Below are 57,671 nucleotides of genomic sequence, written 5' to 3'. Positions count from 1 at the left end.
GCGATGCACACGATAGGGCTTCGCCCCCCAGCGCAGATATACATCCGGCAGCATAAACCGGTCGGAGTTTAGATAGAGCCCCTTCAGCCCCCATTCCCTCGCCCGCGCGACGGCCGCGGCGAAGAGCGAGCTGTAGAGACCGCGACCGCGATAGGCGGGGTCCATGTAGGCGTAGTGCAATTGTCCGATTTCCCTTTCGCCATACTGGTTCAGGGCGCAGACGTAGATGCCTCCTATCAGCCGTTCCCCGTCGAGCAGGTACAGCGGCGATTCGTCGCGCCAGCCGGGAAGTTCACCGTAATAGGGCGCCGCCCAGCTCAAGAAGTGCGATTGAATGAGCGACCGCTCCCGCTCCCGAACGGCCGGGCGGACTTCCGGGCCGGCGATGCGAAACCCTTCGGGGAGCTGGCGCGTCGTGCCGGGATAGTCGGACAGATCGAGCCTTAGAATCGTGTACTCTTCGACTTCATCAGTGAATTGCATGGCGTGGTCGGTTACGGCGGCGACGCGCCGCGTTTGAAGCGTAGCAAGCCCTCGTAGAGTCGTATCCGGAGGTCAATGTACCACCATCGGAAGAGGAAGCGATTGACGGGGCCCGTGCGATAGCGAATCCGTTCCCAGAACCAGGCCAGTCTTGCCACCGGGGCCGACAGGGTTCGCGCGATGCGAAGGAGCGGGTACCAACGAACAAAACGACGGCCGAAGGTCAGCTTCTGGGCCTGTTCCGGATGGCGCTGGTGGAAATAGCCGAGGGAGTAGCCCGCCTTGTGCTTCTTGCGCCGGAAGGACTGATACTCCGGGTGGTAATCGTGCAGGACGCGAAGTTCGGGCAGGAAGACCATTCGTCGGTCGCCGCCCAGGAGCCTGAATCCAAACTCGATATCTTCGACGCCATAGACGCTGAAGCCTTCGTCGAATCGCGTGTCGCCCAAAATCTCGCGCGGGATGGCCACGCAGGCGGTGTAGAAGTAGTTGGGCGGCACATTTGCATTGTCCGGGAAGTCATAGATGTTCACGTCCTGGACCTGAAGCAGGTAGCGCTCGAAGGGATCAGTCGAGTCATCCCACGGTGCGACAATCCGACCGAGCAGGTTGCGGCCGGGATGTTCGCGATGGGCGCGCAGGACGTGGCGGATGAAATCCGGTCCCACGAGGATGTCGTCGTCCAGCAGGAGGACGATCGGCGCCTTCGCCGCCTCGAGTCCCATGTTCCGCGCCGCCGCCGCGCCCGGCTTGTCGCTCCGCTGCGCGGTCAGGTTGTCGTAGCGTTGGATCTGCTCCTCCAGCATCTGCGGCGTCCGATCGCCCGACGCACTATCCACGACGATGACCTCGAATCGATCCGCTCCGACGTCCTGGGCCATGAGTCGTTGCAGCACGAGCGGAAAGCTCTCCGCGCGATTGTGCGTGGGGATCACGACGCTTATGGCCAAACCGCTTGAAATGGTGTCGACCTGCGGTTCGCGCGATGCCGTGTCCCTCGCCAGCGCCAGATCCTGGGCATGTCGTCCGAACAACCAGCCGTTGAAAAAGACCCACGGGTGGCGCCCCAGCGCGCCGCGCCGCTCCCGACCGCGAAGCGCGGCGGGCAGCGCCCGAAGCGATGCGAATATGGCCTTGAGTGTGAGCCATTTGTGCCACGCGGGATTGCGCGAAAGGATCGCCAGCCGCAACATCGCCGCATAGTGCAGTGCCAACTCCGATTTCGAGCCGTACATCGCGTGCATGAGCGCGCCGTTGCGCATCGTGTAGTAGTGCTGCGTCTTGGGCGTCTTCCGCGGATCGAGGTCTTCGGTGTAATGCTCTACAACCGCATCGGGGACGTAGATGCACTTCCATCCATGCAGCCACATCCGCCACGACAGATCGACATCCTCGACGTACATGAAGAAGTTCCGCTCGAAGCCGCCGCCCACGCGTCGCAGGGCCGCCGGCCGAATCATCATGCACGCCCCGCTGCACCAACTCGTCTCATGCGTCACGGCGTCGTAATACTTCGGATGCTCGCGGGGGAATTGCCGTGCCTCGGCGATGCCGACCTGGGGATCGTCCTCCAGCACGGCGACCAGTTTGTTGATGACGTCCGGCGCGAGCGAGGTGTCGAGGTTGACGACGAAAAAGTAATCGCCCTCGGCGTAGCGAAACGCCTCCTCGTAACCGCCGGTGAAGCCGAGGTTGCGACCGGTGGCGACAAAGTCCACGCGCATGGGAAGGGTCGGCACGGCGGCCTTAATTCGCGCCACCGAATCGTCGTGCGAACCGTTGTCGACGAAAACGAGCCTCAGCCGATCGGCGGGATAGTCCAGCTTGCGGAGGCTGGCGGTGAAGCCGTCCAGCCAGCGCGACGAGTTGTAGCACACGACCAGGATGTCCACGCGCGGCAGACCCACGTGCTTGGCTTTCTCGGCAAGGCGGTCGCGTTCGGCGCGAACGTCGTGCAGTTCCCGCCGAAGGGCGTATTGCGCGGCCCGCGCGGCGACGACGGCCTGGCCGAACGTCGCACTGGCCACCAGGAAGTCCGGGGACATCGGCCAGTCCAACTCGGCCTCCAGCGATAGTGAGCCGTCAGAGGTCGCCCGCGATTCGATCGGGCACTCCAGGACGATTTGCGGATCGTCCGAGGTCGCCGTGAAGGTCTCCCCGATGGCGGTTCGTCCGTATTCGAGATTCTCCATTCGGCTCGATTGGGCGATCTGTTCGGGACTTGGCCAATCCAGCAAGACTTCGCTTGGTTTCCCATCGGAGTCCCTGCGAACCAATCTCAGGGAGAAGAGATGCAGGAAGCCCGGCCGATCCACGGGGTCCCAGCGCAGGAGGCGTGGCGACACGCCGGCGGGTAGATCAAAGACGACGCGCTGGCGATCCGGGCCCAGTGCAAGATGTCGAATCACACAGCGATCTTCCGCGAACGATTCGTCAGCCGCCGCCCAATAGAGCTTCGTGAAGAAAAAAGGCGTACGCGGAGGCTCGCTGGGGGCCGTTTCGCCAACCTTTGTTCCCGTCCCCGGGTTCGCCGCCACCAGGAATTGATAGACCAGCGCGTCCGGATGTTTCATCAGCCCCGCGCGCAGCCCCGGCGGCAATTCCTCGAGCGTCCTTGAAAACTCCGTGTTTTCTGGCGGCAGAATAACGGCATCCTCGGCCTCAATATGAAATCCCGTCGCGCGGAGCATGTCGTGCACAGTCCGTCGCGTGAAAAAGCGAAGATGCGTCCGATCCAGGAGCCCGTCTCTCCGATAGTCGAACCGCCCCTCCAGCAATTCCGCGACCAATCCGACGTGACCGACATTGGGAATCGAAAGCAGGAGTTGCCCGCCGGGCTTGAGCAAAGTTCGGCAGGACTCCAATACCCTCCATGGGTTCTTGAGATGTTCGAGGACGTCCGCCACGATGATGAAGTCGTATTCCCCGGAAGCGAAGCGATCCGACAATTCGATCGCGTCGAGATCGGCCACCCACATCTCCCGGGCGAAGGGCGCGGCCTTCTCCGCCATCGCCGCCGAGTATTCAACGCAATCGACGGTACAGTCGAGGTGTTCTTTCAAGTAGCGCGTCAGGTAGCCGATGGCCGGCCCCAGCTCCAGAACGACCGATCGCGGCCGGATCCACCGTACCAGCTTGGCCAGCGAATCGTCGCCGTTCGGGTCCACCTTCCTTTGGTAGACGCTGGATTGATCCATGACGACGCGCTCCTTCGTGGGGGCCTGTGGAATGGGAGTCGTCATGGCGATCAATACTTCTTGGGAGGTGGTTGGCCGGTCTTGGCCCGGTGCTCTACGAGGACGCGCTCCTCACGGGCCAGCGTCAGGTCGTGCTCCGTCATCATTTTGGCCAGTTCCTTGAACGTAACTCTTGCGTTCCAGCCGAGCTTCTGCCGGGCCTTGCTCGCGTCGCCCTGGAGGTGGTCGACTTCCGCCGGACGGAAATAGCGGGGGTCGATCTCCACGTGCTTCTGCCAGTCGAGACCCAGCAAGCCGAAGACTTCTTCGACGAATTCACGGACGGAATGCGACTCGCTGGTGGCAATCACATAATCCTCGGGCTGATTCTGTTGCAGCATCCGCCACATGGCGTCGACATAATCGCCCGCGAATCCCCAGTCGCGCCGTGCGTCGAGATTGCCGAGAAAGAGCTTGTCCTGCAGCCCTTCCTTTATCCGCGTCGCCGCGCGGGTGATCTTGCGCGTGACAAAGGTCTCACCGCGCCGCGGGCTCTCGTGGTTAAAGAGGATGCCGTTGGCGGCAAACATTCCATAGGCCTCACGATAGTTCACCGTTTGCCAATAAGAGAAGACCTTCGCGCATCCATAAGGGCTGCGTGGGTAAAACGGCGTCTCTTCCGTCTGCGGCGTCTCTCTGGCTTTGCCGAACATCTCACTGCTCGCGGCCTGATAGAACCGCGACGTTACCCCCGTCTCGCGGATCGCCTCTAACAGCCGAAGCGTGCCGAGGGCGTCCGTGTTGGCGGTATAGACAGGTTGGTCGAAGCTCACGCGGACATGCGACTGCGCCCCGAGGTTGTAAATCTCCTGCGGCGCGACATCGCTGAGGATCCGGCGCAGCCCCGCGCCGTCCGTCAGGTCGCCGTAGTGCAGGAAGAAGCGGGTCGACTCCAGGTGCGGATCGCGATAAAGGTGCTCGATCCGCTGCGTGCCGAAGGTGCTCGACCGGCGGACGATTCCGTGGACCTCGTAACCCTTGTCCAGAAGCAGTTCGGCGAGATAGCTGCCGTCCTGCCCCGTGATCCCCGTGATGAGCGCTTTCTTGGTCATAATTTCAATTGGTGCCGCCGCTCAATGAACAGCGACTGGCTCGTGCCGGACCGCCGCGCTGACCCCCGCCGACGCGGCGGAGCGATAGGCCTCAATCACTTCGTCGGGCCGTCCCTGCATGACCAGTTGCCCCGACTGCATCCAGATCGCCTCGTCGCAGTACTTTTCAATCAGTTCCATCTGGTGCGATACCAGCACGAGGATGCTCGCCCGGTCGATCAAGCTGCGCATCCGCCGTTCAGCCTTTTCGATCCAGTGAATGTCGCCGACGCTGAAGATTTCGTCCAATAGTAGGATCTCCGGGTCGATCTCCGTCGCGATGCTGAAGGCCAGCCGCTGGGCCATGCCCGACGAGTAGTATTTTACCGGCGTCTCGGCGAATTCGCGCAGCTCGGAAAACTCCAGGATCGGTTCCACCCGCCGGGCCATCTCCTTCCGCGAAAAGCCCATGATCGCACCGGTCAGATAGATGTTCTCCAGACCGCTCAGCTCGTGGTTAAATCCGATCCCCACTTCCAGCAGCGGAACAAGGAATCCCTGCCGCTGCACGTTTCCGGTCGTGGGGCGATAGATTCTCGAAATCACCTTAAGCAGGCACGACTTGCCCGCGCCATTGTCGCCGACAATGCCCAGCCGCCGACCGTGGGGGATGTGCAGATTCACGCCCTTGAGCGCCGTCACCTCCGAACTCGGCTTGCCGTATTGGCGGCGTAGGACGTAATTGACGACGGTCTCCTTGATCGAGCGATTGCGCGTGGAATAGACGCGGAACGTCAGCCCCACGTTTTCCAGGCGGATGAAGTTGTCGTTCATCGGCATCGCGAGGTACTCACAAGTTGAAGATCAGGGAATCCTCGTAGCGCCGGAAGACGAGGAGACCAACGATTAGGGCAATGCCCGCGGTCCCCGTGGCGGCGAGTATTTCCGAATTCGTGGGCAGTCGCGCGTCGTACAGCGGACGGTGAAACATCTCGATGATGGAATAGAGCGGATTCAACTTGAAATAGAAGCGGTGCCGGTGGCTGACCGGCCCGCGGTCCACCATTTCAGGGGGCTCGCTCGCGGGCTGCGCCATCGCGACGGCGGCGGGGACGGCGTGTTCCTTGGCTTCGATGGGGTAAATGATGGGCGTCAGATAAAACCAGACCTGCATGAAGACGGAGATCAGATGCTGGAAGTCGCGGAAATAGACCGTGAGCACGGCGGCAATAACCCCGATTCCGAAGGCCACGCTGACGATGCAAAGAAAAGAAAGCGGCAGAATGAGCAGGGCCGGTGTGATGCGAAATCCCGAAAAAGGGCCGATGACGACGAGCAGCGCGACAAGCGACAGGCCGAACGTGATCAGGTTCTGCATCATGACGCTGAGCGGGAAGACGAGCTTGGGGAAATACTGCCGCTTAATCATGCCCTCCGAGGCGATGATGCTCATGCTGCACCCGTCGATCGTCGCGGCAAAAAAGGTCCACGGAATGAGTCCGCTCAGGACGTACAGGGCGTAATTTCGCACGTCGAACTTGAACAGCATGGCGAAGACGACGCTGATGACCGTCAGATGAAGGAGCGGATTGAGCAGCGACCAGAAAAAGCCCAGGAACGACCGGCGGTACTTGACCTTGAGGTCCTGCGAGACGAAGTTCTTGACGACTTCGCGGAATTGCCAGACTTCTCGAAGGCTGGAAGCGACCTCCATGCGTGGGACTCTCTTGCGCCCGGCAACCGCGGCGGCTTATTGCCCCCCACCGCCCGAGCGCTCATCAATATCCGCCCATTGCGGCCGAGTGTCAAGTTGGCGGCCCGCTTTCGCATTCCGCGCGGTATGATCCGCGGCTCGCCCATGCACGGCACTGTGGAAAACGAGACCGTCCGACCGGGGTTGGTGATGGCCGCGCCCGATCCATCATGGAAGCGCCTGTATCCCTTCGCGTCGCATTATCTGCAGCTCGGCGCGCTCCGCTACCACTACCTCGACGAGGGCACGGGCGAGCCCGTCGTCATGGTCCACGGCAACCCGACCTGGTCGTTCTACTTTCGCAGACTTGTCCTTGCCCTGCGCGGCGAGTATCGATGCATTGTTCCTGACCACATTGGCTGCGGCCTGTCCGACAAGCCGGGCGACGACGCCTATGACTATCGCCTCGCGCGCCGCGTCGATGATCTGGAGCGCTTGCTCGATCACCTGGGGCTGGATCGCGGCGTGACGCTCGTGCTGCACGACTGGGGCGGGATGATCGGCATGGCCTGCGCCCTGCGCAAGCCCAAACGGATCGCACGGCTCGTCATTCTCAATACGGCTGCGTTCCTGTTGCCGTCAAGCAAGCGATTCCCCCTGCGACTCCGCCTCATTCGTAGCGGAGGACCGTTGGCCGTGCTCGCGGTCCGTGGCCTGAATTTGTTTGCCCGATCTGCAACGACCATGGCGACGGCCAGGGGCCTTTCCCAGGACATCCGGGACGGCCTGATCGCGCCGTACGACTCCTGGCAAAACCGCATCGCGACATTGCGTTTCGTGCAGGACATCCCCCTTCGGCCCGGCGATCCAAGTTACAACACCGTCCGCCACGTCGACGAAAACCTCCACCGGTTCGCCCGGGTCCCGACTCAGATCTGCTGGGGCATGAAGGATTTCGTCTTCGACGCTCATTTTCTCACCGAATGGCGACGACGATTTCCCCACGCCGAGGTCCACGAATTCCCCGACACCGGTCACTACGTCCTCGAAGACGCCGGCGACCGCATCGTACCGCTCGTAAAGAAGTTCCTTGTGGCGGGCCCAACTCCCAGTTCGGCGTCCCCTCAATCCCTTAATCCCTTAGTCCCTCCATCCCTCAACATCGCCTCTTATCTCCCCGAAATGGCGCGGCTCCATCCCAACACGAAGGCGATCATCTATCGCGACAGCCGTGGCCGCTACCAGTCCATCACGTTTGGCGAACTCAACCGCGAAACGGACCGCTACGCACACGGCCTGACGAGAGCCGGCATCCGCCGCGGCATGCGAACCCTTCTCATGGTCCGCCCGAATCTCGAATTCTTCATCCTGACCTTCGCCCTCTACAAAATTGGCGCGGTCCCGGTGCTCATCGACCCCGGCATGGGCAAGCGCCGTATGGTCGACTGCCTCGCGGCGGTCCATGCCGAGGCGTTCATCGGCATTCCGCTCGCGCAGCTTCTTCGTCTCTCGCACCCGGCGGCATTTCGCTCTGTGCGTATCGCCGTGACCGTCGGGCGACGTTTAGGGTGGGGCGGCTTGTCCCTGTCAGACATTCGTGCGGTCACCGGCGAACCCTACGAAATCGCCTCGACGAAGGCCGACGATCCCGCCGCGATCATCTTCACGACCGGCAGCACGGGTCCGCCCAAGGGCGTCCTCTACCTGCACGGCCAATTCGACGCCCAGGTCCGCATCCTCCGCGATCATTTCAAAATCGCGCCCGGGGAGATCGACCTGCCTACGTTTCCGCTCTTCGCGCTCTTCGACCCGGCACTCGGCATGACGGCCGTCCTGCCGGAAATGGACCCCACGCGACCTGCCGACGTCGATCCGACGAAGATCATCGGAGCGATCCAGAGTCAGAACGTGACGCACATGTTCGGCTCGCCGGCCTTGCTCGATCGCGTCGGTCGCTATGGCGAGGCGAACAGGATCACACTCCCGTCGCTGCGCCGCGTCATTTCCGCCGGCGCCCCGGTTCCCCCGGCGACGCTGGAGCGCTTTGCCAGGATGCTTCCGCACGACGCGCGAATTCACACGCCATACGGTGCAACGGAGGCATTGCCAGTGGCATCCATCGACCACACCGAAATCCTCGGTGAAACGCGCCATGAAACCGCCCGCGGCGGCGGCACGTGCATCGGCCGGCCGGTCCCCGGCGCAATCGTCCGCGTCATCCGCATCAGCGATGAGCCGATCGAAGAGTGGAGCGATGATCTCGTGTTGCCCGCCGGCGAAATCGGCGAGATCGTCGTCAAAGGCCCGATGGTCACGCGCGAGTATTGCACGGACGCGCCAGCGACGCGCCTGGCCAAGATTCCCGACAATGACGGTTTCTGGCATCGCATGGGCGACGTCGGCCGCTTCGACGAACGAGGCCGCCTTTGGTTCTGCGGCCGCAAGGCCCATCGCGTCATTACGGAGGCAGGCACGCTTTTCACTGAGCCGTGCGAGGCGATCTTTAGTCAACATCCGTCGGTCTATCGCTCCGCACTCGTCGGCGTCGGCGCGCCTCCGCACCAATTGCCGATTATTTGTATTGAGCTGGAGCGTTCGGCGACTGCGTCGGAGCAGAAAAGCTTGGCGTCGGTGCTACTCGACCTCGCCGCTCGCCATGAACCCACGCGTGCGGTACGAACGATTCTGTACCATTCGAAGTTCCCCGTGGACATTCGCCACAACGCCAAAATCTTCCGCGAGAAACTGGCTGTCTGGGCCGCGGAGCGGCTTCGATGAAGGCCCTCGTCACCGGCGGCGGGGGATTTCTCGGTCGCGCGATCTGCGAGATGCTTCGCGCCCGCGGCGACAGCGTCCGTAGCCTCGCGCGAGGAGAATATCCCGAGTTGGCGACGCTCGGCGTCGAGTGCGTTCGCGGCGATGTGACGGATGCGCAAGCCGTCGTCGCCGCCTGCAAGGATTGCGACGTCGTCTTTCACGTCGCCGCCAAGGCCGGCATCTGGGGCCGCTACGAGGACTATCACCGGCCCAACGTCGTCGGCACGCAGAACGTACTCGCCGCCTGTCAGTCGCAGGGCGTGTCGCGACTGGTCTATACGAGTTCGCCGAGCGTCGTCTTCGACGGCCGCGACATGGAAGGCGTCGACGAATCCGCGCCATATCCGAAATACTACGATGCGCACTATCCGCAAACTAAGGCCATCGCCGAACAACTCGTCCTCGACGCCGCCGGCCCCAATCTGCGGACCGTCGCCCTGCGACCGCACCTGATCTGGGGCCCGCGCGACAATCACCTCGTCCCGCGGATCCTCGCGCGCGCCCGTTCGCTGCGGCGGATCGGCACGGCCAACAAGCTCGTCGACTCCACCTACATCGACAACGCCGCCCGCGCCCACGTCCTCGCCGCCGATCAGCTCTCCGCCAATCCCGCCATATCCGGCCGCGCCTACTTCATCAGCAATGGCGAGCCTCGACCGATCTGGGACCTTATCAATGCCATCCTCGCCGCCGGAAACCTCCCGCCCGTCACGCGCAGCGTCCCGCGAGGCCTCGCCTTCGCCGCCGCCACCATCACCGAATCGCTCTGGCGGCTCCTCCGCTCATCCAGCGAGCCCCGCCTCACCCGCTTCCTCGTCAAGGAACTGACGACCGCGCACTGGTTCAATCTTTCTGCTGCGAAACGCGACTTTGGCTACGAGCCCGTAGTGACGATTAATGAGGGATTGATTCGACTAAAGGCCTGGCTGAATTCGTAATGTTGAATAGCGAATAGCGAATGGAAGGCAGTGGACCGTCGCTCTCATATTTCGCTATTCGCTATTCGTCCTTCGCTATTCATCCTCCTCCATCTCCGGCACTGATACCAGTTGAAAATGACCGGGATGAGCAGGTCGATCACCTCATCCGCTACGAGCAATCCCCCCAGCACCGGCGCCGCCATCGGCCGCATCACTTCCGACCCCACGCCGGTCGCCCAGAGCATCGGCATCAATCCGATGATGGCCACGCCCTCGGTCATCAGCTTCGGCCGCAGGCGATGCACTGCGCCCTCCATCACCGCCGCGCGGATATCGTCCGTCGATTTCATCGCCGCCAGCCCGCCGCGCTTGCGGATCGCCTCGTGCAGGTACACGAGCATGACGATGCCCGTCTGCGTCGCCTCTCCGAAGCACGCGATGTAGCCGATCCACACGGCGACGCTGAAGTTGAACTGGAACAGGCTCTGAAAGATGACGCCGCCGGCCAACGCCCCCGGCACGGCCAGCATGACCAAGAGCACGTCGCGGACGTCGTGAAACGTCATGTACAGGATGACGAACATCACCAGGACGACGAGCGGGAAGATGATCTGGAGCGTCCGCCGCGCATGCACCTGATGCTCGAACTGACCGCTCCACTCGATGAAAAATCCCTGTGGCAACTTTACTTTCTCTTTTACCGCCTGCTCGGCCTCCTCAACAAATCCGACGACGTCGCGATCGCGGACGTTGAGCTGCACGTACGCCCGCAACATGCCGTTTTCGCTCTTGATGACGCTCGGTCCCTCGACGACGCGGATGTCGGCGACCTCGGTCATGGGGATCTGAATCATCTCTCCGCCGCGCGAGCGTTCCATCGATTCCGGTACCTCCCTGCCCGCCGGTTCAATGCCCGCGCTTTCGGCCCGCGGCGCTGCCTCTCGGCGGCCGGTCACGAGGATTCGTTTCAGCGCCTCGCGCGTCTGCCAGAAGTCTCGGGCGTAGCGGACCCGCACGGCGAACCGCCGCCGCCCCTCAACGGTCGTCGTGACTTCCTTGCCGCCCATCGCGACCTCGATCGCCTCCTGGATGTCCCCGACATTGACGCCGTACCGCGCGGCCTTCTCGCGATCGATCTCAATCTGGAGGTAGCTCCGACCGACAACTTGATCCGGAAAGACATCCACGGCTCCGGGGATTGACTTGAGTACCGCCGCAATCTCGTTGGAAATGCTTTGAATTCCACGCCCATCTTCGTCCGGTTTCGACGTCGCATCCTCCAGCCTCGGCCCGAATACCTTGACTCCGATCATCGTGCGCACACCCGTCGCCAGCATGTCCACACGGTTGATGATCGGCTGCGTCCAGATGTTGCCCCAGCCGGGCATTTGCAGGGCGCTGTCCAATTCCTGCACGATCTGCGCCTTCGTCGCGCGGTGCAGAAAGACGCGCTTCGTGAAAGGAGCCGCACGCTCCTGAACCAACGCCTCCAGTTCCGCGTCGGTCGGTTTTCGAACGAGCGCTGCCGACGCCTCCGCGTGGTGCTGAAGCGAACGCACCAATGCCCGGACCATGACCTGCCCCGATCGATCCTCCAGTTCCCAGTTCAGCGACTTGACGTGTTCCACCCAGCCGTCGTGCAACCGCACTTCCAGCCGGTCGAACAAGTCCGCGAACAGCGACGAGCGTTCCCAGCCAAGCACGGTCCGCACGGCATCTTTCACGTCGATCCATACCGACGAGGGCGATATCAACAGGTCAGGATTGGAGGAGACTATTCCCAACTCCGCGATCTCATTGACCGCGGCCGTCACAAGCTGTGTCAGCTCCTCGCGCCGAGGGACTTCCACCAATGACAAAGCGTGCTTTTCAGTGAGCCGCCCCACCACATGCTCGCGCTGCGCCGCCGTCGGCTCCGACTTCAATGCTCCCTTGGCCCGCAAGTGTTCAAGTAGATCATCGACAGCGCCCGCGACAAGGCACCGTCCCAGTTCCGGCGAATACTCCACTTGCCGCCGATGGGCCCAGTCGCGCAGCGCCTGATCGAACTCGGTCACCGCATCCATCGCCGCGGCGTTGGCCAAATTCTCGTCGTCGTGATCGCTGAGGTCCGATTTCAATAGACCGCTGGATTTCCAGACGCCTGCGATTGTTTCCGCCTCTTCGAAGGCGTCCTCGAACATCACCTTCCGCTTCGGCCACCACTCCTTCGGCCGCAGCGTCACGACCGTCTCGACCATATCGATCCCCGACGGGTCGGTCGGCGTCTCCGCCCGGCCCGCCTTGCCGACGACCTGATCGACCTCGGGAAAGCCCTTCATGACCGCGTCGCGGACGCGCAGGTCCTCGCCCGCCTGCGTGATGGAGACGCGGGGGACCGTCACGGGCATGTCGAGGATGCTGCCCTCGTCCAAGGGCGGCATGAATTCGCGGCCGAGCTTGGGAAAATGCCACGCCCACGCCGCCGTCGCGATCAGCAGGACCAACGCGATCGCCTGGCTGCGCAGGCGCGCGAAGAACACGCACCCAAAAAAGAGTGCAATGGCGAGGACCACGAGGAAAAGTGTGCGGCTGCCGATGAACCCCGCGGCAATGATGAACAGGAACCCCATGAACCAGAGCCCCGCCCCCGGAACATTCATGAGCCAGTTCAGTACGGGTCGGTAGACCCCAACAAAGCTCCGGACGATCCAACTGTCCTCCTCGCGCCGCAGCCGCCCTTTGACGAAAATCGGAATCATCGCCGGGACGAAGGTCACGGAGAGCAGCGCCACGCCGATCATCGCGAAGCTTTTTGTGAAGGCCAACGGGTGGAACATCCGCCCTTCCATGCCGCCCAGTGCGAACACGGGCAGGAAGGAAACGAGCATGATGAGCACGGCGAAAAAGATCGGCTTGCCCACCAGCCGGCAGGCCTCGACGGCCGTCTCGGTGATGTCGCCGCGGATTCGCTCCTTGCCGTGTTTGAGCGTCAGTTCGTGCGTCGTGTTCTCGACCATGACGACGGCGGAATCCACGAAGAGGCCGATGGAGATGGCGATGCCTGACAGCGACATGATGTTGCTGGGGATGCCCAGGTAATACATGAGGATAAAAGAGACAAAGACGGCCAGCGGCAGTGTGAGGCACACGATGAGCGCGCTGCGCAAATGGCCGAGGATGAGCACGATCGCCAGGCTGGCGATGATCAGTTCCTCAATCAGCGTTCCGGTGAGCGTATCGATCGCCCCCTCGATCAGCCGTGTCCGGTCATAGAACGGGACAATCCGCACGCCAGCGGGCAGTCCCGCCTGAAGCTGTTCGATCCGCTGCTTGATCGCCCGTGTGACGGTGAGGGGGTTTTCCCCGTAGCGCATCATCACCACGCCGCCGACGGCCTCCTGTCCATCCTTTTCGAGCATCGCGCGGCGATAGCCGGGGCCGAGCTGCACCGTCGCCACGTTGCGGACATAGATCGGCACGTCCTGGCGCTGGGCGACGACGACATTCTCCAGATCGTGAACCCCGCGCAGCCACCCGACGCCGCGGATCAGGTACTCGGCATTGCCCTCGAAGTAGACCTTGCCGCCGACGGCGACATTGCTCCGCCCGACGGCCGCGAACACCTCCCCCAGCGACAACTCGTACGCCCGGAGCTTGTCCGGATCGACGTCGATGTGATACTCGCGCACGAAACCGCCGACGCTGGAGACCTCCGCCACGCCGCTGACGTAGAGTTGATACCGAACGTACCAATCCTGGATCGCGCGAAGTTCGTCGACGCTGTAGTCGTCACCCTCGACCGTGTACCAGAAGACCTGTCCCAGCGCCGTCGAATCCGGCGCCAGGTACGGCACGACGTCCGCCGGGAGAAACGTGCTGGCCACGTTTAGCCGCTCCAGCACCCGAGTTCGTGCGAAATAAAAATCGACGCTGTCATCGAAGATGATGTTGATCATCGAGAAGTTGAACTCGCTCGACGAGCGGATCGCCTTCACGCCCGCCAGCCCCTGCAAGTTCACCGACAGCGGATAGGTGATCTGGTCGTCGATCTCCTGCGGCGAGCGCCCCATCCAGTCGGTGAACACGATGACCTGGTTCTCCGACAGGTCCGGGATGGCGTCGATTGGCGTTTTGGCCAGACAGTAGACGCCCCAAAGCGCGACCATCGCCACGATGAGCAGCACGATGAAGCGATTGCGGATCGAATATTCGATAAGCCGGGGAATCACGGATCAGTGCCCTCCGTGAGCCGACGGCTCATTGGCCTTCGGCGCATCGCTCGCGCCAAAGTACTGCGCCGCCGCGGCTGGGTTCAACCGGTTTTCCGCATCGACGAGAAACGCCCCGGCAGTAGCCACCCTGTCTCCTACCCGCAAGCCCTCGACAACGGGATAGAACTCACCCGCGCGCTGACTGAGCTTCACCTCGATCATCTCGAAACTGCCTGGCGCGCGCTCGCGATACACCACTTGGCGCGTGCCGGTGTTGATCACGGCCGATTCCGGCACGGCAGGAACTTTCTCGACGCGGACCCGCTTCATGGGGAACTTGTCCAACGGGCAATGTTGCGGCTTCTCGAAGAGACGATCGGGGAATACAGGGCAAAAAAAGCCCTCGACAAAGCGATCGGAATCGGAGATTCCCCCGGGTGCGATCGTCTCTTTGACCGACCCGCAGCGCAGCATCTGGCTGCCGAAATACGGATTGGCGATCTGCTCGGTCGTCGCCAGCCAATCGCCTCCTCCGCCCGGCACCATCGGACAGTGAGACAGGAAAAGCGTGTCATTCGGCCGGCGCGCGCGGACCAGCCGGATCATCGCCTCGCTCAGCGGCTTGAACGGCTTGCGGCGTTCTTCGAGGTTCTTGCCGACCATCTCTGAGGCGGCCTTCGCGATCTGCTCAGAAATGGTCTTGACGCTGCCCGTCGAACTCCGAACTAGCGTGTCCGCCTCCACGATTAACTTCTTGACCGTGTTGTCACTGCCCTGGTCCGCCGCCAGCTCTTCCGCCAGCGCGACATACGCCTTGGCAATGGCCGTGGTATTGGCTTCCTTCTCGGCCGGCCCGCTGGTAGCCGTCAGTTCCGTCACCTCGCCGACCGGCAGCCGGATCGCTGCGGTCGCATACATTCCGGGCTTGAGCTTGTAATCCGCGTTGGCGATCTCCACGCGCGCGGAGACCGTTCGCGTCGCCGAATCGACCGTAAACGCGATAAACGTGATGCGCCCCGCAAAGACCTCGTTGGGATAAGCCGTGCTGGTGACTTCCACGGCCGTCCCGATTGCCACGCCGCCAATCTCGTGCTCGAAGATCTTGGCCTGCATCCAGACCGTGCTCAAATCCGCGATGGTGTACACGTTGTCCCCGGCCTTGACGTAACCGCCCAGCCGCGGAAGCGGAGTCTCCGCCGTGACAATGCCGGACACGGCGGAAACGATCTTCATATACTGTTCCGGCTCGCCGCGGCGGATGATCTCCTCAATCTGCTCATCGGTGATGTCCCACAGCCGCAGTTTCACTTTCGCTGCCGACACCGTCTCTCGATCCGCCGCGCTCCACTGCGCTTGGCGCTGCATCCCGCCCGCCACGCCGATCGCCGAAAGCAGTTCCTGCTGGGCGACCAGCAGATCGGGGCTGTAGATCCAATAGAGCGGATCGCCCTTGTTCACCCGCTGGCCTGCATAGTTGACAAAGAGCTTGTCCAACCGCCCCTCGACCCGCGCGGAGGCCCGCGCCACCTTTGTAATGTCGTAATCGACGATGCCGACCGTGCGAATCTCCCGCGCGAGCATCCGATACTCCACGGGGCTCGTCGCGATCCGGCCCATCCGCACCTTGAGCGGCGTCAGATTGACCTGCGCCAACACGCCTTCCGGAAGCGCCGCCGCGTCGGTCTTGTTTCTCCGGGACAGCGGCATCCCGCAGATGGGGCACGTCCCCTCCGTCGCCTGGACGATGTTCGGATGCATCGGACAGAAATATTCGATGTCCGAGCTCTCCGCCGCAGCGCCCGTCGCCGCCGGCCGCGTCCAGCGGTCCCAGCGGTTCATGATGTTCTCCCATTGGCTGGCGATGAGTCCGACGAGCACCATCAGCAGGATAAACCTCAATCGAACGTTGAGTACGCGGACGACCTGCCAAAACTTCGTGCGCGCGGAAGCCCCTGCGGGCGGCGGCGCCGGTGAATCGAAAACCTGGTTCATAAACCACCTCGCCATCGACGGGCACGCCGGGTCGAGAATCCCTTCTCGACCCTCGCCCGCCGGTCTTACTTCTTCTCAAGGTCCAAGTGATACCCTTGTGTTTCCAGTTTTTTCGCATACTTCGCCGGCTCCTCCTTGAACTTCGCGGCGCACTTCGGGCAGCAGAAATAAACCGTCTCTCCGTCCGACATCGTCGTCGTCGACTTGGGATCGATCGGCTCATCGCTGATCGGGCATGTGGTCTGGTACGTGTAGCTCCCTGCGAGCTTGGCCCTGTACTTCTCCGGGTCCTTCTTGAAATGATCGATGCACTTCGGGCAGCAGAATTGGACCATTTCGCCGTTGTGCTCCGTGCTCGACTTCCCATCGACCACGTCACCCGAGATCGGACACGTCACCTGCACCTTCGGCAGTGCGGCCACCCGTTTCCGCTGTTCGGCAACCTTCTTCTCGTATTTCGCCTTGTTCTTTTCGTACTTCTCGATGCACATTGCGCAGCAGAAATACACCGGCCCGTTCGGCGATTCCGTCTTCACGTAGAAGTTCACGGCCTCGTTCATCACCGGGCAGGCGATGTCCGCCGCCGTGACTTTCTTATCGCCCGGCGCCGCCTTTTTTGGCGCCGCCTGCGCGGCCCATATCCCAACACCCAGCACCACCGCCCCGACACCCAATGCCCAATTCACTCGTTTCATGTTCAATCACTCCTGCATGGAAAGAGACTCCCGGCGGACCTTCGCGCTTGCCACGCCGCCGAAATGGCGCGGATTCTCACGATTCCTGAATTGCCGCGCTGGCGCCGAAGCGCGCAGCAGCAATCTTCTGACGAAGCCGTCAGATCATGAATAAGCAGGGATCAGGCGAGAAGAATGATCGTTCGCAGATTGGCGAGTTCCGGAGGGGGCCCGTGGGTGGATGCCCACGCCTCCGTGAGCTGCGAGGAGAAGGTTCTGGAGAATTGATTGTCGTCGGCCGCGATGGTCGCGGTGAGCCGCAGCGGCTCCACGTGGATTCGTCCCTCCGGCATCCCCACAGGAACGGAACCGCATGAGCAGATGAGGCGAACCGGCTCCGGGGAAGTAGGCCCGCGTGGATTTTCTTTTGGGCCATTGCAACTGCATTGGCAGACGGTGCCGGCTGGGCAGCAACAGCAGGCCTTGGCCGGCTCGGCGGCCGCGGCACAATTCCATTGCGCCAGCCCCAGACCGCTGAGCGGCATGGCGAAACACACCAGAATGGCTGGCAAGGAACGCATCACCCAGTATCCTAGCACTTGCTGCATGGCGGAGCAATGAGTATCACGCATCTCACAAGGATAACGTCACTTTGTGACATTCTTCACACCCTTTATCCGGGCATGTTATTATCACCGACACATTCGGACCGGATGCCTATATAATTATCTCGTTCGGCCTTGATCGATTAGCCACCCCTGACCTGTGGACGCCACTCCCGCTCATTCGCATGGCGGGCGGTCAAACTTGCTGATCGACAATCCGAGAAGACCGCATGGAGGCACTAACGCAATGACGACCATGGAAAAACTCACCAGCCTGACGGAGCGCAAGGCCCAGGTCCGGCGCGAGCTGGACGACATCCGCGCCGCCCGGCCCGAGTCCGAGAACACGGCGCTGGCCGACCTCGAAGCGGCCTTGAACGCCGAGCTCGATCGCATCGACGGCCAGATCGACCAGATCAAGACCTACCTCTCCCACGTCCCCGCTGAGTCCGCCTGATTGACGCGCCGTCTCGTCGCCGTCATTCTTCCGAAAAGACCGGTGCCTGCCGGCCGTTGATAGTTGTACCGGGCAGCGCCACTGCCGGCCGACGCTGATGAGTCACCGTTCCCATTGGAGGGTCTGGTCCATGATCTCCGTACCGAGGTTGTTCCTTGTTCTGTTTCTGGTCAGTGCGTCGGCCCGCGCCGACGCCCCCACGGTCAAGCAGTTCGTCCAGATGAAATGGCCCGGCGCCGGCAGTCTCGCCCCGGACGGTTCCTTCTATTACATCCACAACCCCGACGGCCTCAACCAACTTTACTGTCGTCCCGCCGGAACGAAGGACGCCATCAAGCTGACGGACTTCCCCGATGGCATGTCCGGCTACAACCTTTCCCAGGATGGTCGCTGGATCATCGTCACGGCGGGTGTCGGTGGAAACGAGCAAACGGGGCTGTACCTGGTCGACGCAAAGACGCGTCGCCTGCGCGCGCTGTGCGTGCATCCTGATATCGTGTACGGCGCGAGCGTCTGGCGCCGCGACTCGCAGGCCCTCGCCTTTCGGGCGAACGACAAGTCGTCGTCTGATTTCTACATCTACATTTATGATCTCGCGACCAATACGACCAAGTGCGTGCATGCGGAGAAGGGCGACTGGGCCCCCGTGGACTTTTCCAGCGACGGCCGCCGCCTGATGATCGTGAAATCCAACTCCGCCACGTACGCGCAGTTCTTCGAGATCAATCTCGCCGACGGCAAGGCCCGCGAGATAACGCCCGCCGGAGAGCAGTGGTCATTCGAAGCGATCGGCTATGCCGCGGGCGACGGGGAGTTCTACGCGATCAGCGACTACCAGGGCGACATGGCCGCGTTCTTCACCATCGAGCTGTCGTCGGGCAAGATCACCAAGCTCTTTCCGCAGTTCAGTACCTTCGAGGCTGACAACGCCGTCTTCAACCCGGAGCGCACCCGGCTGGCGATCTGCTTCAACGAGGACGGCTATCGCTCGATGCACCTGTACGCCATGCCGGAGAAAAAGAAGCTGCCGACGCCCGACCTGCCCAAAGGCCTTGTCGGCAACATCGATTTCTGCGGCGACCAGATGCTCTACGCGATGGACAACGCCACGACGCCCGGCGTGATCTATCAATGGACCATCGGTAAGGCCGACGAAAAGCCCAAGGCCTTGACGACACCGGACACACAGGGCATCGACGTTAGCGCGTTCTCCCTGCCAGAGCTGGTCCGCTACAAGTCGTTCGACGATTTGTCGATACCCGCCTTCGTCTATTTCCCGCCCTCCTACAAGAAGGGCGACAAAATCCCCTTCGTCATCGAGTACCACGGCGGACCCGAGGGCCAATACCGGCCGACCTTCAATCGCATCTATCAGTATCTGCTCTCGCGCGGCTTCGGCGTCATGGCCCCCAACGTTCGCGGCTCCTCCGGCTATGGTCGCCGCTATTTGGAGATGGACAACTACAAGAAGCGGATGGACAGCGTCCGCGACGGCATCGCCGCGGCGAAATGGCTGGTCGCCGAGGGCCTCTCCACGCCGTCGCAGATCGCGGCTTACGGCGGCAGTTACGGCGGCTTCATGGTCATGGCCTGCATCACCGAAGCGCCCGAGGCCTACGGCGCGGCCTGCAATGTGGTCGGCATCGTCAACTTCGAGACGTTCCTGGAGCGCACCAAGGACTACCGCCGCAAGCTCCGCGAAGTCGAGTACGGCCCGCTGACCGACCGCGAGTTCCTCAAGTCCGTCTCCCCGATCTACAAGGTCGATCGTATCCGCGTGCCGCTGCTCATCGCCCACGGCGACAACGACCCCCGCGTCCCGGTCTATGAGGCCCGCCAGCTCTACGACAAGCTCCAATCCCTGGGCAAACCCGTGGAGATCCTCACCTTCCCCGACGAAGGCCACGGCTTCCGCAAGGAAAACAACCGCATCATTTTTGCGGAGAGGCTGACGGCGTTTTTGTCGCAGCACTTGAAGTAGAACAGCTGCCATCGGCTGTTTTGGCAACTACTCATAGGGTGGGCCGTGCCCAATTCCGGCTAAATTTGCCCGTTACGCCCGCCTTCGCCAGCCGACTTTGAAAGGACGGACATCGTCTATCAGCGGGTGAATCGATGCTTCGATTTGACAAAACATCTCGGTGGGTCGCGGTCCTTGTACTGGCGATTCCGATACCACCCGGCCGCTCGCAGACCACAGGACCAGCCGTCTCTGAAAACCGATCCGAGGATCGCGCGGGCCCTACCCACCACATCGTCTTTCCAGCTTCCCAAGAAGCGCAAAGCATGACGTATAGTTCTGACGGCGAAGAAATTTACGTACACCTGCACATGACTTCGATCAACCTTTGGGAGGTTCTTGTTTATTACTGGCCCGAGATACTAGGTCTCTTGGCCGCAGTTGCTGTCGTCCTCACCATCGTTTGGATGGTTCGGATCGCTCGTCGGCCGCTAATCGTCGGCTTGCCGTACTGTCGGAAGTGTGATTATTGCTTGAAGGATTGTCAATCTGATCGATGTCCCGAATGCGGGAGTGGCGTTCAACGATCGATCATTGGGCGATCGCTACGGCGTCGGTTGCTTCCGCCGATTCTCAGCATCGGATCAATCCTGATGAGCTACGGTTATTTGTGGGCAACATCTGTGCCTCGCGTTGGCATCCTGAGCAACTATTTCAATTGGTGGTCGGACGCCTTTTATGATTGGGCTGCGTTGCAAGGCAAGACCTGGCTGAACAACCGAATACAACCGGTCGACCGCATCGTCGCGATCGACGTGTCGACGGGGCAAACTCGGGGCACGCTGATCACACGCCCCCGCGCCTTCGGGCACCTTCCGATACGAACAACGCCCGATGGTCGCTACGTCAGCTTGGTCTTGCAGAAGTGGGATCAGTTAGTTCTCGTCGAAGTCGACACCGGCTGCGTTGCACATATGTTGGGCTCAGATGTTCGCGACCCCAAAAGTGGAACTCGCTGGCGTCACATCGCCGGTCTTGACGACGGCAACATGTACGTGGTCATTGCCGATGAATTCGTGAATGAGTGGAGGTTGTTGGCCTGGAACTACGAAGCTGGATTATCGAAAACGCTTGAAAAACGAAAACCCGTCATACTCAATAATGCCAGCAGGGCGATGGTGGGGCATTCTCTCTTCTCGCCTGACCGTTACTGCCTTGTTCCGCATTCGCAGCCCCCGCAATTTTTGGTGTTCCCGAACTGGGCCTTTCGAGCGATCGGTTCTCCAAACTTATCGTTGATCGAGCCAGCGACCGACTTTGAGAAGCGGTTTTCTTTGGACATCGAGTTAGAAGAAGAAGAAGAGCCTTCGTTCATAGAGAATGGATCAGTGGCGGTGTTTCGGTGCGACGACGACACGTACGCGTTGCGTTCGTTTCGCTTATCCAATGGAAAAAGGAAGCGTCGATTCCAAAAACCAGGCTATTTGATCGTTTCGTCGCCGATGGCCAAGATTGTGAACAACGGGGAGTGGACGGTGGTACCTGCGATCGACGCTCGTCTTTACAGATTTGAATCTACGTCGCAAAGCGAACCAGTGTTTCCTCCCACCATATTCCTAGCCGTTGACGTCAGGAGCTTCAGAACGATTCGGGAATTTACGTCAACTGGGCCCAACAGTGTTTCTCAACTACAGGTTGCGCCCAACTCAGCAACATTCGCAGCATTAGTCGATCCACAGGTTAGGTATGCTATACGTAACCGAGAAATCCTCATCTATTCATGGACGCCGCAACCACACGCGGCGACGTCGCAAGCCAACAACTAATTGGCGCGATGCCTACCACTCCACTCCCAAAATCAAACAATCCAACCCGCTCCCATTACTGAAAAACGCCGGCCTGATGTCCGTTTCGAGTCTCGGCCCTTACACGTCATCCACCTCTACCACGTCCGCGCAGGCGTCCATTGCCAGGTTGGCCAGCTCGTCCGCCCGCGCGTTCTGTTCGCGGCGGACGTGGCGGACTTCCCACTTGTCAAATGACCGCAGGCGGGCGAAGGCGTCGTCGAAGAGGTCTTTCAGGGCCGCGTTGCGGACGCGGTATTCGCCGTTGATTTGTTTGACCAAGAGTTCGCTGTCTGAAAAGACGGACAGCTCCGTCGCCCCGGCCCGCTTCGCCGCCTCCAGCCCCTTGAGCAGGGCCGTGTACTCCGCGACGTTGTTGGTTTGATGACCGAGGTAATACCCCGCCTCAAGAAGGGTTCCACCGTCCGCCCCGCGCAGGACCACGCCCGCGCCGGCGTTACCGGGATTGCCCCGGGCCCCCCCGTCGATGTGGATGGTCACTTTCATGTACGTGGATCAGACCGCCTTCGCCGCGGGGGCGTCGACGTAGAGTATCTTGCCGCAGATGTTGCAGGTGATGGCCTCGTCGCGGGAGAGGATCGCGTTCACCTGTTCGATGTTGATGGCCATGTTGCAGCCGTCGCAGGCGTATTCAGCCCGTTTGGGGTGCGTGCGGATGACCTTGGCCATGGCCACGCCTTCGTTCTTCCCGGCGACGCGATTGAAGAAGTCCAGCGCCTTGGGCGGCACGGCCGACGCCGCCTGATCCCGCTCGGCCCTCAGCGCGCTGAGCCGGTCGCGATAGCGGTCCTCCTCCGCCCGCGCGAGTGCCTGCAATTCCTCCACGCGGGTCACTTCCGCCACGCGCTGCTCGTTGATCCCGGCGATGGTTTTTCGCCGGGCATCCACCTGACCCATGAGAGCGAGAACTTTTTCTTCCAGCTTGCTGTTGTCGGCCTTGTGGGTGTTGAGCTGGGTGAGGATCGCCGAGTATTCCTTGTTGGTCTTGGCGACTTGAAGCGCCAGCCGGTACTTGGCGATCTCCGCATCGCGGCTCTTGAGATCCAGATCGAGCCGGTCGGCCTCCATCTGGTCGGTCTGCAGCGACGATTTCTCGGCGCGAAGCTGGGCATCGATCTGCGCGATTCGTTCCTCGTGCTTGTGGACGGCGCGGTGCTTGCGGTCGATCCCGCGCTGGATCTCGGCGATCTGCAGCTCCACTTCTTGTAGACGGTGGAGGGCGTCGAGCGTGGCTCCCATACGCGGTTGGTCCTGTTGATTAACTCGATGACCGCCGCCAGGGCGGCGCGGGCATCCGAACCGCCCATTATGCGGCCGCGGCCTCAGCGGATCAATGCCGCCGCAATGCCTGTAATCATGGCCATTCGACGACGATGTGCGTTTTTCCACGCCCCGCCTGATGGGATTCGTGGGCCGTCGGATTTTCTGGAATCAAAGGACGCCGGTCCCACAGCGCGGCCTACGGTGGCGGCCGCCCGGCCGACGGGGTCGTGCGGCCACCGGCCCAACTGGGGAACGATGGGATTCGCGAATTTTGACGTCGCCGACGATCAAGATTTCCAGCGGTCGCTCACCCTGGCGTGATTCGACGAGCAGCCGCGCCGCCCACTCGGCGATGCGTTGAGGACGGACCTCGTAGGAGGTCACGCTGAGCCGATCGGCCGCGCCATCGCCCGGCTCGGTTACGCCGGCGAGCAGTACGAAACCGTCCGCGACGCGCTGTCGCAGGATCTCGTCGGCGGCCAGCGTTTCGAGGGCGGTGGTTCCGACGCAGAGCACTCCGGCGGGCGCATTGGCCTGGTCATGCGATTTGCACAATGGCAGGATGGCCGACGGGTCCAGCACGGCTCCGTCGTTGAGCACGACCGGCGTGACGCATCGACCCTGTTGGATTCCCGCCGCCCGGGCACCGGCAGCGACCATCTCCGCTTCGCGTCCCTCTCCGCTGGTCACCACGACGACGCCTCCGCACCCCGACCGGAAAAGATGCTCGGCCAGCCGCAGGCCCGCGTCGCAGTAATCCGGGGCGACCGCGCTAAGCCGCGCGCTGCGCGAGAGGGCGCCGATGACCACCGCGGGAACATGGCGGCGATAGCTCTCCAGGATGCAATCGTCGGACAGGTGACCGCGACCCCCGGACAAGGGATCGATCGGAAAACACGCGAGCGCCGCCGTGCGGCGTCGACGATCGGACGGCCAGCCGGCAAGCGGAATCTGGCCGTCCACCAGGCGGTCCAACGGCACGGGGTCGAGTGAAGCCCCTTTGTCCTCCAGGATTCGCTGAAGTTCGGCGAGCAGGGCGTGGCGACCGGACCGAGGTTCGGGCTCCGTTGGCATCAAGAGGATGCAGGAGCGCGCCCTGGCTGACTCGGCCGCCTGTCCGTTACGCGTGGCCACGAAGGTGCCGCGACCGATCCGTCGGATCAGGAGACCCTCGCTGGACAGGTCGCACAGGGCTTTGTTGATCGTCTTGGCGTTAGCGGCGAAGCGGCGGCCGAGTTCCCGCTCGCCCGGCAACTGGCCGGCGAACTCGCCGCCGGCGATGGCCGCGCGGATCTGCTCGCGAAGCCGCTGAAATTTGTAACTGAGACGCGGCGAGGAGGGCGTCGTACCGGCGCAATGCGACGGACGAGTCACCATGGATTCGAACTCCTGTGGCGAGGAAGTTCCTGCGGGGGTCGGCGGGATGATTCGTGCGCGGTGGCGACCCCCTCCGGCGGGTTATTCGACCGGGCGCGCGGTCCAAGGCCGCGCCTCCCGGCATCTACCAATTCTTTCCTACACTTGGTGTCGGTCAAGGGGGAGCCGGTTTGGGCCGGCCGGAGATTCTCCTAAGACCTTTCATGGCCATTGGTAAGGATCAGTGAGATTCCGGGATTGCGATTCAGGAGCTACCTACCAGCGGCCGCCCCGGCACCGGCGGGCGCCGGGCTTTCGGATTTTTTGGTCTTCGCGGCCAGCCATTCCTGGAAGGCCGTTAAGGAACGAAGCCTGTCGAAAGACGAGTCCTGCATCACCCGCTTAAGTTGGGCCGCATTCTGAAAAAGACCGGCGGCGTCCGCCCGGGATAGAAGTGCGAGCGCTTGTGCTGCGGGATCGTCGCTCGAGGTCTGCGGTTGCGATGTCGGCGCATCCGTTCCAACGGCCGGCGGCTTCTCGGAACACAACGCCACGACGGCCGCCAGGTCGTAGAGCGTCTCCGGCTCCAGGGACGACGCCGGCGCGATCTTTTTCGCCTCGTCGAGGGACTCCGCGCACTTGCCGAGATGCGCCGCCGCCAGCGCCCGTCCCGCGCGGAGCGACGCATTATTCCGGTCGTCGAGGCCGATCGCGTCGTTCCAGTCGGCTAAGGCGTCGGCCCAGCGCCCCATGTCACCGAAGGCTCGGGCGCGCCACGAGAGCGTGTAGCTCAGGTAAAAGCGAGCGGTTGCATGGCGCGCTTCCCGTTCGAGGACGCCGCGCATGATACGGATCGCCTCGGCAAAGGACGGCAGGGACGCCTCCGGCTGATACGCGCGCGTGTCGAGTTCGCCGAGGTTGCAGTAAACGCTTCCGTGAAATAGCGCGTATTCGAGCACCAGCGGATGTTCGTTGGCCAGTTTCTCCCGGGCGGGAAGTGATTTTCGATACGTCTCGCCGGCCTCGGAGGACCGTCCGGTCAGGATATAGACGCCGGCGAGGTTGCCGTACGTCGCCGCCAACGTCGTTTGATAATCCGGCGACTCCGGCTTCTCGTGAACGAGCCGTTGGGCGATGGGAATGGCCTTCAGGAGATGGGTCTCGGCCTCCGCCGCGCGGCCGTTCATGGCGCAAAACTGCGCGAGGTTGTTATAACTGCGGGCCAGTTCATTGCGATAGGCCGGCTCGTCGGGACTCTCGTTGACCAGTTTCTCGCGAATCGCCATGCCCTGTTGGTAGGAGGCTTCCGCCTCGGCGCCGCGCCCGGCGCTGCCCAGAAGAATGCCGAAGTTGTCGCAGGTATTCGCCCAACGGGAATCGTCGTCGGACGTGCGCCCGGTGAGCTTCGCCAATTCGTCTTCGACCTCGAAGGCCCGCCGATAGCACGCCTCGGATTCCTTGCGTCGGTTGGAGTCGGCGTACAGGAGGCCCAGATTCGCCCAGGCAGTGGCAAGTTTCCGTCGGAAGAGCGGCTCGGTCGGTGCGGCTCGCACCAGTGACTCGAACACGTCGCGGGCCCGCGTATACGACGCCTCGGCGTGGTCGATTCGCGCGATGATGCGGTCGATGTTTCCCAAATTGATATGCGCGTCGCCCAGATCGGCCTGAAGCGCGGGATCGTCGCTCTTCTGCTGTAAGAAACGATCGTAGAACCCCCGCGCCGTCTCCAGCAGTTCGCGCCGCAGGGTTTCGAGACCGCGGGCCTTGAGGTCCGGGCTGTCGCCGACGCGGGTCAGGTATTGGTTGACCGCCTCGCCGGCCATGCGGAAGTTCTCCTGCGCCCGTTGTTCCGCGAGGACGGCGCGATCGCGTTCGCGGCGGGCTTCGTCGCGCGCCGCGGCGGCTTTCAGGTATTGTCCGGTACTGATGACGGTGCCGGCGACGAGGACAATGAAGACGGCGGCGACGCCGCCGACGAGGGCCCGGTTGCGCTGCGCGAACTTCCGTAGTTGATAGAGCGTACTCGCCGGCCGGGCGACAATCGGCTCGTCGCGCAGGAACCGGCGGATGTCCTCGGCCAATTCGGCGGCCGATTGATACCGCCGGAGCCTTTCCTTTTCCAGGGCCTTGCCGACGATCGTCTCAACATCTCCCCGAAAGACACGATTGATCGTGCTCAGGGGCGTCGGCTCGTCCTCGCGGATCACCCGCACCGCCTCATGAATCAACTTGTAACGAATGTCATAGGGAAGACGACCGGCCAGGAGTTCGTAAGCGATGACGCCCAGGGCATACACATCGCTCCGCGTGTCCAGCGCCTGGGGGTCCGCGGCGACCTGCTCCGGCGACATGTAGGGGATCGTTCCAATGATCTGCCCCACGTCGGTGTGCATGGTCGTGGCCTGGATGTCCGAATCGGTCGCGCGGGCGATTCCGAAGTCGAGAACTTTCGGCTGAGCGCCCATCGATGTAGGGATCAAGGAACTCGTGCTCCGCGATTCGGCGATTCGGCAGGCGGTCGACTGAAACGTCGTGCCTTCGTCGACCACGAGGATATTGCCGGGCTTGAGATCGCGATGGATAACTCCTTTTTGGTGGGCGTGATGCACCGCATCGCAGATTCGGGCCATGAGTTCGAGGCGCTGGCGCGTCCCCAGTTCGCGCTGTGCCGCAAAGTCCAGAAGCGCGGCGCCGTCGATGAACTCCATGGCAAAGTAGGGCTGGGGGCCCAGACCGGTATCGGCGGTGCCCGCTTCATAGACCTGGGCGATGCCGGGATGCTGGAGCCGGCCCAGCACCTGGGCCTCGAGTTCGAAACGCCGAAGGGCCTGCGCGGTGGCGTAGCCCGGCCGAATGACTTTCAAGGCGACGCGGCGACTGGGCTTGTCCTGCTCGGCCTCGTAGACGCTGCCCATGCCGCCTTCGCCGATTTTGCGGATGACGCGGTAGTTGCCGATTCGCTGGGGAATCGGCTCGGCGGCGCGTTCGCCGGACGGTGGACCCACGACGGTCGGGGCGCCTGACGAGCTGATGCGCGTGCTGGTATTTGCCGCATCGTCCATTGCCGTTGTAGGTCCTCGTCACCGCACTGGATTGAACGACCACCGGATGCCGGCGGGCATTATACGAGACTTGAACGCCGGAGGAATAACGATCGGCCGCTACAGAGTGGGGGGGCGTGCTATTCCTATTTTGAGGTTCGAATTCCCGAGCCGGAGTGGCGCGCAATGACTTGCGCAAGTTCAGCGCCGAACAGCAGGATCACGGAAGAGTAATAGACCCAGACGAGCAGGACCACGATCGATCCCGACGCGCCATAGGCCGTGCCGATCGAGCTGTGGCCGAGGTAAAGGCCGATGACGAACTTTCCCACGGAGAACAGCGCCGCTGTCGTCAGGGCGCCGATCCACACATCACGCCAGGAAATAGCAACATCCGGCAGATACCGGAACAGGGCGGCGAAGAGCGTGGTGAACAGGGCCAGCGTCGCCGCCCAGTGAAGGCTGCCCAACAAAAGCTCTGTGCCCGGAAACCTGCCCGCCGAATAGTTACGCGCTGCCGCCAGGAAGGCGCTGAGGGCCAGCGAGACCAGCATGAGGAAGCCGACGACCAACACCATTCCAAATGAAACCAGTCTCGCCCGGAGGAGGCCCCAGAATCCGGCACGGGACCGCGCCTTCACTTCCCAGATCGTGTTCATGGCATCGCGAAGCTGCACGAGGATGCCGCTGGCGCCGATCAGCAGGACCGCCGTGCCCACGATCGACGCGATACCCCGCTGCTCGGTTTCGCCGGCGTGTTGGATGATCGCCAGGGTAATGTCTGCCCCGGCCTCTCCCACCAGGTTCCGCATTTGATTGACGAGTTCCGTGCTGACGGCCTCGCGCCCGATGATCCACCCGACCAGTTCCAGCATCACTAATAGAAAAGGCGCGAGCGACAACACCGCGTAATAGGAGAGCGCCGCCGCCAGGCGAAAACCCTGGTCGTCCAACAGGTCGGTGACCGCGTCCTTGACCGCGTAGGTCACGATCAGAAACGACGAGCGGCGCTTCGATGCCCCATGGGAATGGCGGCGCGGCCTCGCCCGCGAAGTGTGATTAAGCAGTCTTGGATCCGCGTGCCGGGCTCTCATTGTCCGCGCCCTTTCGCGTGCGCGCGTACCACCCCCGTTGAGGAGGTTGACGAACGAGCCCGGACCATCGTCCCACAGCCAAAACCATGCGCCAGCGCGGTGACGTCACGAACTAGTCCTTCGGCGATTTGTCGGTTGCCATCCGAGTCTGCGTGTCCCGGGCCATCGACACATGCTCGCGCAGGACGGGGAGGGTCCGGCTGGCAAAATCGCGAATGTCGCGGTCCTTCGCCGATTCGCTGGCGCGCTCGAATTCGCGGATGACCCTGGAATGATCGTCGACCATCATCTCCAAATACGCGCGGTCGAACTCCTGACCGCTTAATCGTGCATGTTTTTCGACCATGCTCCGATGCTCGGCGTCCAACTCGTTCGGTACGTCGAAGGAGCTCCCGGCCGCGGCCTTCAGGTCGGATTGCGCCTTGGAGTGGTCGTCGATCATGCGCTGGCCGAAACGCCGCACGTCCTCGTTCGCGGCGTTCTTGAGGGCCTCGCGTCCGAGTTCAATCTCGGTCAAGTTGGCCAGCGCCGCTTCCTTTACGAAGTCACGATCGTGTTCGAAATCTCGGTCGCGGCTATCACTCTCGCGGGCGAAATCACGATCGCGCGCCAACTCACGATCGCGGTCGGAGCTGGAGGAAAGTGACACGTCGGCGGGCCGCTCGCTCACCTCCGTCACCTCAATGCGGCGGTCGGGGTTCGAATACGTCTCAATGGGTTCGGCGGTTTCCAGGGTTTCGGTATAGGCGACGGTCGAGACATGGGCACCGCAGTCGCCCGTGCGCATGGCGACGGTGGAGATATCGCCGCAGTCGTCCGTGCGGGCGGTGTACACAGGCACTTCTTCAACGTAGCTTGTCGTGCGAATTTCAGGCGAGCCCGGGTTGGCGTGCTGCATGCAGCTCTCTCCGCAGCGATGGGCGCAGCCGGCGAAAAACACGATCGAGGCCAATGCGAGAATTCGAATTGTCATGGTTTTACCCTTTCTTGAAATGGACCGTTCCTTTCAATTACTTATAAACCCGGCCGGATAAAACCGTTCTGAAAAGGGAATAACGCGTGCCCGCCGCGCGCTCCCTCGTACCTACTCTCTTACGGATATACTCTCCTTTATGCCGCTCTCGAGATTTCATCCGACGATCCAGAAGTGGTTTTTCAACCGGCTCGGCGAGCCGACGGAACCCCAGCGCGAGGGATGGCCGCCGATTCGACGTGGGCTTCATACGTTGATCGCGGCGCCGACGGGCATGGGCAAGACGCTGGCGGGATTTCTGTCGGCGATTGACGCACTGGCCCAACGAGGTCCGAATTTGCCGGACGAGACGGGCGTACTCTACATTTCGCCGCTTCGGGCCCTGAGCAATGATGTCGAGAAGAACTTGCAGGGACCGCTTCGGGAACTGACGGAGCGGGACGTCTTCTTTCCCCATCTGCGCGTCATGGTGCGGACGGGTGACACTCCGCCGCGCGATCGTGCGGCCATGGCCAGGAGGCCGCCGCATATTCTCGTGACGACGCCGGAGTCTTTTTACATCCTGCTCACAAGCGGCAGCGGACAGGCGATGTTGCGGTCGGTCAAGACGGTGATTGTCGATGAGATCCATGCGCTGGCTCGCGATAAACGCGGGTCGCATTTGGCGCTTTCTTTGGAGAGGCTGGAGCGCCTGGCGGGGCCGTTTCAGCGGATCGGTCTGTCCGCGACGCAGAAGCCGTTGGAGGAGGTCGCCCGATTTCTCGTGGGTGCGGGCCGCGAGTGTCAACTGGTCGATACCGGCCACCGACGAAAGATGGATGTCGCGATCGAGGTCCCACCGTCGCCCCTGGAGACCGTCTGCTCGCATGAGCAGTGGGCGGAGATCTATCATCGCGTGGCGGAGCTGATCCACCAGCATCGCACGACGTTGATCTTCGTTAACACGCGAAAGCTCGCCGAACGAGTATCCGCCCGGCTGACGGAGATGATGGGGGAGGAGCAGGTCACGTGTCACCATAGCAGCATGTCGCGCGAGCGCCGGCTGAACGCCGAGCAGCGCTTGAAGGCGGGCTCCCTGCGGGCGTTGGTCGCAACGGCGTCGCTGGAGCTGGGAATCGATATCGGTGAGATCGATCTCGTGGTTCAGATCGGGGCGACGCGCTCGATCGCCACGTTCTTGCAACGCGTCGGGCGGTCCGGCCACGCGGTGCGCCGCACCCCCAAGGGACGATTGTTTCCGCTCACGATCGACGAATTGGTCGAGGCGGCGGCGCTGCTACGCGCGGCCGCGCGGGGGGAACTGGACCGCACGCCACAGCCGGCCGCGCCTCTGGATATCCTGTCGCAACAAGTCATTGCCGCCTGCGTGGCAGCCGGACCGGACGGAATCGCGGAGGAGGAATTGTTCGCGGCGATGTGCCGAGGCTGGCCGTACCGAGCGATCGCGCGGCAGGATTTTGACGCGGTGATCCAGATGCATGCGGAAGGACGGCGCGGTCTGCTGCATCGCGACGGCGTCGGACGACGGATCATGGCCCGCAAGCGGGCGCGGATCGCGGCGATAACCGGCGGCGGGGCGATCCCCGATGTGGCGGACTATCAGGTCGTGCAGGCCCCGGACGGCACCGTCGTGGGGACGATCAATGAGGACTTCGCGGTCGAAGCCAATGTCGGCGACATCTTTCAACTGGGCAATACGTCGTGGCGCATACTGAAAGTTGAGCGCGGCGTCGTACGGGTAGCGGATGCGCGCGGGCAGCCTCCGACGATTCCCTTTTGGCTTGGCGAGGGACCTTCGCGGACGCAGGAGTTGTCCCGGGAAATCGGGCGGGTTCGCGAGGAATGCGCCGACCCCGCCGTACTTCACAAGGAAATTGGGTTGTCGGCCGAGGCGGCCCAACAGATTGCGGACTACATCGCGGACGGGCGCCGCGTCCTGGGGACGGTGCCCACGCAACGGCGGGTTGTGCTGGAGCGCTTCTTCGACGAGAGCGGCGGGATGCAGATGGTGCTGCACGCGCCGTTTGGCGGGCGGATCAATCGGGCCTGGGGATTGGCCCTGCGCAAGAAATTCTGCCGGGGATTTGGATTTGAGCTGCAGGCGGCGGCGAATGAGGAGGCCATTGTCATTTCGCTGGGGTTGCAGCACAGCTTTCCCCTGGAAAGCGTGTTCAATTACCTTTACCCGAACAGCGTGCGGAAAGTCCTGACGCAGGCGGTGCTCGACCAGCCGATGTTCGAATCGCGCTGGCGGTGGAATGCCACGCGGGCCCTGGTATTGGATCGCTTCCAGAGCGGAAAAAAGGTTCCCGCGCCGATCCTGCGAATGCGGGCGGCGGATTTGCTGGCCTCCACATTTCCCTCCGCGGTGGCCTGCCCGGAAAACTTGCCCGCGGGGGACCTCCCGATCCCGATGGACCACCCGTTGGTGCGCCAGACGATTGACGATTGCCTGACGGAGGCGACGGACGCCGCCGGTCTCATCGACGTGCTCACGGCGCTCCAAGATGGGCGGATCGAGAAGGTCGCGATCGACACGCCGGAACCCTCGGCCTTTGCACGAGGAATCATCTCGTCGCAAGCGTACACCTTCCTTGACGATGCCCCGTTGGAGGAGCGGCGCACCCAGGCCGTGTTCGCACGTCGAGCATTAGATGAGCGTTCCCTTGATGGCATCGGCGCGCTGGACCCGGCGGCGGTGGCGAGAGTACGAGAGGAGGCCTGGCCGACTCCACAATCAATGGAGGAAGTGCACGAGGCGCTCCTTTGGATGGGGTTCGTGACGGATGTAGAGGCGGTTTCATGGACCGAATGGTTAGAACAGCTCGCCGCGACGAACCGTGTACATCATCAGGATGCGCGCTGGGTTGCCGTGGACGGTCCGCAAGCGCCCAAGGCGATCCTTTTGGGACGCCTGGAAGCGCTGGGCCCCGTGTTTGAAGATGACCCCCGAGTGTCATTGGGCGGTGTGACCGGCCCCACGCTGCTGGAACTCGAGCGCGAAGGAGCTATTCTGCGGACGCGGCTGGATGGGCGCACGGCATGGTGCGAGCGACGGCTTCTGGCGCGGATACATCGGTATACACTGGAAACACTGCGCCGCCAGATCGAGCCTGTCAGCACGACTGAATTCCTGCATTTCCTGGCCTGCTGGCAGCACGTCGATGACGAGCATCGCCTGGAGGGTCCACGGGGAGTCGGCGAAGTCTTGCGACAGTTGGCAGGATATGAAGCGCCGGCTGCAGCGTGGGAGTCGAGCATCCTGCCGCTGCGCGTGCGCGACTATCGCCGCGAGTGGCTGGATGAACTGACGCTCACGGGCGAATTCGCGTGGGGACGTTTGTGGGGCGACGGGGCGAGCGCTATCCGAGTGACACCGCTCTCCTTCATTCCGCGTGAGGAATTGGACGCGTGGCTGGGATGGACGAAACCGGCCCTGAACGTCGAATCCAGCGGTGCGGCAAAAGACATCCTGGAAGTGCTCACCCTCCGCGGAGCCATGTTCCCCCAGGAACTGCAGAAGGCGGCGGGTTTGACGCCCGCGTATGTCGAGCGGGGCTTGGCGGAACTGGTGGCGCAGGGAATGGCGACCTGCGATTCGTTCGCGGCCGTGCGGCAAATGCTTACTCCGCCTTCGCGGCGGCGGCGACCGGTGAGGGCGGTGGGCCGGTGGAGCCGCTTCCGGGCGGCGGAATGTCCCGCGCCGGCGGACGAGATGGCGGCGCAGCAGTTGCTTCGACGTACCGGAGTCGTGTTTCGCAAAACGCTTGCGCGCGAAAAGCTGCCGGTCAGTTGGACAAAGCTGTGCCGCGTCTATCGAAGGATGGAGCTGCAGGGCAAGATCCGCGGCGGGCGATTTGTGGCCGGTTTTTCAGGGGAGCAATACGCGCTGGCGGAGGCCGTGGAGCTGCTGCGCCGGGTTCGGCGGGAGGGCGTGCGCGACCAACCTGATCTGCACGCCTCCGACCCGTTGAATCTGCAGGGCGTCCTAAGTCCGGCAATACCGCTGTCGTTTTCCGCGGTGGGTTAACTGATCCAGAACGCGAAAAGCTCGTCGCCTCGCACTGCGCAGGCCGGGCGGCGCCGATCCGCCCCCATATCTCAACGTGCAGTGGAAGACTTTGCAGGCGAACCGGGTGAGTCGATTTCAGGGGGCCGGTTTCGTCGTCGGCACGTCGGCGAGGGGAACGCTCTCGGGTGGGACGGGGTTGTGACCGACGACGAGGCGGCCGCAGTCGGGGCAGATGGTGTCGCCTTTCTTGCCCAGATACTGGTTGAGAACGACGTAAGTCGGTTCAAGCTTGCGCTTGCCGTCCTTGGTCCAGTAGCACTTCTCGACGGGGTAGCCGGTGTTCTTTCCCGTGTAGGGGGAAACGACGGGCCACTTTTCGCCGATCTTCATGGCGTACTCAAAGGGCTTTTTGGTTTCGAGGCAGAGGAATTCGGTGGGGAGCGGTTCGGCCTCGGGGATGGGGGCGGTCGTCAGCGTGTGATAGGCGAGATAGCCGGCGGCGGTGAAGAGCAGGACGAAGACCAGGATGCCCAGCGGTCCGCTGAGGGGACCGGCGGGGCGTGTGCGAACGGCAGCGTCGGTGGTCATCGCGGTTGCTCCAACAAAAGGGTCGCGCGGGGGAGGATCCGTCAGCGGGTGATGTTGGTCGGGTGCGGCGGGGTCCACGTTTTTGTTCTCGTTCGTCATCGGGTAATGGAGGCGCTCGCCGATGGCGATTGTAACGAGGGGCGGGAGGGAAAGTCCATTGCCAGTACACCCTCGTTGATTCCACGGCCGGCAGGGGCGCCGGCCGATACAAATCTGTGGCCGGTGGGTGGGTTCTTCGTCCCCTGCCGAGAGGGGACACTACGGGCTAGATGATCTCGGCCTGTTCGGCGCGGAGCCAGCCATCTTTTCCGTCGGGAAGCTCGATGTGATACCAGGTGGCGCCATCGACATCGGGCCGCGAGGCGCGGAGGCGGAACTCGACGCCCTGGGGCAGGGGGCGGTCGAATTGCGGGTCGTAATATTCGCCGTTTCCCTTGCGCAGGACGACGTGATCGGCGATGAGGACGCCTTCGATGTGCCGGTCGGCGGTCGCGCGTTGCCACGCGGCGCTGGCGCCGACGGCGGCGGTAAAGAGGCCAACGGTGAGCAGCGCCCAGCCCAGACCGGGAGGGCGGCGCGGGAGGAGTCGGAGCGACAGTGCAAGTGCCCAGAAGAGGGCGTAGGAAAAAAGGGCGGCGCGAGTGCGGGCGGCGAGGGAGGTGTTGTAGTGCCAAAAGAAGAGGGTCTCGATCATGGCGCCGGCGGCGGGCTTGGCGAATTTCAGCTCGACTCGGCTGCGGGCGAATTCGAGATTCTTGCGGTTCTCCTCGTCGCCGGGGAGGAGGCGCTGGGCGCGCCGATAGTTGGCGATGGCACGGCCGATGTCGCCGAGGCGAAGGTACGTGTTGGCGATGTTGTAGTGAAGCCGGCCATTCTGAACGCCATCGCGAACGAGCGACTGAAAGCCGTCGAGGGCCTCGCGAAAGAGGCGGCGGGCGTCGATCGCGCCGGAGTTTTTCATGGCGACGGCGGCCTCGAAGGCGGCGTTGGCTTTTTGCAGGACGTCGCTTCGCTGCCCGGGCGACAAGGGATTAAGGGATTGAGGGATTGAGGGATTGAGGGACTGGCCCTGGGCGAATGTGAGAAGCCAGAGGATCAGCGGAACGATGGTGGTCATCGCAGTCGCTCCCGTTCGAGACGCTGGATGAGTTCCATGGCGGTAGAGGCTCCGTCGGTCTCAGTTATTTGCGCCGCGCCGGCGTATTCGGCGAGTTCGAGCTTCTCGAGAAGCGCATCGGCGGCGTTGACGGTTTCCGCTGAGACGCGGCGATCGGCGAGCAACTTAACGGCGTCGGCGCGGGTGAGCCCGCCCGCGGGAACGTTGCAACAGTCGGCAATGTAGCCCACGAGGGCGGCGCGGACGGAAAAGGCCTGAGGCTTGAGGCTTGAGGCTTGAGGGACAGCGAGAGACTTTTTCGCGTTGGATAAGGCGTGCGCGCGGCGGCGATAGGCCTGATCGCGACGGAAGCGATCGGAGCGGGCGCACCAGACGGAGGTTGCGCCATAAGCCAGCGGCAAGAGGGCGATCAGGGACCAGGCGAATGGGCCGAGATCGGCGGACTGATCGGCGAGGAGTGAGGCGGAGTTGGTTTCATTGGGAAAGAGCCCCTCGGTCGTCTCCACGAGGGGCGTCAGAAAGTCAGCACCTCCGCCCTCGCTGGGCGGTAGATTGGAGAGGGCGATGCGTTGCGCGGGCGTCACCTTGAGCGGGATGGCCCGCGAGTAGGCGGTCTCAAATTTGCCGGTGTCGGGATTGAAGAAGCTGAGCGGAACGGGGGGGATTTCCTTGACGTCCTCGCGCAGGGCGCGGATGGTCAGCGTGAATCGTTTGCGATCGTTTTCAAGGACACCCGCGGGGACGTCGGTCGAGACTTCAAAATTGCGGGTCAGCGCCGCGACCTGGTCGAGACGCGGGGGGGTGAGGCGTTCGAGAGGACCGGCGCCGCGAATGGACAGGGTGAGGGTGATCGGATCGCCGACGGGAACTTGCAGCGGCTTGGCGATGGCCGAGAGGGAATAAACGCCGATGGCGCCGTTGTAGTCGGGTGGTCGGCCGACCGTGGGGATCGGCTTGATGAGCAGCTTGGGGAGCGTGGGGCGGGCGGAGATTTTTCGTGAGCGTTCCAGGGTGAGGTTGAAGACATTGCGACCGATGCGGATGGGGTAGTTATAAACGAACTGGATGTCGCCGAAGTCAAAGGGGCCGGCCTTGGTGGGGTAGATGGTCGCTTCCAGGTAGAAAACGTAGAAGTCTTCGGGGCGACCCGATTCCGCTTCGCGCTGCTGCGCGGCGTATTTGGGTCGCGCGATGTCATTCTGGGAGAAGACTCCCCACGTGCTGGACTGGATGTCCTTCAGATTCCAGGTCGGAGAGACGTCGAGCATGCCGACGCCCGGCTGGTGGAAGCGACGGATCCAGATTTCGTAGGTCAGTTCAACAGGTTGGCCGATGTAGGCGACGTCGCGCTTGGTCTTCACCTCGCAGAAGAGATCACGGGTAGTTTTCTCGTTGGAAACGGAAACCGGGATCGGGTGCGTGAAATAGGAGCGTCCCTTTTCGCGGAGTGTGAAGCGGCCAAGGGTGAGCCTGCCGGGTCGAAGGGGTTTGACAATGTACTTATAGGTGTAGCTCGTCTGTTGCGTCAGTCGGCCGTCGCTGCCGATCACCGTGTTGATACTCCGGCCGACAGGTTCGACGCTGGCGAGGTTGATTTCGAAGTCCTCGGTCACGGGCGGCGTCGGGGCGGTGGCCTGCGAGGGGTTCGAGACGGTGACGTTGACCGTCAGAGCTTCGCCGACGAAGGCGTCGTCGCTGGAGATTTCGGCGGTGAGGGATTGGGCGAGAACGGGAGAGGCGCAGAGGCTCGCGACGAGAACGATGCTCGCGCAGTTGCGAATTACAAATGACGAATTACGAATTACGAAAGCGCGGTACGGCGTCCCTCTGTAATTTGTAATTTGTAATTCGTAATTTGACATTTGGCGCTGCACGATTACCAATCCTTATCGACCGGGACGCGGCCGCGGATGCGCATCATGCGCATACGCTTGGCCTCGCGGCGCTGGCGTTCGGCGTCGCGGGCTTCCTGGAGCATGGGCTCGGCTTCTTCGGGGGAGAGTTTTCGTTCCTTTTCGTCGCCGGCGGATTGTTGGTCCTCGCCGGAGGGCTGCTCCTCGCCGCCCTCGCGGGGTTCTTCGTTCGCCTTGCCGTTCTGCTTCTGGTCATTTTGCTTTTCGCCGGGCTTGGGTTCCTGCTGCTGGTCCTCGCCCTCTTGCTGGTCCTTCTGCTCACCCTCTTTTTGGTCGCCCTCCTGCGGTTGAGAAGTGGGCTGGGAGGTTGGTTGCGACGTGGGCTGCTGGTCCTGCGGCGGGGAGGTCGGCTCGTTCGGTTGCGAGGTGGGCTGGGAGCTGGGCGATTTTTCCTCCTTCTTCTGCTGCTCCATTCTCTTTTGGAGGAACGCCAGGAGCCGCTCCGCAGCCGCCTTGTTGGTTTGCGCATCGATGTCCTGCGGGGCGAGCTGCAAGGCGTCGTTGTAAAAAGCGATCGCCTTGCTCAGATCGTTTACCGACGCAGCCAGATCTTCGCCACGCGTCATGGCCTCGGCATGCGCGCAGCGGCCGAGGTTGTACTTGGCCTTCGCTTCGAGTTCGGGATGACCGGGCTTGATGGCGTCCTGAAAGGCGGCGGCGGCCTTGTCGAATTGGTTGAGTCGGTAATGGGCGAGACCGCGATCGTAGGCGACTTCGGGGGCATCGGGGGCCCTCTCCTTGGCTTCGTCGTATTTGGCGAGGGCTTCGGTGTAGTTTCCGTCGGTCAGGAGCTGGTTGCCTTCCTTGACGGCCTTGGCGGCGGCGCGGAGGTCGTCGGGGGCGGGGGGATTGGGTTGCGCGAGGCCGGAGTTGGTGCATATCGCTGTCGTGAGCGTCGTAATAAATATCAGGCGTGCAGTCGCTGTTGAGGCGTTAATCAGTGCTCCCCTACGTTCGCGGCTTTGATCGAGACGCCGATCATCGGCTGGTCTGTCGCGGCGGGTGGAACCCGCCCTACGGCGTTCGCTCATCAACGATTCGATCATTAAGAGGAGCAGGGCAAGGGCGGCGGGCCAGGCGAAGCGGGCGTGCTTGACTTCACGGCGCTTGGCCAGAGTTGTTCGCTCTTCCTTGGGGACGAGGCGCTCGCTGTAGATCCATTCGAGCGTGCGCTGGCGGGAGTTCACCTGGCGGCTGGGTTGGTATTCGCCGCCGCCGGCCTGAGCAATCTGTTTGAGTGTCGCCGGGTCCATCTTCGACCAGAGCTGCTGGCCGTCGTACTCCATGAAGGTGCGCCGACCGCCCTGTTCCGTCGGTATCAGTCCGCCGCGGTCTTCGTCGCCGATGCCGATGGTAAAGACCTGGATGCCCTGTTCTTTGGCCTTGGCCGCCTGTGCGAGGGCCGTCTTGCCGTGGTCCTCTCCGTCGCTCATGAGCAGAACCGCGCGGTGGTGCGCCTTGCGATCGCCGAGGGCTTTCTGGGCGGCGACGAGGGCCTCGCCGATGTTCGTGCCGCCGAGGGGCGCACTGTGGATGCCGATGTCGTCGATAGCGAGGCGGACGAATTCGTAGTCGTCGGTAAGCGGGCAGACCAACTCGGCGCGACCGGCGAAGCAGATGACACCGATGAGTCCGCCGCCGAGTCGTTCGAGAAGGCGCTTAATGTCGTCCTTGGCGCGATCGAGGCGGGACATGCCGGCATCCTCGGCGAGCATGCTCTTGGAGACGTCGAGGCAGACGACGAGGTCGAGTTGTCGCTGCTGGACGTCCTCCCAGTATTTGCCATAGCGCGGTCCGATGAGGGCGAGAACAAGGGCACACATGGCGGCGAGGATGAGCGCGGCCTTCACGTATTGCCGCCGGCGGCTGATGTCGGGAGCGAGGATTTTCAGAAGTTTCATCGAGGCGAAGGCGCGGAGGGCGCGGTCCTTCATCGCGAAACCATAGATAGCCGCGACCGCGCAGAGGAGAACGATCAGCAGCCACTTGAGCTGGTTGACGTCGTCGATGCCGAAGTCGTCGGTCATGGAATCCTCCGCAGGCGGGTGTTGGCCAGGACGACTTCGACGGCCAGGAGAAAAAGGGCGACCAGGAGCGGCGGCGGCAGACGCAGACCGGCGAGGTCGGACCACTTGTAGGCCAGCTCTTCGTAAAGATAGTATCGCTCCTCGTCGACGGCCGAGCGTTCCAGTCGGTCGATCTCGGCGTAGATCTCGGTGAGCGAGTTGAGGTCGCGGGCGCGGAAATACGCGCCGCCAGTCGCCTTCGCGACTTTTTCGAGAAGCTCCTCGTTAATCTCGACGGGCACGCGGATGGTTTGCGGCTGGAGGAAAAGGCCGCCGGTCTGTTGTTCCTGGTATTCGGGGGCGGCGCCGATGGTGTAGACCTTGATGCCGAGTGCGGCGGCGGCCTCGGCGGCCTGGAGCGGCTGATACTTTCCGCGGTTCTGCTCGCCATCCGTGAGGAGGATGATCGCGCGGCTCTTGATCTGAAACGCGTCGTTGCCCTGGAAGCGGCGGGAGATGTTGCGGATGCGCTCCACGGCGAGGAGCAGGGCGTCGCCGATGGCGGTTCCATCCTCATCCCGCGTCGTCGGCAGTTCAACGTTTTCGAGCGCGCGGATGAGATGCTGATGATCGTGCGTGAGCGGCGATTCGGTGTCGGCGTAGTGCGCGAAGGCAATGAGACCGATGAGGTCGTCGGGGCGGCCCTTGAGGCGCTCGCCGTCGCCTTCGACGAAGCCGCGGACGACTTGCTTGACGGCGTCCAGACGGGTCTGGCGGCGGCCATGCGCGTCGATAAAGTCCTGCTGGCCCATGCTGCCGGAGCGGTCGACAACCAGTTGCAGGGCGACGCCCTCGGTCTGGACGCGGGTTTGCTCGTCGGCCTTTTGCGGGCGGGCGATGGAGAGGATGATCAGGGCGACGGCGAGGCTGCGGAGGATCGGCAGGGCGAGGCGAAGATGTTGCCCCCAGCCGGAAGTTTGCGCCTTGAGGCGCGACACGCCGGCGAAGCGAATGGCGGCGCGGCGCTGGGGGTTGAAATAGGCCCACCAGATCAGGGGGATCAACGCCAACAGCGCAAGCAGCCAGGGATGGCGCAGGAGGATCATGACAACCGCTCCTTTTGCGAAAGGGCGCCCATGTCGACGAACGCCCGGCCGTTACCGTCGCCCGGTGGGCCGACATGGACCGCAGGTTCGTCGTGGGCGGTCTGGATAACGAACTCGCGGGCCGTCGTCTGGACCCAGTTAATTTCGGATTTGTCGGGTTGGTGACGGGCGTACTTGACGGGGTCGCAGGCGGAGACGAACTGGCGGAGGACGTCCTTGTGGCCCTCGACGAGTCGAGGGGAACGAGCCAGGTCGCGGATGAATTCCTCGCTGGTCTGTTCGCCGGCCATCAAATTGAAACGCATCTCGATGTAACGGCGAACGATGGCGTTGATGCGGTAATAGAACTCCTGCACGCGGCCGCGTTCGAGGAGACCCTCGGAAAGAAGGATGTCCAACTCGGCGAGGGCCCAGACGTGCGGCGGGACCGGCGGGGCCTTGCGGGCCGTGACCGGTGCGGCGGCGCGGCGGCGCAGCCATCGGGCGACGAGTCCGATCAGCACAACGGCCGCGGCGGCGATCAGGATGTATACAAGGATGCGCAAGTTCGAGGGGGCCCAAAGGGAGGCGGGGCCTTTCACGTCGGCGAGGACTTGCTGGATTTTGACCGGCAACGGCGGGGTGACGACCGTTTCGTGAACGTCTCCCCTGGAGCCGTCGGCGCGTTCGCGGGTGTCGTGAAAGGGGAAGGAAAACGAGGGAATCTCGCGCTCGCCGGGGAGGACGGGCTCGAGGATGAGCGTCCATTCCTGTTTCACCAGAAAGTCGTCGCTGGTGGACGGGGGGCGGGACTGCTCTTTGACGGCAAATTCGCCAAGCGTTTCTTCGACTTGAGGCATTTCGACGTCCACGCCGCGCTCGGATTCGATGATGAGCTTGAGGCTAAGCGGCTCGGGGACGGTGACAGTGTCGCGGTCGAGTTGGATCGTGACGCGGACGGGGCTGCCGCCGATGACGCGGGTGATGGCGGGTTGCGTCGCCGGGGCGTCCTGCGTTTGGGCGAGCGACGGTCCGATCAAAAGAAGATTAACCACAGAGGCACAGAGACCACAGAGGACGAACAATAGGATTCGTTTCCCTGTGTCTCTGTGCCTCTGTGATGAACTTCCACTCTTGATCACAGGCGGGCCTCCCGGGCGCGGAAGAAACGGGTGAGCGGGTCCACGAAGGACTGACCGGTGACAAGGTCGATGGAGTCGGTCTTGAAGCGGCGGAAGGATCTTTTGCGGGTCTCGGCGCCGGCGCCGACGAGGCGCTCGTATTCCAGCCGGAAGGCAGGGCTGGAGGTATCGACGGTCACGCGCTCGCCGGTCTCGCTGTCGATCAGGTCGATGAAGCGGACGTTGGGCAGGGCAGCCTCGCGGGGGTCGGTGATGGCGATGGGGATGAGGTCGTGGCGGCGCTTGGCGACGCGGAGTTGCCGGTCGTAGTGCGCGGACTGGAAGTCGCTGATGAGGAAGACGACGGCGCGGCGGGTGCTGACGCGGCTCAGGTAATCGAGCGCGCCGGCGATGTCCGTGCCTTTGCCGGTCGCCTCCGTGGCGAGGAGTTCGCGGATGACGCGAAGGACGTGGCGGAGTCCCTTGTCGGGTTTGACGTAGCGCTCGATGCGATCGGAGAAGGCGATCAGCCCGACCTTGTCGTTGTTTTTGATGGCGCTAAAGGCGAGGGTCGCGCCGACTTCGGCAGCGAGTTCGCGCTTAAGTTGCCCAGCACTGCCAAAATCCTGTGAGCCGCTGACGTCAACGACGAGCATTACTGTAAGTTCGCGTTCTTCGCGGAACCGCTTCACAAACGGCTTTCCCTGGCGGGCCGTCACGTTCCAGTCAATTCGCCGAATCTCATCTCCCGGTTGGTACTCACGGACTTCCTCAAATTCCATCCCATGCCCTTTGAACGCGGAGTGGTAATGCCCCGCGAACAAATCGTTCGCGACATGACTCGTGCGTATGTGAATACGCCGGACTTTTTTGAGTAGTTCCTTCGGGTCCATGGCTACGGCACGGGAACGTGGTCGAGGATCGTTTTGACGATGTCATCGCTGGTTTGTTCCTCCGCTTCAGCCTCATAGCTGATGATGACGCGGTGTCGGAGGACGGCGGGGGCGATGTCTTTCACGTCCTGAGGCGTGACGAAGCCGCGACCGGCGAGGAAGGCGCCGGCTTTGGCGCCGAGAGTGAGCATGATCGTTGCACGGGGCGAAGCGCCGTATTGGATCAGCCCCTTAAGGTCAAGCTTGAAGGCCGCGGGATCGCGCGTGGCGATCACGAGGCTGACGATGTAGTCCTTGATCTTGTCGTCGATGTAGATTTCGTCCACCGCCTGGCGGGCGCGAACGATGTCGTCGGGGTTCATGACCGGGCGGATGGATTGTTCGGGGTTGGTAAAGGCCATGCGATCGAGGATGCGCCGCTCGTCGGCGGGCGACGGGTAAGTGACCGTCACTTTGAGCATGAAGCGATCGACCTGGGCTTCGGGCAGCGGATAGGTCCCTTCCTGCTCGATGGGATTTTGCGTGGCCATGACAAGAAACGGTTCGGGGAGCGGATGGGTGGTATCGCCGATAGTGACTTGGCGCTCCTGCATGGCTTCGAGCAGGGCGCTTTGCACCTTTGCCGGGGCGCGATTGATTTCGTCGGCGAGGATGATGTTCGAAAAGATCGGGCCTTTCTTGACGGTGAAGGCGCCGGTCTGGGGCTGGTAGATCAGCGTTCCGACGAGGTCGGCGGGCAGCAGGTCGGGCGTGAACTGGATACGCGCGAAACCGGTGTTAATCGCGCGGGCCAGGCAGGAGACGGTCATCGTCTTGGCCAGGCCGGGCACCCCTTCGAGCAGGATGTGGCCGTTGGAGAGGATGCCGACCACCATGTGGTGCAGCATCTGTTCCTGGCCGACGATGACATGGCCGATCTCGTCGCGGAGGCGGCTGAACGGCTCACTGGCGGCCTTGATGGCGGGTCCGATACGTTTCACGTCGAGTTGCGTCACGGTAGAAACTCCCTCTCGTTTATTACGGCGGCGGTTCAGCGGCGATAGTCGAAAAAGCCCCGTCCAAACAAGACGGTCCGTCCGCACCGGGCCTGTCACGAAGTTCCCCGGTACGGGGGTCAGGCCTGGAAATTAGGGCGGGCCGCGTTAAACATATCAGAATAGACGTGGGGGGCATTGGCCGCAACGGCGATGGCGTGTGGGGCGGATTGGCGGTACATTAGGGGTGTTTCAAGTATCGACTGCACCGGCTAAGAGCCGGTGCCACATGAATCTCTGAGGGTCCTCAACTCGCATGGGCGATCCGAAGTCCAAATCCGGGGCATCGTCGACTTCGACCGTCGGCGGCGACAAGCATGTCACCGATCTTCAGGCGGTGCTGGAGGTCTCGCGCGATCTGGCGTCCACGACCGAGCTGACGCCGCTTTTGCAGAAGGTCGAGAAGGCGGCGTTGTTCGTACTCGAATGCGAACGGGCGACCGTTTTTCTCTACGATAAGGACAAGAACGAGTTGTATAGCCGGATGGCGACCGGGACGGGGGAGATTCGCTTTTCGGCGGACCGCGGGATCGCCGGGGAAGTCGTGCGGACGGGCGAGGTGATTAATGTGCCCGACGCGTACGCGGACCCGCGCTTCAACCCGGAGATCGACAAGAAGACGGGCTTTCGCACGCGGAACATGATCACGTTTCCGCTGCTCGGATTCGACAATGCCGTGGTGGGTGTCCTGCAGGTATTGAACAAGTCGGCGGGCTCGTTCGACCCCTGGGACAATGAGCTGGTGCGGACGTTTGGCTCACAGGTCGGCGTGGCGCTGCAGCGGCAGCTTCTGCTGGAACATTACGCTGAGAAGCAGCGGATCGAGCGCGATCTGAACATCGCCCGTGATATCCAGCAGGGGCTGATTCCCAAGGAGCCGCCGAAGGTGGCCGGCTTCGACATTGCCGGATGGAACAAGCCGGCGGATGAGACGGGCGGGGATTGCTACGATTATTTGACGCTGCCGGACGACTGCCTGGCGATGACGATCGCCGATGCGACGGGCCATGGGATCGGGCCGGCGCTGATGATCGCCGAGTGCCGCGCGCTCTTCCGCGCGACCATCTCGTTGTCGCACGACCTGGCGGCGGTGGTCACGCGAATCAACAACCTTTTGTGCGAGGACTTGCCGGATGACCGATTTGTGACGGCATTTTTTGGCCTGCTCTCGCCCAAGGACGCGACGCTGTCGTTCCTGTCGGCCGGTCACGGGCCGCTGATCAAGTACATTCGCGAGACGGACAAAATCATGGAGCTGACGGCCGGGGGCGTGCCGCTGGGGATCATGCCGAACGTCGAATTCGACGCGCCGGAGACGTTCGCGATGGCCCCGGGCGACATGATGGTGCTGGTGACGGACGGTTTCTTCGAGTGGCATTCCAAGTCGAACGAGCAGTTCGGCATGGAGCGGATGTACCAGGTGCTTCGCGAGAAGCGCGACCGGCCGTGCAAGGAGATCATCGAGGCGTTGTATGAGCGCGTGATTGCGTTCGCGGGAGGGACGGCGCAGGGGGATGATTTGACGGCGATGATTGTGAAGCGGCTTTAGGAAGCCCCGAAGACTCAAGTTACCCATTGCAAAACAAGATCCGATTGCGGAGCGGCACGTGAGAGATTTGCGATCCCCGTTCTTCGATCGAATGGTCCTGGGCGGCGTGATCGTCGGCAACGCGATCGCCTGGGCGATACCGAGCAACGTGGCCAAACTCGTGGCGCGGGAGCAGCATGTTCTTCTGGGACGCTATTCGCGGGCGCATTTTTCCTGGCTCGTCGTCGCGGGAATCCTCTCGTTGATCCTCCTGTTTCTGCATTTCTCCCCGACGCCGGCGGTGAAGAAGCGGCGGGTATTCAGCGTCCTGGCGATGTTCATCGGGTTGATCCCCTCGCTATTTGCGGTCGATCTGGTGCTGCGGGCGGTGACGGACTATCCCTATGCACCGGACGAGCATGTGTATCACCGACCGACGAAGGCCGTCTATCGCGGGTCCTACGAAGACCTGCCCAAAACGAAGCGCTCGTTTCCCCAGACGCCGCCCGGGTACGGGACGGTCGAGTTGGTGATGAGCTATGACACCGAGGGATTTCGTAATGCCAGAGCTCTGGCGCAGTGCGACATCGTCGCAGTGGGCGATTCTTTCACCGAGGGCTCGCGCGTGCGCGACGAGGAGTCGTGGCCGGCGCGGCTCATGCAGCAGAGCGGGTTGAGCGTGTGCAATCTCGGCATCTCCGGGTACGGCCCTCCGGAATACGTGGCGGCGGTGGAGCGCTACGGCCTTCCCAAAAAACCGAAATACGTCATCTGCATGGTTTATGAGGGAAATGACTTCCGTTCCGCACGGACGGCGGTGCGGGCGGGTGTGACGCTCAAGCAGGCCGTGGCGACTTCGGCGCTCGTCTTCAAGATCAACGAATTCCTCTGCGAAAAAATGGGGGCCCTCCGTTCAAATGGCTCGTATCGGGGGCAGGAGTCCATGTCGTGGTTGCCCCTTCGCGTGCCGAGTGAGGACGGCCCCGCGTATGCCTTCGGCGCAAATCAGCTGACGGAACTCGCCGTTCGCCGAGAGAAACTGGAGCTGGAGGGCTCGTGGTACATCATGACGGAGCTCCTCAAGAAGCTCCAGAAGGCCTGCGAATCGGGCGGAGCCTGGCTCATCATTGCCTACGCGCCCTCCAAAGCGCGTGTCGTGTTTCCGCTCGCGGCGGAGCATTTGGACGCCGATCGCGTGCGCGACTACATGCGCTTCAAGAAGGACCCTCTCGATCTGCCGGAAGGTAAGGCGCTCATCTCGGAACTATTGGCCCGGTTTCCGGTTCAAGAGACGTTGGTGCGCGAGTGGTGCGAACGGCGATCCATCCCTTTTGTCAGTTTGACGCAGCCCCTGTGCGACGACGCAGCACAAGGTCGGCAGGTGTATTACACGTACGATCAGCACTGGACGGCCCTCGGGCATGAAACGGCCGCCAGGCAAATACTCGCTGATTTGAACAAGTCGCTGAACATGGCTTCAGCGCCGCAGAATTGAGACACCACGCCGACTTCGGCTGATAGATCAGCGGGCGTGGAAGGCCAGAAACAGCGGACGGTCTCGCAAGGGGCGGCTATCATAGGGGCAAGGGCCGCAAGCGAGGCGATGTGGAAGCCATCCAGGAAAATCCGACGGCGGTCAAGGGCGACTGGAAGCAGCGCCTGGACCATATCGTTGAGACCATGCGCGAGATGAGCGGGCAGACCGACCCGCAGCAGATGGTCGCGGCCTACGTGGCGCGGATGCGCAAGCTGTTGCCGAGCGACCGGACGGTCACGCTCAGCCGGCGGGATGTGCCGCGGCCGCAGTATCTGATTACGCGAAGCAATCTGTGGAAGGAGCCGGTCAATCCGTGGAAGGAAAAGCACAAGCTGCCGCGACTGTCCGGCGGATTGCTTGGCGAGTTGCTCTATGGCGACGAGCCGCGGTTAATCGACGACTTGAAGGTCGCTGCGGATGATCCGGCGGCGGAGTATTTCGCGGGGCAGCGTTCGCTGATCGCGCTGCCGCTGTACGACCAGGGCAAGGCACTAAACATGGTCATACTAATGCGCGAGAAGGCGCATTCGTTCGAACGCGAAGAGCTGCCCACGCTCGTATGGATGTCGAACCTGTTCGGCCGGGCGACAACCAACCTCGTGCTCAAGCAGGAATTGCAGGAGGCGTACGACGAGGTCGATCGGGAGTTGAAGGCGGTCGAGGAGATCCAGCGTTCGCTGCTTCCGGCGACGCTGCCGAAGATCCCGACCATGGACCTGGCGGCGCACTATCAAACATCGCACCGCGCGGGCGGGGACTATTACGATTTCTTCCCGTTGGCGGACGGAAAATGGGGCATCCTGATCGCGGACGTCAGCGGCCACGGGACGGCAGCGGCGGTCGTGATGGCGATCACGCACAGCCTCGCCCACACGCAGCCGGGGCCGCCGACGCCGCCGTGCCGGATGCTGTGCTACCTGAACGAGCAGCTTTGCAAGCGGTATACCGGTCAGACGGGCAGTTTTGTCACGGCGTTCTACGGCATCTACGATCCGGCGACGCGGACGCTTTCCTATTCGTCCGCCGGTCACAACCCGCCGCGGCTCAAGCATTGCGACGATGGGACGATGTCGTCGCTGGACGGCGCGGGGCAAGTGCCGCTCGGAATTTTTCCCGGCGTGTCGTACGAGGAGGCGACGCAAGGCTTGCGCCCCGGCGACCAGATCATCTTGTATACGGATGGCATCACCGAGGCCCAGAATGAACGGGGCGAGCAGTTTGGGACCGAGCGACTCGACCAGGTGCTCGAAGCGTGCCGACCGGGGGCCAAGGCGCTGATCGACGCGGTGCTGGAGTCGGTCGCGGAGTTCACGGCGGGCAAGTCGGCGGACGACGATCGAACGATATTGGTGGCGAAGATTTCGTAGCGTAGCTGCAAGTTTTCGCAGTCTAGATTTCTTCGTCGCCTTCGCTTGCCGGGGATTCGTTCTTTTTGTTGTTAGATTTTCGCACACGAGACGGCAGGCGATATTCGTCGGTTGCGGGGTTGGGACACTGTCCAACGCGGCGATGCCGGACTGGAACCGAATCCCATTCAATGATAACGGCGAAAAACTCCCGGTGCCCATTCTTAAATGCTGTGGCAAGGTCAGGCGTCAGCCTTACTTGAATGCGGCGTGCGTCTGAGATTCCAGGGACATCGACCAGCGAGTACTGGTCTCCCCAAGAGATCGTCGAAGTAGAGCCCCTATTGGTGAATAGCCCGACTTTCGTGAAGTCGCCGGTGGAACCCACGCGGACCCAAACCGTCGCGATGAAAGGAATGCCTGGCGAGGCCGCCCAGAGCGACAAGCGGTAGTTACGGTATTCATCCTCCTCCTTTCCGGCCCACCACGAATAGGCCACACACCCGTTCCTCATTAGTTCGAGTAATTGGGAGTCCGTGCGAGGCTTGGCGTAATCCGCCAGGTCGCCAGAGATTTCAAGGTTCCTGTTTACCGAAACCGGCCGGCAGTAGACGATCTCTCTGTTTTCCTTACTCCGAAATACGGTCATGTCGCCGGTTAATTGAATCGAATGGCTTCCCGCTTCCAGCGGCATAAGGGTGACAGTCTGCGCGCGTTGGCCCTCCCCGAATCGAGGCGTCTTTTTCTTTCGGGATTTCGTTACCTTGTCTTCTGTCTTCAAGTTCACGTGGCTCGTCGAATTAAAGACTTCCGCCCCATCGACGAGTACCCTCCAATCCGCCATCTCAACGGATAGCTTATCCAGCGGCATGCGGCAATTCTGTTCAATGTGGACGACTTGTTCGTGACCCACTGGAAACGGCGATCGCAATACGAGTCGGGGATCGGAGATCCGTTGGCTTACGAGTTTGGCAAGCTGGCGGTCGGACAGCTTTCCGTCGCGAAGTCGACGTATCAGATCGGCCGACGCATTACCTTTGCCATCGTCCATCCAGAGGAGCACGTCCGCCGGCAACCATTGAACCATCGAATCGAAATTCAAGAGGAAGTTCAGCCCGATACTGACGAGAAGGACGAGCGCCAGTGAGCCGATCAAGATTTCCATGCGACGCCGCCTGGGCACACCAGGCGAATACGAGGCCGGCGCCGGTATTGTCCATTGACATTTTGTGCAGCGACCCTCGACAAGCGAACTTCCGCACTTCGGACAAAATGTGAACGCGGCGGCTTCTTTGACGGCGGTGTCGTTCATGGTGGGCCCTTAGCGATCGACGGCTAACGTGAACCAGTATATCACGTCTCAACATGAGAGGGTAGGAAGCCCGTGGGGATCGAGTCGGAAAGCCCGTCCAGACTGAAAGACGCTGCAATCTGACATTCCAGAGCATCAATAGCAAAGCCGGTAAGGGCGGAGAGAGAAATAACGTGAGTGGGCAGCCCTCGTGTGTTCAAACCATCACCTCGCCACGGCGAGTCCAGAGCGCCCCGGCCCTCTCCCTGAAAGGGAGAAGGTGACAAATCGCATTTGTTCAGCACGATGAGGCGCGGGGTTTCCGGTGGTAGCAGAGTTGTCAATCGTTCGAAAATTACATGTTGCTCCGCGGCGGGTGTCGTTGCATCAAGAATCATGAGCACCACATCGGCGCGGTGGGCCTGGGCTCGACCGCGGGCGATGGCTTCGGTCTCGATGGCGCAATCGGTCTCGCGAATGCCCGCCGTGTCGGTCAGGGTGACCGGCCAGCCCTGGATGAAGGCAGTTTCGGAGACCCAGTCGCGCGTCGTTCCGGGGATGTCGGAGGTGATGACGCGATCGCGGCCGATGAGGCGGTTGGCGAGCGTGCTTTTCCCGGCGTTGGGCGGACCCATGAGGGCGATGGAAAGTCCCTGGAGCAGGCGAATCGCCGCGCGGCTTCGGCGGACAAACGCGTTGCGTTCGGCGGTCGTCAATGCGGCGAGGCGATCCATGAATGGGGGGAGGATCACGCGCTGCGACAATAACCATTGCGTCAGTCGCCGGGATGGCGAGCGCAGCAGCGCCAAGTCCACGTCGCGCTCGATGGGGTGGATGAGCGCGACGGCGTCGCAGAAGTCCTGCGCGGGCACAATTCTTGCGCCGAGTTGTTCGAGCAATTGCAGCAGCCGCTGGGCAATGCGCACGCCGCCATGCGTGCAGAGCTCGGCGCGGGGATGGGTCGGATCGTCAATTCGGACCGCAACGGCGTCGTCGAGGGGTGTTTCGCCGTCGAAGATCCGGCAGAAGGTCGGGCGATTCGCCGTTAATGCGAGCGGGTGATCGTCGCGCGGCTTGCGGAGAATCTTCGCCAAAACCTCATCGGTGCGCGGTCCGGCGAGGGCGACGACAGCGATGGCCCCCGGCGCCAGCGGCGTGAGCAGCGCCGCGATGGTGGGCTGCTCCTGGGTCATGATGCTTCTTCAAACGGCGCGAAGTGGCGGCGATAGGCGAGGGCGATGCCGCGGATGCACAAGTCGGGCACGACATTGTCGATGAACTCGCACTGCGACTGCACCAGTTCAGCGTTTCCGCCGGTGACGACAAGTTGCGGCCAACTGCCGAGCTGGGTCGCGTAGCGCTCGGTAATCTCGCGGAGCGCGCCGACGGCTCCGTAAATCACGCCATTGCGGATGCACTGCTCGGTCGTCGCGCCATACGTCGCGCCGGTCGGCTCGATCACGACTTCGGGTAGTGCAGCGGTTCCTTCGTGCAGGGCGTGGGCGGACAGGGCCAGACCGGGGAGAATGGCGCCGCCCATGAATACGCCCTCGTCATTGACGCAGTCGATGGTGATGGCGGTGCCAAAGCTGGCGACGGCGCAGGCGCGGCCGATGACGTCATAGGCGGCGGCGGCGGAGCAGACGCGGTCGACGCCGACGGTCTCGGGGGCCTCGACGGCGAGCGACATGGGGCGGTGGAGTTCATCGCCGACGGCCAGGAGCGGCGCGTCGTCATAACGCTCCTCCAATCGGCCGCGGAGTTCGGCAAGGACATCGGGCACGACAGAGGCGGCGGCGACGGCCTTGCGGCGATCGTCGGGCAGAGCATCCCAGGCTTCGTCGGCGTGGTGGATCATCGCGTCGAACTGGTCGCGGGCAAAGCGGTGATTCGTGCGGATGGAGTTGCCGACGGCGGTGGCGACGGAGACGTGCGAGTTGCCGATCTCAAAGATCAGCAGACTGGCGGCGGAACGGGGGTCCTGCAAGACTTCGGCGTCGTCCATGGGGCTCCTCAGAAGTGCGCGGATTATAGCGAAAGGAAACGCCAATACACCAACCACGGAGCCGCGTTGACGGCATTTCATGGCGAGGGTACGGTGAAGCAGATCGAAAGCGATCCTATTGCAATGAGCGAATTCCCGCACAACCTTTGGGCGCCGTGGCGGATGGAGTACATCCGTTCGCTCTCCGGCGACAAGCCCGGGGGATGTTTTTTCTGCGAGTACCGGGATGCGGCGGCGGCCGATGCGGCGAACCATGTCCTGTGGCGCACGGCGGAAACGATGGTGGTGATGAACCGGTTTCCGTACACCAACGGGCATTTGCTCGTTGCGCCGCTCGCGCACAAGGCTGATTTTGCGGATCTCGGCGACGGACCGCTGGGGGACTTGTGGAAGCAGACGCGCGACGCCAAGAGCCTCCTGGCGCAGGCCGTCGGGGCGCAGGGATTCAACATCGGGATCAACTTCGGCTTGTGCGCCGGGGCGGGGGTGCCGGATCATTTACATGTCCACGTTGTGCCGCGCTGGAATGGCGATACGAATTTCATGGCGGTGCTGGGGGATGTGCGGGTGATCCCTGAGGGACTGGACAAGATGTACGTACGCTTGAAAGAAGCGGCGGGGAACATGGGACTGCCTTCCAAATAGCGAATGGCGAATAGCGAATGGCGAAAGTGGAGGAGAAACCCAATGGATCGCTCGCACGCTATGCCGTAGGCGATGAACAATCGCGCGGGCGGGCGCAGGGGGATCCGTATGCGGGCGGGCAAGGGCCATTTGAGGTGGATCGGCAGCGGATTATCAACTGCATGGCGTTTCGACGGCTCGGGCACAAGACGCAGGTCTTTGTGACCGGCGTGGGGGATCATTTCCGCACGCGGCTGACGCATACGCTGGAAGTCGTCGCCCAGGCACAGCGTCTGGCGGGACTGCTGTCACTGAATGGGCGGCTGGCCGGGGCGATCGCGCTGGCGCACGACCTGGGGCATGCGCCGTTTGGTCATGCGGGGGAGAAGGCGCTGGCGGAGTTGATGACTGCGCACGGCGGGTTCGAGCACAATCTGCAATCGCTGCGCGTTGTCGATTATCTCGAACACCCTTACCCGGACTTTCGCGGGCTTAATTTGTCTTTTGAAGTCCGCGAGTCGCTGATTAAACACCAGACCTGGTACGACAGGCCGGATCGCGGCGGCGCGCGGGATGAATCGACGCGAATGCTGGTGGAGAGCGGGCCAAAGGCGTCGCTGGAAGGTCAGATCGTGGACTTGGCGGACCCGATCGCCTATACGCTGCATGACATCGAGGACGGACTGGGGCAGGGCGTGCTGACGGAGGCCGCGCTCGCGCAGAGCGCGATCTGGAAGACGGCGGCGGAGGCGGTGAGACGGGCCCATCCCGATGTGCCCCTGCATTCGATACGCCGACCAATCCTGGATCGCATCGCGGCGCACCTGGCGGAGGATGCGGCCGCAGAAAGCGCGCGACGGATCGCGGAGGACGGAGTGAAGAGCGCGGACGATGTGCGACGCTGCGATCGGGAACTGATCGCCTTCTCAACGCAGACTCAAACCGGCATGGAGGAACTGGGGCGACTGCTTCTCGAATCGGTTTATCGAACGTATACGGTCGTGCGGATGGATTCGAAGGCGCGTCGGCTGATCCGCGACTTGTTCGAGGCCTACATGGCGGAACCGGCGCTGATGCCGGAGCGGTATTCGTCACGCGTGGCGGAGCAAGGTCCGCATCGCGTCATTTGCGACTATATCGCGGGGATGACGGATCGGTATTGCCAGGAGGAGCACCGGCGACTGTTCGCGCCGTTTCACTTCGGCTAGAGACGATCACCACAGAGGCACAGAGACGCAGAGACGACGTATTTTGTGAAGAAAACAAAAGCCTCCTCGTCCATCCTCTGGGCATCTGTGTCTCTGTGGTTAATTCATAAAGACGTTGCTCAGTCACTTAACGAAAACGGCGTGAAGTCGGTGCGGTGGTCGTAGTAGTCCTCGTTCTCGGCGCGTTTGAGCCAGCCGACGATGGCGTAGGTGATCGGCGTGAAGACGACTTCGACGGAGACCTTGAAGACCCAGTTGAAAAGGACGACCTTGATCATCGTTTCGTCGTCCCAAATCTTGTAAAACGCTATCGGGTAAAAAATCGCACTGTCAACAAACTGGCCGACAAACGTCGAGCCGATCGTCCGCGTCCAGAGCAGCCTGCCCTTCGTCCAGATTTTCATCTTGGCCATGATGTAGCTGTTCGCGAAGTCACCGGCCCAGAAGGCGATGATCGAGCCGACGACGATCCGCCAGGTGTTGCCGAAGACGGTTTCGAGGGCGGGCTGGATCGTCTTGTTGAACGGCTCGGCGGGGTCGGCAGGGAAGTGGATGACGAAGAGGCCCATGATGGTCGCGAAAATCATGGCCCCGAATCCGGCCCAGATGACCTTGCGGGTGCGGGCGTAGCCATATACCTCGGTCAGGATGTCGCCGAAGATGTAGCTGATGGGGAAAAAGAGGTTGCCCGCGCCGAACGTAATGCCGAACAGGACGCACGTCTTGCCGGGACCGATCAGGTTGGAGCAGAGCAGGACCGTGACGAACGCGGCCATGACGAGGTCGTAGTATTTGTAATGGCGGGGGTTGGCGGCGACCGGCTTGGATGTGTAATCGAGAGGCGGCGGGGACTTGGGCATGGCGGATATTCAAGCCTCTCGTGCGCGGTGGCGTCAATCGACATAATCAGGGCCATCAGAGGACCATCGACAATGATTTCGATCGTGGCGGGACATGCCGAACCTCAGCTCTTGCAGACCAAGGTCCTCTTTTTGGAGTACATCGCCGCGCTCGGGTTTCATCTGACGTTTCAGGACGTCGATCAGGAGATGGCGGAGTTGCCGGGAAGGTATGCGCCGCCGGAGGGGCGAATCCTGATCGCCGAACTCGACGGTGAGGTCGCCGGGTGCGTGGCGATGAAGAAGCTGCGGGAGGACGTCTGCGAGATGAAGCGGTTCTATGTGCGGCCGGGGCTTCGGGGGCACGGGATAGGCCGAAAGCTGGCCGAGGCGATCGTCGCTGAGGCGCGGTCAGCGGGCTATCGGCGGATGTGTCTGGACACGGTGCCGTCGATGCAGGCGGCGATGGCGCTGTACGAATCGCTGGGGTTCAAGGATGGCGAGCCGTACGTGATCAATCCGGTGCCGGGGGCGCGGTTCATGGAGTTAGTGCTATAGCGCGCATCGCAGCAAGGCTGTCGTTACGAGAAGGCCGCGTCGATCAATTCCTTTTGTTCCTGTTTATGAGCGGCCGACGAGCCGGTCGCGGGACTGGCGGAGGCCGGGCGATGGATGCCGGAGAACGGAAAGCGGCCCAGCAGATTGCCTTTGAACAGGCGGCTGAGAAACGGCCAGGCCCCCATGTTTTCCGGCTCTTCCTGGACCCATAGGGCCGGTGTACCCTGCGCAAAACCCTCCAGCGTCTCTTCCAGGAATTCGTTCCGCCAGGGATAGAACTGCTCGATGCGGACAATCGCAACGTCGTCGCGCTTCAAGGCATCGCGCTTCGCGACCAGGTCGAAATAGATTTTTCCTGAACAAAGCAAAATCCGTTGTCCCTTCTTCGGCGGGCATTTGTCGTCGGGGATGATCCGATGAAACCCCCCGTCGGATAGGTCGTCCAACGTCGAGACCGCGGCGGGGTGTCGCAGCAGGTTCTTGGGGGTCAGCACGATCAGCGGCTTGCGCCAGGAGCGCAGGACCTGACGGCGCAAGAGATGGAACATCTGTGCCGGGGTGGAGGGCTGTACGACCTGAATGTTGTCCTCGGCCGCGAGCGTGAGCCATCGTTCCAGGCGCGCGGAAGAATGCTCGGGGCCCTGGCCGTCGTAACCGTGCGGAAGCAGAAGGACGATACCGCTGAGCCGGCGCCATTTGTCTTCGGCGCTGACGAGGAACTGATCGATGATGACCTGCGCGGCGTTGGCGAAGTCGCCGAACTGCGCCTCCCACAGGACCAGCGCCTCGGGGTAGTCGAGGCTATATCCATAATCGAAGCCGAGGACGGCTGCCTCCGAGAGGGGACTGTTGTAGACTTCCACCGGGGCCTGTTTCTCGGCAAGATTGCGAAGCGGCACATAGGCTTCGCCGGTCTCATGGTCGTAAAGGATGGCGTGGCGATGTCCGAACGTGCCGCGGGCGGAATCCTGGCCGGTCAGTCGAATGGGAACCCCATCCATTGCTAAGGTTGCGAGCGCCAGCACCTCAGCAGCGGACCAGTCGAGCGGGATCTTACCAGCGGCCATGTCCTCGCGCTTCTTCACGAAGCGATCGAGCATGGGATGGCGCTGAAAACCATCCGGCACGTTGTTAAGCCGGCGCAGCAAATCTGTAAGGCGCTTTCGGTCGACACTCGTATCGACGTCGTCCACTTGCGCTTCAGGACCGCCGCGATAGCCCGCCCAGATTCCCCTGGGCTCCAAATCAGGCGGCTGATATTCCTCGCTGCGGGCGAGAGCGAGCGCTTCCGACAGGGACTCGCGGAAGCGCACGGCGACGTCTTCGGCCTCCTCCGCGCTGAGCTTCCCGAGCTGCAGGAGATGGCCCAGATAACCCTCCCGAACGCCCTGACGCTCGCGGACGGCGCGATACATGACCGGCTGCGTAAAGGATGGCTCGTCCAATTCGTTGTGACCGTGGCGACGGTAGCCGTACATGTCGATCACCACGTCCTTGCGAAAAGTCTGCCGGAAGTCCATCGCCACGTTGACCACAAAGGCGACGGCCTCGGGGTCCTCGCCGTTGACGTGGAAGATCGGGATCTGCAGCATCTTGGCGACGTCGGTGGCGTAAAGACTGGACCGGCCCTCTTGCGGCGGCGTCGTGAATCCGATCTGGTTGTTGATGACGACGTGCAGCGTCCCGCCGACCATGTATCCGGGCAGCTCGCTGAGATTGAGCGTCTCCTGCACGATCCCCTCGCCGGCCATGGCCGCGTCGCCGTGCAGGAGCAGCGCCATCCCGCGCCGCCGCTCGACGTCCCCGACGCGATCCTGCTTGGCCCGCATCCGACCGGTCGCGACGGGATTGATGAACTCAAGATGGCTGGGATTGAAGCAGAGCGAGAGGTGGACCTGCCGGCCCGACGGGGACGTCCAGTCCGTGCTGTACCCGAGGTGGTATTTGACGTCCCCAGCGCCGAGTCGCGTGGCGGGGTCGCGATCCTCAAATTCGTGGAAGATGTCGGCCGCGCACTTGCCCATCAGGTTCGCCTGCACGTTGAGGCGGCCGCGATGGGCCATGCCGATGACAATCTCGCGGACGCCCTGTTCGGAGGCGCGCTCGATCGCCGATTCAAGCAGGGGGATAAGCGTCTCGCAGCCCTCCAGTGAAAACGTCTTGGCCCCGACGAACTTCTTCTGCAGCGACTCCTCGAACACGACCGCCCGCGTCAGGGCCGAGAGGATCCTCAGCTGCTCCTCGCGGGTGAGTTCCAGTCTGCCCTCGGCGCCTTCCATCCGCTCCTGAATCCAGTGGCGGATATCCAGGTCGTCAATGTGCATGAACTGCACGCCGATCGAGCGGCAATACGTGTTGCGCATCCTGCTGAGCAGGTCACGAAGCGTTCGCAGCGGCGGCCCGGCGATAGTCCGACTGGACACCTGCCGATCCATGTCCGCTTCGCCGAGTCCGTAATACTCTGGCGCGAGTTCCGGATGCGCCGGCCGCGGCAGGTTGAGCGGATCGATCCGCGCCATCGTGTGCCCGCGCACCCGGTACGCCCGGATGAGCTGATCGACGCGGTCCTGCAGCACCGCGGCCTCGGTGGCGGCCGGCGCGGATGGCCGCGCGGGCCCTTCGCTCGACTCCGCGGACGCGGGCCGCTCGCCGTTGTTCTCGAAGTCTCGAAAATACGCCTGCCAGGAGTCCGAGACCGACTGCGGGTCGGCGCGGTAGTCCTCCCACAGGCGCGCGACAAAGGCGGCATTGAGGAGGCTCAGGTCGTTTAGTCCGGTGGGTTCCTGGCTCATGCCATCTTTTCAATGACGGTGTGTTCGTCGAGCACCAGATCGGTCAGGCTGCCATCGCCCTCCTCGATCCTAAGTCGCAGGAGCGGATATTCGCCCGAGGGACTGGTGGCGAAGTCGTTTTGGAGTGCGGAGCTGGGTTCAACGTAACAGTCCACCAGCTTGCCCTCCACGGTTGAAGTCCAGGTTCCGAGGGAGGGACTGCCGATCGTTTCGTGAATGCGAAGCGGCGTACCCTTGGGAAGGTCGGTGAGGAGCATGACGCACTCTCCTTAACCCGACGTAATCGCGCGTGTCACCCTTGTCCCGGTCCGACGGGATGATAGGCCCCAACGATCGCCTGCGTCATTTCGGCCCCTTCCGTCCACGACCCTACGCCGGATCCAAACTGCTCTTCGGCCCATAGATCGTTTTGACGATCCGCGTCGGACCGTTGTCCGGGATGATAAAGATGTACATGTCCTGATACCGGTTGGGCGCCTTTCCCGTCCCGCCAAACCGCTTGTACAGCTCGTCGTTGATGC

General features: G+C 62.5%; 42 protein-coding genes (2 of these 42 cut by a window edge). 12 read left to right on the top strand and 30 right to left on the bottom strand.

What is annotated here, in order from left to right:
* The 5 genes in view from VJZ71_09710 to VJZ71_09690 are tightly spaced (at most 21 nt apart) and all read right to left on the bottom strand, a layout consistent with a single transcriptional unit that may run on beyond the window.
* Nucleotides 1-483, bottom strand: partial view of a GNAT family N-acetyltransferase gene (locus tag VJZ71_09710; protein HKQ48331.1) — the 5' portion only. The gene continues 93 nt to the left of window position 1, outside the view; only the first 483 of its 576 coding nucleotides appear in the window; it begins with the start codon at nt 481-483; its stop codon lies beyond the left edge, outside the window.
* An 11-nt stretch (nt 484-494) separates the two neighbouring features.
* Entirely contained in the window at nt 495-3,725 is a 3,231-nt protein-coding gene (locus VJZ71_09705; GenBank protein HKQ48330.1) for a glycosyltransferase, read from the bottom strand.
* A 5-nt stretch (nt 3,726-3,730) separates the two neighbouring features.
* Entirely contained in the window at nt 3,731-4,771 is a 1,041-nt protein-coding gene (gene gmd / locus VJZ71_09700; GenBank protein HKQ48329.1) for a GDP-mannose 4,6-dehydratase, read from the bottom strand.
* Between the two features lie 21 nt (nt 4,772-4,792).
* Nucleotides 4,793-5,590, bottom strand: coding sequence for an ABC transporter ATP-binding protein (locus VJZ71_09695; GenBank protein ID HKQ48328.1), 798 nt, complete (start codon nt 5,588-5,590; stop codon nt 4,793-4,795).
* A gap of 10 nt (nt 5,591-5,600) precedes the next feature.
* A complete protein-coding gene (locus VJZ71_09690) occupies nt 5,601-6,464 on the bottom strand; it encodes an ABC transporter permease (GenBank protein HKQ48327.1) in 864 nt (287 codons plus the stop codon).
* A gap of 144 nt (nt 6,465-6,608) precedes the next feature.
* On the opposite strand from VJZ71_09690, the gene VJZ71_09685 reads away from it, so the two are divergent.
* The gene (locus VJZ71_09685) at nt 6,609-9,221 is read left to right on the top strand and encodes a fatty acid CoA ligase family protein (GenBank protein HKQ48326.1); all 2,613 of its coding nucleotides are present in this window, start codon (nt 6,609-6,611) and stop codon (nt 9,219-9,221) included.
* A complete protein-coding gene (locus VJZ71_09680; GenBank protein HKQ48325.1) occupies nt 9,218-10,198 on the top strand; it encodes an NAD-dependent epimerase/dehydratase family protein in 981 nt (326 codons plus the stop codon). The genes VJZ71_09685 and VJZ71_09680 overlap by 4 nt, the downstream gene beginning before the upstream one ends.
* Before the next feature lie 44 nt (nt 10,199-10,242).
* Here VJZ71_09680 and VJZ71_09675 read toward each other — a convergent pair whose 3' ends face one another.
* The 4 genes from VJZ71_09675 to VJZ71_09660 all read right to left on the bottom strand — a co-directional run bounded on the left by VJZ71_09675 (nt 10,243) and on the right by VJZ71_09660 (nt 17,620).
* A complete protein-coding gene (locus VJZ71_09675; GenBank protein ID HKQ48324.1) occupies nt 10,243-14,391 on the bottom strand; it encodes an efflux RND transporter permease subunit in 4,149 nt (1,382 codons plus the stop codon).
* 3 nt (nt 14,392-14,394) lie between these two features.
* Entirely contained in the window at nt 14,395-16,365 is a 1,971-nt protein-coding gene (locus VJZ71_09670) for an efflux RND transporter periplasmic adaptor subunit (protein ID HKQ48323.1), read from the bottom strand.
* A gap of 65 nt (nt 16,366-16,430) precedes the next feature.
* Nucleotides 16,431-17,060: a hypothetical protein gene (locus VJZ71_09665; protein HKQ48322.1), complete on the bottom strand. Its 630-nt coding sequence runs from the start codon at nt 17,058-17,060 to the stop codon at nt 16,431-16,433.
* Between the two features lie 161 nt (nt 17,061-17,221).
* Nucleotides 17,222-17,620 carry a hypothetical protein gene (locus tag VJZ71_09660; GenBank protein HKQ48321.1) on the bottom strand — a complete coding sequence of 133 codons (399 nt, stop codon included), beginning with the start codon at nt 17,618-17,620 and terminating at the stop codon, nt 17,222-17,224.
* Between the two features lie 271 nt (nt 17,621-17,891).
* Between VJZ71_09660 and VJZ71_09655 the strand changes: the two genes are divergently transcribed.
* From VJZ71_09655 to VJZ71_09645, 3 genes are all read left to right on the top strand, one after another.
* Nucleotides 17,892-18,101 carry a hypothetical protein gene (locus VJZ71_09655; protein HKQ48320.1) on the top strand — a complete coding sequence of 70 codons (210 nt, stop codon included), beginning with the start codon at nt 17,892-17,894 and terminating at the stop codon, nt 18,099-18,101.
* A gap of 130 nt (nt 18,102-18,231) precedes the next feature.
* Nucleotides 18,232-20,082 carry a S9 family peptidase gene (locus tag VJZ71_09650; protein ID HKQ48319.1) on the top strand — a complete coding sequence of 617 codons (1,851 nt, stop codon included), beginning with the start codon at nt 18,232-18,234 and terminating at the stop codon, nt 20,080-20,082.
* 632 nt (nt 20,083-20,714) lie between these two features.
* On the top strand, nt 20,715-21,887 hold the full coding sequence (locus VJZ71_09645; GenBank protein ID HKQ48318.1) for a hypothetical protein: 1,173 nt from the start codon (nt 20,715-20,717) through the stop codon (nt 21,885-21,887).
* Between the two features lie 99 nt (nt 21,888-21,986).
* Here the strand turns inward: VJZ71_09645 and VJZ71_09640 are convergent, their stop codons facing one another.
* The 6 genes from VJZ71_09640 to VJZ71_09615 form a co-directional block, all read right to left on the bottom strand.
* Entirely contained in the window at nt 21,987-22,412 is a 426-nt protein-coding gene (locus VJZ71_09640) for a ribonuclease HI family protein (protein HKQ48317.1), read from the bottom strand.
* A 9-nt stretch (nt 22,413-22,421) separates the two neighbouring features.
* The gene (locus VJZ71_09635; GenBank protein ID HKQ48316.1) at nt 22,422-23,165 is read right to left on the bottom strand and encodes a C4-type zinc ribbon domain-containing protein; all 744 of its coding nucleotides are present in this window, start codon (nt 23,163-23,165) and stop codon (nt 22,422-22,424) included.
* Nucleotides 23,166-23,357: 192 nt separating this feature from the next.
* Nucleotides 23,358-24,566, bottom strand: a complete 1,209-nt coding sequence (locus tag VJZ71_09630; protein ID HKQ48315.1) for a GntR family transcriptional regulator — start codon at nt 24,564-24,566, stop codon at nt 23,358-23,360.
* Between the two features lie 251 nt (nt 24,567-24,817).
* The gene (locus VJZ71_09625) at nt 24,818-27,607 is read right to left on the bottom strand and encodes a serine/threonine-protein kinase (protein HKQ48314.1); all 2,790 of its coding nucleotides are present in this window, start codon (nt 27,605-27,607) and stop codon (nt 24,818-24,820) included.
* A 125-nt stretch (nt 27,608-27,732) separates the two neighbouring features.
* Nucleotides 27,733-28,575 (bottom strand): YihY/virulence factor BrkB family protein, encoded by an 843-nt coding sequence (locus tag VJZ71_09620; GenBank protein HKQ48313.1) that lies wholly within the window; start codon nt 28,573-28,575, stop codon nt 27,733-27,735.
* Between the two features lie 217 nt (nt 28,576-28,792).
* Nucleotides 28,793-29,653 carry a DUF4142 domain-containing protein gene (locus VJZ71_09615; protein ID HKQ48312.1) on the bottom strand — a complete coding sequence of 287 codons (861 nt, stop codon included), beginning with the start codon at nt 29,651-29,653 and terminating at the stop codon, nt 28,793-28,795.
* A gap of 139 nt (nt 29,654-29,792) precedes the next feature.
* Here VJZ71_09615 and VJZ71_09610 point away from each other — a divergent pair, with 139 nt between their 5' ends.
* On the top strand, nt 29,793-33,683 hold the full coding sequence (locus VJZ71_09610; protein ID HKQ48311.1) for a DEAD/DEAH box helicase: 3,891 nt from the start codon (nt 29,793-29,795) through the stop codon (nt 33,681-33,683).
* Nucleotides 33,684-33,800: 117 nt separating this feature from the next.
* On the opposite strand, the gene VJZ71_09605 is transcribed toward VJZ71_09610, so the two are convergent.
* The 8 genes from VJZ71_09605 to VJZ71_09570 form a co-directional block, all read right to left on the bottom strand.
* Nucleotides 33,801-34,253: a hypothetical protein gene (locus tag VJZ71_09605; protein HKQ48310.1), complete on the bottom strand. Its 453-nt coding sequence runs from the start codon at nt 34,251-34,253 to the stop codon at nt 33,801-33,803.
* A 265-nt stretch (nt 34,254-34,518) separates the two neighbouring features.
* Complete coding sequence (locus tag VJZ71_09600) at nt 34,519-35,370, bottom strand: tetratricopeptide repeat protein (protein HKQ48309.1); 852 nt, start codon at nt 35,368-35,370, stop codon at nt 34,519-34,521.
* Nucleotides 35,367-37,244: a BatD family protein gene (locus VJZ71_09595; protein ID HKQ48308.1), complete on the bottom strand. Its 1,878-nt coding sequence runs from the start codon at nt 37,242-37,244 to the stop codon at nt 35,367-35,369. Before VJZ71_09595 ends, VJZ71_09600 begins: the two co-directional genes overlap by 4 nt.
* A gap of 2 nt (nt 37,245-37,246) precedes the next feature.
* Nucleotides 37,247-39,310, bottom strand: a complete 2,064-nt coding sequence (locus tag VJZ71_09590; GenBank protein ID HKQ48307.1) for a VWA domain-containing protein — start codon at nt 39,308-39,310, stop codon at nt 37,247-37,249.
* The gene (locus VJZ71_09585; GenBank protein ID HKQ48306.1) at nt 39,307-40,395 is read right to left on the bottom strand and encodes a VWA domain-containing protein; all 1,089 of its coding nucleotides are present in this window, start codon (nt 40,393-40,395) and stop codon (nt 39,307-39,309) included. The genes VJZ71_09590 and VJZ71_09585 overlap by 4 nt, the downstream gene beginning before the upstream one ends.
* Nucleotides 40,392-41,414, bottom strand: coding sequence for a hypothetical protein (locus tag VJZ71_09580; GenBank protein HKQ48305.1), 1,023 nt, complete (start codon nt 41,412-41,414; stop codon nt 40,392-40,394). The genes VJZ71_09585 and VJZ71_09580 overlap by 4 nt, the downstream gene beginning before the upstream one ends.
* Nucleotides 41,415-41,512: 98 nt before the next feature.
* Nucleotides 41,513-42,388: a DUF58 domain-containing protein gene (locus VJZ71_09575; protein HKQ48304.1), complete on the bottom strand. Its 876-nt coding sequence runs from the start codon at nt 42,386-42,388 to the stop codon at nt 41,513-41,515.
* Nucleotides 42,389-42,390: 2 nt separating this feature from the next.
* The gene (locus VJZ71_09570; GenBank protein ID HKQ48303.1) at nt 42,391-43,383 is read right to left on the bottom strand and encodes a MoxR family ATPase; all 993 of its coding nucleotides are present in this window, start codon (nt 43,381-43,383) and stop codon (nt 42,391-42,393) included.
* 295 nt (nt 43,384-43,678) lie between these two features.
* On the opposite strand from VJZ71_09570, the gene VJZ71_09565 reads away from it, so the two are divergent.
* The 3 genes from VJZ71_09565 to VJZ71_09555 all read left to right on the top strand — a co-directional run bounded on the left by VJZ71_09565 (nt 43,679) and on the right by VJZ71_09555 (nt 47,854).
* Nucleotides 43,679-44,971, top strand: a complete 1,293-nt coding sequence (locus tag VJZ71_09565; GenBank protein HKQ48302.1) for a GAF domain-containing SpoIIE family protein phosphatase — start codon at nt 43,679-43,681, stop codon at nt 44,969-44,971.
* Between the two features lie 58 nt (nt 44,972-45,029).
* Nucleotides 45,030-46,445: a hypothetical protein gene (locus tag VJZ71_09560; GenBank protein HKQ48301.1), complete on the top strand. Its 1,416-nt coding sequence runs from the start codon at nt 45,030-45,032 to the stop codon at nt 46,443-46,445.
* A 110-nt stretch (nt 46,446-46,555) separates the two neighbouring features.
* The gene (locus VJZ71_09555) at nt 46,556-47,854 is read left to right on the top strand and encodes a GAF domain-containing SpoIIE family protein phosphatase (GenBank protein ID HKQ48300.1); all 1,299 of its coding nucleotides are present in this window, start codon (nt 46,556-46,558) and stop codon (nt 47,852-47,854) included.
* Nucleotides 47,855-47,876: 22 nt separating this feature from the next.
* On the opposite strand, the gene VJZ71_09550 is transcribed toward VJZ71_09555, so the two are convergent.
* The 3 genes from VJZ71_09550 to VJZ71_09540 form a co-directional block, all read right to left on the bottom strand.
* Nucleotides 47,877-48,998, bottom strand: a complete 1,122-nt coding sequence (locus tag VJZ71_09550; GenBank protein ID HKQ48299.1) for a hypothetical protein — start codon at nt 48,996-48,998, stop codon at nt 47,877-47,879.
* Between the two features lie 188 nt (nt 48,999-49,186).
* Entirely contained in the window at nt 49,187-50,317 is a 1,131-nt protein-coding gene (locus tag VJZ71_09545; GenBank protein ID HKQ48298.1) for a GTPase, read from the bottom strand.
* Nucleotides 50,314-51,129: a type III pantothenate kinase gene (locus tag VJZ71_09540; GenBank protein ID HKQ48297.1), complete on the bottom strand. Its 816-nt coding sequence runs from the start codon at nt 51,127-51,129 to the stop codon at nt 50,314-50,316. Before VJZ71_09540 ends, VJZ71_09545 begins: the two co-directional genes overlap by 4 nt.
* Before the next feature lie 66 nt (nt 51,130-51,195).
* Here VJZ71_09540 and VJZ71_09535 point away from each other — a divergent pair, with 66 nt between their 5' ends.
* Both VJZ71_09535 and VJZ71_09530 read left to right on the top strand, forming a co-directional pair.
* Nucleotides 51,196-51,774, top strand: a complete 579-nt coding sequence (locus VJZ71_09535; GenBank protein ID HKQ48296.1) for an HIT domain-containing protein — start codon at nt 51,196-51,198, stop codon at nt 51,772-51,774.
* A 17-nt stretch (nt 51,775-51,791) separates the two neighbouring features.
* Nucleotides 51,792-52,961, top strand: a complete 1,170-nt coding sequence (locus tag VJZ71_09530) for a deoxyguanosinetriphosphate triphosphohydrolase (protein HKQ48295.1) — start codon at nt 51,792-51,794, stop codon at nt 52,959-52,961.
* Nucleotides 52,962-53,080: 119 nt separating this feature from the next.
* Here the strand turns inward: VJZ71_09530 and VJZ71_09525 are convergent, their stop codons facing one another.
* On the bottom strand, nt 53,081-53,821 hold the full coding sequence (locus VJZ71_09525) for a queuosine precursor transporter (GenBank protein HKQ48294.1): 741 nt from the start codon (nt 53,819-53,821) through the stop codon (nt 53,081-53,083).
* A 72-nt stretch (nt 53,822-53,893) separates the two neighbouring features.
* Between VJZ71_09525 and VJZ71_09520 the strand changes: the two genes are divergently transcribed.
* Nucleotides 53,894-54,358 (top strand): GNAT family N-acetyltransferase, encoded by a 465-nt coding sequence (locus VJZ71_09520; protein HKQ48293.1) that lies wholly within the window; start codon nt 53,894-53,896, stop codon nt 54,356-54,358.
* A gap of 23 nt (nt 54,359-54,381) precedes the next feature.
* On the opposite strand, the gene VJZ71_09515 is transcribed toward VJZ71_09520, so the two are convergent.
* The 3 genes from VJZ71_09515 to VJZ71_09505 all read right to left on the bottom strand — a co-directional run.
* The gene (locus VJZ71_09515; protein HKQ48292.1) at nt 54,382-57,150 is read right to left on the bottom strand and encodes a 2-oxoglutarate dehydrogenase E1 component; all 2,769 of its coding nucleotides are present in this window, start codon (nt 57,148-57,150) and stop codon (nt 54,382-54,384) included.
* A complete protein-coding gene (locus VJZ71_09510; GenBank protein ID HKQ48291.1) occupies nt 57,147-57,407 on the bottom strand; it encodes a hypothetical protein in 261 nt (86 codons plus the stop codon). Before VJZ71_09510 ends, VJZ71_09515 begins: the two co-directional genes overlap by 4 nt.
* A 112-nt stretch (nt 57,408-57,519) precedes the next feature.
* Nucleotides 57,520-57,671: the 3' portion of a histidine phosphatase family protein gene (locus tag VJZ71_09505; protein ID HKQ48290.1), read on the bottom strand. It continues 454 nt past the right edge of the window; 152 of the gene's 606 nt are visible here — the last part of the coding sequence; its start codon lies off the right edge, out of view — the gene reads right to left on this strand; it ends in the stop codon at nt 57,520-57,522.

It is taken from the genome of Phycisphaerae bacterium, assembly GCA_035275405.1.
GTDB lineage: Bacteria > Planctomycetota > Phycisphaerae > UBA1845 > UTPLA1 > DATEMU01.
This window is presented reverse-complemented; position numbering and strand designations above follow the sequence as displayed.

Coding starts and splice junctions, on each gene's coding strand:
- VJZ71_09540 (HKQ48297.1), bottom strand. CDS start 51,129: ATGGACGACGCCGAAGTCTTGCAGGACCCCCGTTCCGCCGCCAGTCTG.
- VJZ71_09670 (HKQ48323.1), bottom strand. CDS start 16,365: ATGAACCAGGTTTTCGATTCACCGGCGCCGCCGCCCGCAGGGGCTTCC.
- VJZ71_09705 (HKQ48330.1), bottom strand. CDS start 3,725: ATGACGACTCCCATTCCACAGGCCCCCACGAAGGAGCGCGTCGTCATG.
- VJZ71_09655 (HKQ48320.1), top strand. CDS start 17,892: ATGACGACCATGGAAAAACTCACCAGCCTGACGGAGCGCAAGGCCCAG.
- VJZ71_09510 (HKQ48291.1), bottom strand. CDS start 57,407: ATGCTCCTCACCGACCTTCCCAAGGGTACGCCGCTTCGCATTCACGAA.
- VJZ71_09650 (HKQ48319.1), top strand. CDS start 18,232: ATGATCTCCGTACCGAGGTTGTTCCTTGTTCTGTTTCTGGTCAGTGCG.
- gmd (HKQ48329.1), bottom strand. CDS start 4,771: ATGACCAAGAAAGCGCTCATCACGGGGATCACGGGGCAGGACGGCAGC.
- VJZ71_09690 (HKQ48327.1), bottom strand. CDS start 6,464: ATGGAGGTCGCTTCCAGCCTTCGAGAAGTCTGGCAATTCCGCGAAGTC.
- VJZ71_09695 (HKQ48328.1), bottom strand. CDS start 5,590: ATGCCGATGAACGACAACTTCATCCGCCTGGAAAACGTGGGGCTGACG.
- VJZ71_09600 (HKQ48309.1), bottom strand. CDS start 35,370: ATGACCACCATCGTTCCGCTGATCCTCTGGCTTCTCACATTCGCCCAG.
- VJZ71_09645 (HKQ48318.1), top strand. CDS start 20,715: ATGAGCTACGGTTATTTGTGGGCAACATCTGTGCCTCGCGTTGGCATC.
- VJZ71_09590 (HKQ48307.1), bottom strand. CDS start 39,310: ATGACCGACGACTTCGGCATCGACGACGTCAACCAGCTCAAGTGGCTG.
- VJZ71_09520 (HKQ48293.1), top strand. CDS start 53,894: ATGATTTCGATCGTGGCGGGACATGCCGAACCTCAGCTCTTGCAGACC.
- VJZ71_09685 (HKQ48326.1), top strand. CDS start 6,609: ATGCACGGCACTGTGGAAAACGAGACCGTCCGACCGGGGTTGGTGATG.
- VJZ71_09545 (HKQ48298.1), bottom strand. CDS start 50,317: ATGACCCAGGAGCAGCCCACCATCGCGGCGCTGCTCACGCCGCTGGCG.
- VJZ71_09610 (HKQ48311.1), top strand. CDS start 29,793: ATGCCGCTCTCGAGATTTCATCCGACGATCCAGAAGTGGTTTTTCAAC.
- VJZ71_09680 (HKQ48325.1), top strand. CDS start 9,218: ATGAAGGCCCTCGTCACCGGCGGCGGGGGATTTCTCGGTCGCGCGATC.
- VJZ71_09575 (HKQ48304.1), bottom strand. CDS start 42,388: ATGGACCCGAAGGAACTACTCAAAAAAGTCCGGCGTATTCACATACGC.
- VJZ71_09640 (HKQ48317.1), bottom strand. CDS start 22,412: ATGAAAGTGACCATCCACATCGACGGGGGGGCCCGGGGCAATCCCGGT.
- VJZ71_09605 (HKQ48310.1), bottom strand. CDS start 34,253: ATGACCACCGACGCTGCCGTTCGCACACGCCCCGCCGGTCCCCTCAGC.
- VJZ71_09565 (HKQ48302.1), top strand. CDS start 43,679: ATGGGCGATCCGAAGTCCAAATCCGGGGCATCGTCGACTTCGACCGTC.
- VJZ71_09625 (HKQ48314.1), bottom strand. CDS start 27,607: ATGGACGATGCGGCAAATACCAGCACGCGCATCAGCTCGTCAGGCGCC.
- VJZ71_09665 (HKQ48322.1), bottom strand. CDS start 17,060: ATGAAACGAGTGAATTGGGCATTGGGTGTCGGGGCGGTGGTGCTGGGT.
- VJZ71_09550 (HKQ48299.1), bottom strand. CDS start 48,998: ATGGAAATCTTGATCGGCTCACTGGCGCTCGTCCTTCTCGTCAGTATC.
- VJZ71_09635 (HKQ48316.1), bottom strand. CDS start 23,165: ATGGGAGCCACGCTCGACGCCCTCCACCGTCTACAAGAAGTGGAGCTG.
- VJZ71_09615 (HKQ48312.1), bottom strand. CDS start 29,653: ATGACAATTCGAATTCTCGCATTGGCCTCGATCGTGTTTTTCGCCGGC.
- VJZ71_09530 (HKQ48295.1), top strand. CDS start 51,792: ATGGCGAAAGTGGAGGAGAAACCCAATGGATCGCTCGCACGCTATGCC.
- VJZ71_09660 (HKQ48321.1), bottom strand. CDS start 17,620: ATGCGTTCCTTGCCAGCCATTCTGGTGTGTTTCGCCATGCCGCTCAGC.
- VJZ71_09525 (HKQ48294.1), bottom strand. CDS start 53,821: ATGCCCAAGTCCCCGCCGCCTCTCGATTACACATCCAAGCCGGTCGCC.
- VJZ71_09630 (HKQ48315.1), bottom strand. CDS start 24,566: ATGGTGACTCGTCCGTCGCATTGCGCCGGTACGACGCCCTCCTCGCCG.
- VJZ71_09585 (HKQ48306.1), bottom strand. CDS start 40,395: ATGATCCTCCTGCGCCATCCCTGGCTGCTTGCGCTGTTGGCGTTGATC.
- VJZ71_09515 (HKQ48292.1), bottom strand. CDS start 57,150: ATGAGCCAGGAACCCACCGGACTAAACGACCTGAGCCTCCTCAATGCC.